Origin of the sequence: Diaphorobacter ruginosibacter (assembly GCF_040396215.1) — a bacterium.
GTDB lineage: Bacteria > Pseudomonadota > Gammaproteobacteria > Burkholderiales > Burkholderiaceae_C > Diaphorobacter_A > Diaphorobacter_A ruginosibacter_A.
Genome location: NZ_JBEBOW010000003.1, coordinates 1 through 57671, shown reverse-complemented (window position 1 = coordinate 57671; position 57671 = coordinate 1). Strand labels below are relative to the sequence as shown.

Genomic DNA, 57671 nt, shown 5'->3' with positions numbered 1-57671 from the left:
CGCGCAGCGAAATGGCGGGTGAGGGCGTGTTGCCATCACTGGCCAGGGAAATGCTTGCCAAGCCAATCTCTCCATTGTTTGTGTTCAGGTTGCATGCGCGGATGCGGATCCACCACCGACGGCATGCGAAGAATCGGGAATTGCTGGCTGACGAGCCGCAGCGCCTGCACCGCCGGGCTCGCCAGCAGCAGCTTGATGCCTGGGTAGCGCCAGGTAAGCGTGTCCACCATGTCGTTGGCTTCATAGGGGACGTCGCCGATCTGGTCGCCGTCGCGGTCCCAGCCGAGGTAGTTGCTCCAGTGATTGCCTTCCTTGACGCCCCAGCGCTCATCGCGGGTGCCTACATAACGCACCTGCTCCCGGTTGGAGATGAAATCATTGCGCTCGACTTCGTTGCGCGTCGATCCCGCCGAGAGGTGCACGCCAACCATGTTGTCGACCACCAGGTTGTCGGTGAGCTTGATGTACTCGACGTCGTAGATGAAGAAGCCGCGATTGTTGCCGGCCACGATGTTGTTCTCGATGACGGCGTCCTGCAGCGTGCGCAGCATGATGCCGTGATCGGAGTTGCCCCATGCGCGGTTGTTGCGCACGATCTGGTTGCGCACCTCCATGAGCGCGAGGCCGCCGCGGTTGTAGTACGTGTCGTTGTCCTCCCACAGGTTGTAGTAGGAGTTCATGTAGTGCGTCCCGTAGCGGCTGTGGTGCAGCTTGTTGCCGCGGAACACCGCATGGTGCGATACGTCCACGTACAGCGCATCGCGCACGAAGCTGATGTCGTTGTTCAGTATCTGCGCGCCCTTGGTGTTGTAGAGCTGAACGCCGTTGCCGCGCTGCGAGGATGCGAAATCGCGCTTGCCGGTGATGAGGTTGCGCTCGACGAGCACATCGTCGGCCTTCTCGATCCACAGACCGAACAGGTTGTAGGTGAGGTCGCAGTCGCGCACGATGGCGCGGTGCGCGCCCGGCCAGATGTAGATGCCCGCGTTCTGGTCCTTGAGGCTGCTGCCGGAGTCGCGCACGATCAGGCCCTCGATCACCACGCCGGGCGCGGTCACGCGGATCGTATCGCCTTCGCCGCCGCCGCTGAGCGTGGGGCGGTCGATGCCGCGCAGCGTGATCGGCTTGTCGATCAGCAGGTTGGCGCGATACTGGCCGCGCGCCACTTCCACCACGTCGCCCGCCTGCGCGGCGCGGACCGCCGCGCCGATGTCCTCGCCGGGCTTGACGCTCAGGGTGGCCGCGCTGCTGGCGCCGCTCGCGCAGATCAGCGCCAGTGCCAGATATCCTGAAAGACGCCTGAATGCACGGGGAACCCCGTCCGAGCTTCTCATGCGACCGTCCAGTTCACTGCACGGAACGCGATCAGCAGCGCGGCGCCGATCAGCAGGTTCTTGAACGCCACGTAGGCGAGCATGTCCATCGGATTGGCATAGCGGTAGCGGCTGTTCCACCAGACGCCGTCCTTCACGTAACGCCTGCCGTCAAGGCGCAGCAGCACCTCGATGAGGCTCCAGATGAACCAGCAGATGATCATGGCGCTGGTGGATATATGCCCCATGGCGAGCAGCACCCATGCCGCGATCGCGGCGATCATGCAGGGCACGGCGAGCATGCTGACCCAGCGGTTGTGCTTCCATCCGGCCGCGCTCCAGGGATTCAGGTGCTCGAGCACCTCCATGGCGAGGCGCTTGATGCCGGAGGCCTCGTTCAACTGCGGCACGTGCACGGAGTCGGTGGGCATGCGCGGATCGGGGCCGTTCGCGGCCTTGGCGCTGATCTGCGCCTGCCAGCTCGTATCCGGCGTGATCGGAATGAAATAGCCGTTCTTGCCGATGGGCGTGATGCCAAGGCCGTCCTTCTCGCGGCGCTTGCGTTCCTTGGCAAGTGGCGGGCAGCCTTTCACGTCGGTGTAGAGGATCATGCAGTCGAGGCAGTGCAGGCATTCGCGGTGATCGATGCGGCCGTCGGCATCGATGGCCTGTGCTCCGCAGCCTACTGCACAGGCCTTGCAGCTGTTGCAGTCCTGCTTGCGCTTGAGTCCGAACCAGCGGAAGGTGCTGGGGATGGCGAGCGATGCGCCCAGCGGGCACAGGTATTTGCAGAAGGGGCGCTCGATGAAGAGCGACAGGCCGAGCAGCGCGCAGACGAACAGTCCGTAGGGCCACGCGCGGTTGGTGATGCCTACGAGGAAGGTGGTCTTGAACGGTTCGACCTCGGCCAGCTTTTCGGCCAGGCTCATCGAGAACAGCGAGACGGCGAGCAGGCCGAAGAAGATCACGTACTTGAGCCATTTCAGGCGGTCATGCCAGACCTGCGGCAACTGGAACTGAAAGCGCTTGAGCCCCACGAGGCGCGCGATCTTGTAGAGAGCTTCCGAGAGCGAGCCGAACGGGCAGGCCCAGCCGCAGAACAGGCCGCGCCCGAACAGGAACACGGTGACGATGATGAAGATCCAGAACAGGAAGATGAACGGATCGGTGAGGAACAAGGTCCAGGTCCACTGGAACAGCACGGAGTGGAACCATGTCAGCACTTGCGTGATGGACGGCTGCGCCATGGCGCCGAATCCGACGAACACGATGCTGATGGCCCAGAAGCTGTACTTGAATGCGTTGACCGGCCACTTGTTCTTGTGCGTGGACAGGCGTGTGAGCCTTTCGCGGAAGGCATAGACGATGGTGAGAAGCACCAGCAGCGCGGCAAAGAGGCCGATCTTCACGGCTTGCGTCTTCCACACGCGCACCCATGGCGCGTCGGGCTCCTCCACCTTGGGGCGGCCGCCGTCGAGGAATTTCGCGGGCATCCAGTATTTGGACTCGAACACGGCGAAGCTGCGGTGGCCGGTGGCGCGGTCCACCCGGTTGCCGAGGAATGCGAGCTTCCACGGATAGGCGGCGGAGAACGCGGGCGAGCGAATCACGAAGATGGAGGACTCCGTATAGCGGGGAGCGCCTTCGGCTTCCAGCCCATAGAGATTGAACGCGTCGAGATCGCGGAAGGTGAAGGCGTCGGGGCCTTGCTTGACCTGCACGCGGTCGTAGATGCCGCCGCGCACGAAACCCGATCCCTTGAAGGATTCGTCGCCGGCGGTGCGCACGATGAAGAAGGCGCTTTCCCCCGGCTGGATGCGCGATTGCAGGCTGGCGAATCCGTTGTCGCCGAGCAGGCTGCGCCCGATGTCGGGCTGATTCAGGTCGCCGAACCACAGTTCGATGAACGGCGTGGCATCGCGCGGCAGGCCCACCTGTTCGGGCTTGACGGCAAGGCGCTTGACCGCGCCCATTTCAACCAGTTGTTGCCAGGTGAATTTCTGTCCGAGCGTGATGAACTTCGCGGGGTCGCGGACGATGGGCGCGATGATTCCGGTCTGGCGCGCAACGGCCGAGCCCGACATCATCACCACCTGGTTTTGCGCGATGACCGTGACGGTTGCGCCGGAGATGGCGTCAAGTCCGACCACGCCCTCGTCGGGGCGAGAAGGCCCGACTTCGATGCTTTCGGTCACGGACTTGCCGATGTATTGGTTGTTGAAATCGATGAGCGCCGATTCGGGAATCCCGAGCAGAAGGATGGGCTCCGAGTGCTTGAGCACTTTCACGCCGACGAAATGCCCCGTCACATCCATGCCGATCAGCGTGACGACGGGCTTGCCCGAGTACGCGGGCGTATCCGTGATGTCGGTGGACAGCATGACGTAGCCCAGCAGCTTCTTGTTGGCCGAGTCGTTGTCATACGCTTCTACGTAGGGCGGCTGGCCCTTGCGTTCGGAGAAGTAGGTGGCGCCGGGAAATACGTCGGCGCACGGCAGCAGGGCGCACATGTCCGGCGCGGTGTGCACATTGGCTGGGAGTTCTGCTTCGTAGGCCGAACTGGCGCGGGACGCGGGGGACGTCAGGGCGAGGCAGACAAAAAGGACAAGCGCGGCACAAGCGGCCAGGAAATTTCGCCCGGGGAACGACATGTTTCTATCCTGAATTGCAGGGGCCGCGCGCATGCGCGAGGCCCCTGCGGGGGGTGTGGGACTTAGCCCTCAACGATCATGCGCGAGCGCATTTCAAGGTGCAGCGCGTGGCAGAAGTGCGTGCAGTACGCCCAGAACACGCCTGGCTGATCGGCGATGAAGGTTACCGACTTGGTTTCCTGCGGATTGACGATGAAGTTGATGTTGTATTTGGGGATGGCGAAACCGTGTGTCAGGTCTTCGACCTTGTCCAGGTTCGTCAGGATCAACGTCACTTCGTCGCCCTTCTTCAGGGTGAATTCGCGCAGGCTGAATGCGGGCGCCTGCGACGTGAGCTTCACGGTCACCTTCTTGCCATTGCGGAATACGCCTGACTCCTTCGGGTCCTTGATGGCGATGGGCGAGTCGTCAAGCTCATACACCTGCTTTGGCTTGAGCAGATCGCGCTTGAAGATGACGAAGTCGTGAGGCTCGCTGCGCACCGGGTGGTCGGCCACCAGCACCATCTTGTCGCCGGAGATGTCGATGATCTGCTCGTTTTCCGGATGCAGCGGCCCGACGGGCAGGAAGCGGTCCTTGGAGAACTTGCAGCCCACTGCGATGTACTTGCCGTCGGCGAATCGCGTCTCCGACTGCGTGCCGTTGATGTGGCCCGGCTGATATTGCACGTCGATGCGGTCCACCACGTACTTGGCGTTCTTGTCGCCTGCGTGGAACTTGATGGCGGCGTCCACGTTCCACTTGACCACCTGGCTGTCCAGGAACAGTGTGGTGTAGGCGTTGCCGCGACCGTCGAAGGCTGTGTGCAGTGGGCCGAGGCCGAGTTCGACTTCGGCGACGATGGAGTCGTCGAGCTTTTCGAGCTTGCCGTCGAACCAGTCGAGCACCTTGGCGAGTTCGATCACGGTAGCCGTTGGCGAGAGCTTGCCCGCGCAGATGAAGTACTTGGCGTCGGGGCTGGCGTTCACGCCGTGGGGGTTCTTGGGAACGCTCACGTAGGCGACGAGCGCCGTGTTGGGGTCCTTGTTGCCCTCGTGCGTGCCGTCAACCACCGGAACCTTGGAGGAGCCATAGGTCTTGAACTTGCCGGCCTTCACGGCTTCTTCGATGCGTGCGATGTTGAAGAACAGGCAGGCGTCGCGCTCGGCGGACATCATGTCTTCGTAGTGCACGCCGTTTTCGGTGTTGTACTGGTTCGTCGCCGCCAGCTTGCCGTCGTACGAGGAGGCAACCAGGTCGCAGTTGCCGTCGATCAGCACCTGCCAGCGCACTTCCATGCTCTCCGCGTCCACGCATGTGAACAGGGAGTGGTATTTTTCCGGCTTGTTGGCATCGGCTCCGTTGTTGGGCAGCGGAATGGCGAATTCACCGCCGCAGAAGACGCGGGTCGTGTAATTGATGGCGGGATCGACCGGGTCGGCCTTGTCCGGGAATATGCCGTGGAAGCCCTGCACGTTGGGCAGGTCGGTGATCTTGTCGCAGATGAAATAATCCAGCCGCACGCGAGCGAGGCGGGCATTGATCTTGTCGTTGATCCATGCGTACCGGCCATCGTAGTTGCCGTCCTTGTATGAGGCATGGGTGTGGTGCGTATCCGCCACCATGTAGCGCAGGCTGCCGTCGGGCTTGGTGCCCATCACCTGCTTGGATTCGTTGGTGATGCCCCATCCCACGAGCGCGTCGGGAACGAAGCAGGGGATGCGCAGCAGTTCGCGGCCCGAAGGCATGCCGAGCACGCGCATGTCGCCCGTATGACCGCTGCTCCACAGGCCATAGTATGTGTCGAGCTCGCCGGGCTTCAGGTGAACGCTGGCGGTAGCGTGAGATCCAGCGGCGGCCGGTGCGGCAGCCGACGCAGCCGCTGCCGGAGAGGACTGTGCAGCAGGCTTGTCGTTGCAGCCAACGACCCCCACTGACAGGCCCGCCAAGGCGGCCGTGTTGATGAATCTGCGGCGGCCCATGCCGCTGTTTTCGTTGCGCAGATTTGTGATTTCCTTGCTCATATCGACCTCTCTGAGGACTGTTTAAAGAAAAGGGGAAAGGCTTGCGGCGGGGCCCGTGCCGGTGGTGGCGTGGCCATGATCGCCACGGCATGGACCGGGGCTGGTGAGCGCGTGACGATGAGGTGGACGATGGCCTGGGGCATGGCCGGATGTTCGGGAGGCGGCGCGCAGGAATTGACGACGCAAAGCGCGCAATCCATGGCGTGCGGGCTGGCTGGACGGCTCTTGCCCTTGCCGAAGTTGTCGTCTTCGTGGACGATGAGTTGCGCCTTGCCGTGCGTGCCGCAGACCACTTCATAGCGCACGGGGCGCAGCAGCGGTGAGGCGAAGGCCGCCAGCATGCCAAGCGCCAGCAAAATCACCACGGCAGCCCGCATGCGCTGCAGGTGTTTGGAGGTGAGGGTGTGCTTGACTCTGAACATTGCTCTGTGACTGGCCCGAGGCTGATCGGGTAACTAATGATCACACTGGGTTAATTTTTTTTCCTTGAACCAAGTCAAGTCTTAATTGACACAAACCGTTCAGACTGCTCACACGGTTGACGAGTGAGCCGCTTGAGTCAAATAGAGATTCATGAGCGGCCGGGCGATCGAGATGAAATCTGACATTTGAAGGAAAAAGAATGAAAAGGACAGTATTTGCAGTGGCGTCCGCAGCTCTGGTTTTGACGCTGGCGGCATGCGGAAAGAATGACGCGCCATCTGCTCCCGCGCCAGCTGCGGCGCCTGCCCCGGCAGCCGCTCCTGCCGAGCCGGCACCCGCGCCGGTCGCCGAAAATGCGCTCGGCAAGAGCATCTACAACAAGACCTGTGCGCTGTGCCATGGCGCTGGCGTCGCGGGTGCGCCCAAGATCGGCGACAAGGATGATTGGGGTCCGCGTATCGCGCAGGGTAACGACACCTTGTACAAGCACGCCCTTGAGGGCTTCACCGGGCAGAAGGGCGCGATGCCGGCGCGTGGCGGCGGCGCATCGCTGACGGATGACGAGGTGAAGGCGGCGGTGGATCACATGACTTCGCTGTCCAAGTAAGCAAGGATCGGATGCAGGACGGAGGTGCGCGATGAAAACGCTGACGGAGCCAGTTGGCGGCAAGGCTGTTGATCAACGCAGGCGGCTGGTGCTTGCAGTGCCGCTTCTGGGGCTCGCGGCGAGCCAGGCATGGGCTGGCGGCGGCCCGGGTGCGCCTTCGGGCGGGGGGGCTTCGGAACTCCTTCAGTCCAGCCGGTTGCTGATGGGCACGCGTGTGGATATGTCCGTCTCGCTGCACTCCGCCTCGATCGGCCGGGCCGACGCGGAGCTGGCCATGGATGCGGCGTTCGCGCGCATGCAGCGCCTGGAGGCGCTTTTGTCCCGCTTTCGCGGCGACAGCGACATTGCACGCATCGGTGAGGCCGCAGGGCGTTCGCCCGTGCGCGTTTCACAGCAGACGATGGTCTTGCTGGAGCACGCAAAAGCCATGCATCGGCATAGCGGCGGCGCTTTCGACATCACCATTGGCGCGCTGAGCCGCGGTTGGAGTTTCGAGCCGGGCCATCAGCAAGCGCCGGGAAAGGCGGAGATTTCCCAAGCGCTTTCGCTCGTCAATATGCGGCAGCTCGAGCTGGATCCCTTGGCCGGAACAGCCTGGCTGCGCCAGGGGGGGATGGCGCTGGACCTGGGGGGCATTGCCAAGCTGCCCATTCTTCAGGCCGGATTGAACAGCCTGCGCGATGCAGGTGTTTCCAATGCTCTGATCAATGGCGGCGGCGATGTGCTCATTTCAGGTGCGAACCGGGGCCAGCCATGGCGCATCGGCATTCGTGACCCGAACGCGCCGCAGCAGTTGCTCGGGGCGATCGAGTTGCAGGGGCGGGGCGTCGTGGCCTCGTCGGGCGATTACGAACGCGCATTCATGCGCGATGGGAAGCTGTTGCACCATGTCCTTGATCCGAAAAGCGGGTGGCCGACGCAGGGCGTGCATGGGGTTGCATTGGTGGCTGAGCAGGTCGAAGCCGTCAACGGCTGGGGGACGGCGCTCATGGTGGGTGGCCAAGGCTCGCTTTCCAGCTTCGCGCGCCGTCATCCGGACGTGGCGGTCATGGCAGGCATTTCCGATGGGTCGCATTGGTACGCAGGCGACATGAAGCAGCGCCTGAAGCCGTTGGCCGCGACAAGGCGCGCGGCATGAGCCATGCACCGCAGAAAGCATCGGGCGGCTTACCCGCCGGGCTTCTGGGATTGATCACACTTCACGTCGAACAACTCGCGTTCGGACAGCGTCGCTCCGATACGCATGGCGCTCAGGCAGCCGCCCCAGACGCAGCCCGTATCCAATCCAAGCAGATTAGTGCGATTCATGAGGCCCAGAGTGGACCAATGGCCGAACGCCACCACGACGTCGGCGGTTCTGCGCCCGGGAGCCTCGAACCAGGGTACGAGACCCCGCGGGGCGAGGGCCGCGCTTTCGGCGCTTTCAAAATCCATACGGCCGTCGGGCGTGCAGAAGCGGATCCTGGTGAGCGTGTTCACGATGACGCGAAGCCTGTCGATTCCCTGTAGCTGTTCATTCCATTGGTCAGGCTGATTGCCGTACATCTGGAAAAGAAAATCAGGCAGGTCCGGTCCATGAAGAATCCGCTCGATCTCTCTGGCATGATCCAGCGTGTCGTCCATGTCCCATTGCGGCACTACGCCGGCATGAACCATCAGCATGCGTTCATTGCCCAGCGCCAACTCCCGGGCCAAGGGTTGCTGGCGCATCCAGTCGATCATGGCTTCGCGATCGGGGGCATCCAGCACGTCGTTCAGCGTATCGCGCCGTGACGCGTGACGTGCTCCGTGGGCGGCCGCCAGCAGATGCAGGTCATGATTGCCAAGCAGGGCGCGCACGCTGTCGCCCCATTGCATGCAGTGACGAAGCACCTGCGCGGATTCCGGGCCGCGATTGACCAGATCGCCCAGCAGATAAAGCGTGTCGCGGCTTGGCGAGAAGCCGATACGCTGGAGGAGCTGCGTGAACGCTGAATAACAACCTTGAAGATCGCCGATGCAATAAATGGCCATGGAGTGTATGCAGGAAACTCGTGGGAAGCATGTTGAGGCGCAATTGTCCGTCAAGGCGACTGTTGGCAATGCTGCCCCGATTCAATGATGCATCATGATGATGCAATGGGTTTGGGGAACTTGGTGAAATCGGGAGTTAGTAACCGTTTGAATCAATAAAGTATGATTTAAAGAGACTCCATTCAACCAGGTACCGTGTACCAAGTGAGTTGACAATCGAGGATGGAACTTGCTATCCGTGCAAAGAATGAGTTTTTTTGCCCGGTTGACACTATATTTTTAGTCAAAGGAATTTTTTTTCCTATAATCGTGCCATCAACCGTTTAATTCACTGGACTGGCACAATCATGACCGAAAGCTACAAAGAACTTCTGAAACAGCGTGAAGATCTTGAAAAACGAATCAATGATGCACGGCGCCAAGAGTTGTCGGCCGCCATTGCACAGGTTCGTGGACTGGTTGCCGAATATGGGTTGACGGCTCAGGACGTGTTCCCCACGGGTCGCGGTTCGCGCTCGTCGGCTACTTCGGGTGTGAAGGTGGCTCCCAAGTACCGCAATCCCCAAACCGGCGAAACCTGGACGGGGCGCGGCAAGGCTCCGAAGTGGATTCAGAATCAGGATCGCGAGGCATTCGCCATTTGAGAGTCATCCCCTTTGACATTGAGAACATGATTCTTATCATTTTCTCGATGTAGCAATGCAAGATGGGATTCATCGGGATCAGTCCGCCATGTGCGGACTTTTCTTTTTTCAGGAAGGACTTGGCTCCATTGCATTGTTTGCGCTTGGATCGCCATGTGGCACCACATGGTCGTACGAAACTGTTAAACAAGGTGATGATCGTGCGGGGCCTGAATTCGCTTTCACTCCCTGACCAACAAGTCTCCTGCGGTGAGGTGTTTATGGGGTGAGTTGATTACCCGTGCGTTGTCGGCAGGGAGGTTTCTCCGAAACTCCCTGGAGCGGGTTTCTCCGGGCATCACTTGTTTGATGGGGATGGAAGATCCGACCTTGGTACCTGGTACCTTGAGTTTTCTTGTTCATGTAGCGAACAATCCTGTGCTGCCTGGCATTTGCAGTGAGGTTTAAGCCGGTTAATGGCAGGCGCTTGGATTCGACGCATGTGGATGGCGGAAGGTGAATGGTTCATGGCGGGCAACCATGCGGGGAAGAATATCCCGGGGCGGCACAACGAGGTCACGCCATATGATCAAGGCGTTGCATCCATGAGACCGGCTTGTATGCAGGGATGGGGCGGCGGCGCTTGTTGGCGGAAATACGCCCACGCATCTGCGCGGTCTTGTTCTACCGATGGCGAAACATCGCGGCGCCTGCCAGAATGGGAACCGTTGTGTTTCCATCGGAGTTGTTCAACATGGCCAAGACCCACGAATCGCGCCACGCTTTTGAAACCACCCTCCAGACTTTCAATGCCGGATCGGGCAAGTCTGCCAAGGGAAAGTACTATTCGCTGCCGGCGCTCGCCAAACAGTATCCCAGTGTGAATCGCCTTCCGGTATCGATCCGCATCGTGCTGGAATCGGTGTTGCGCAATTGCGATGGCAGGAAGGTCATGCGCGAGCATGTGGAGCAGCTTGCCAATTGGAAACCCAATGCTCCGCGGGTCGATGAGATTCCGTTCGTCGTCGCTCGCGTGGTGCTGCAGGATTTCACCGGCGTGCCGTTGCTTGCCGATCTGGCCGCCATGCGCAGCACCGCGGCGGCGCTGGGCAAGAAGCCCAAGACGATCGAGCCGCTGGTGCCCGTGGATCTGGTGGTGGATCACTCGATCATGGTCGATTACTACGGCAGCAAGCATGCGCTCGACCTGAACATGAAGCTGGAGTTCCAGCGCAACAAGGAACGCTACCAGTTCATGAAGTGGGGCATGCAGGCGTTCGACACGTTTGGCGTCGTGCCCCCGGGTTTCGGCATCGTGCACCAGGTCAACCTGGAATATCTGGCCCGCGGCGTTCACAAGACCGGGGATGATGTGTACTACCCCGACTCGCTGGTCGGCACCGACAGCCACACCACCATGATCAACGGGGTGGGCGTCGTGGCCTGGGGCGTGGGCGGCATCGAGGCCGAGGCCGCGATGCTGGGCCAGCCGGTGTATTTCCTCACGCCAGACGTGGTGGGGTTCGAGCTCACGGGCCAGTTGCGCGAGGGTGTGACGGCGACCGATCTGGTGCTGACCGTCACCGAGATCCTGCGCAGGGAAAAGGTGGTTGGCAAGTTCGTCGAATTCTTCGGCGAAGGCACGCGCAGCATCGCGGTGCCCGACCGCGCGACCATCGGCAACATGGCGCCCGAATATGGCGCGACGATGGGCTTTTTCCCCGTTGACGAAAAAACCATCGACTACTTCACCGGCACCGGCCGCACCAAGGCGGAGATCGAGGCTTTCGAGCAATACTTCAGGGCGCAGGGGCTGTTTGGCATACCCAAGGCGGGCGATATCGACTACTCGCAGGTGGTCAGGCTCGATCTGGGCACGGTGACTCCCAGCCTTGCCGGGCCCAAGCGCCCGCAGGACCGCATCGAGATCGGCCACGTGGCGGACAAGTTCACGGAACTGTTCACCGCGCCGGCCGCGCAGAACGGCTTCAACCTGCCGGCCGACAAGCTCGACAGGCCGGTGAGGGTACACATCAACGGCTCGGGCGAGACGAGCGAGCCCAGCGACGGCAAGCCGATTCCCGCAGGCGCTCCGCGCAACGCGGTGGAGATGGTCGCCAACAAGCCGGCGATGGATGGCGAGAGCGACAGCCTCCGCTCCGCGGGCGCGAGCATCGCGCGCCTGGAAGGCAGCGAGGTTGAACTGCGCAACGGCGACGTGCTGATCGCCGCCATCACGAGCTGCACCAATACCTCGAATCCGAGCGTGATGCTCGCAGCCGGCCTGCTGGCCAAGAAGGCCGTGGAGGCCGGGCTGAGCGTGCAGCCGCATGTGAAGACGTCGCTCGCGCCGGGCTCACGCCTGGTCACGTTGTACCTCACGGAATCGGGCTTGCTGCCCTATCTGGAAAAGCTCGGGTTTGCCGTCGCGGGCTATGGCTGCACCACCTGCATCGGCAATGCGGGTGATCTGCTGCCGGAGTTCAATACCGCGATCCAGCAGAACGATCTGGTGTGTGCCGCGGTGCTGTCGGGCAACCGCAATTTCGAGGCGCGCATTCACCCCAACATCCGCGCCAATTTCCTTGCCAGCCCGCCGCTCGTGGTGGCATATGCGATCGCGGGCAACGTGCGCAAGGATTTGATGAGCGAGCCGGTCGGCAAGGGAAAGAATGGCCGCGACGTCTATCTGGGGGATATCTGGCCGACGAGCGATGAGATCCACAAGCTCATGAAATACGCCATGAACGGCAAGGCGTTCCGCGCCAACTATGAGAAGGTGGCGAGCGAGCCCGGCAAACTGTGGGAGCACATTCAGGGGGTGACGGGCGCGACCTACACCTGGCCGGGCAGCACCTACATCGCCGAGCCGCCCTTCTTCGAAGGATTCTCGCTCGACGTGAAAGCGCCGACGGGGCAGGCGGAAAGCCCGTACGCGGTCCATGGAGCCAGCGTGATGGCGTTGTTCGGCGACTCCATCACCACTGACCACATCTCGCCCGCCGGCTCGATCAAGGAGTCGTCGCCGGCGGGGATCTGGCTCAAGGAGCACGGAGTCCAGAAGGCTGATTTCAATTCCTATGGATCGCGCCGCGGCAACCATGAGGTGATGATGCGCGGCACATTTGCGAACGTGCGCATCAAGAACCTGATGATCCCGGCGCTGCCCGACGGCTCGCGGGAGGAGGGCGGCATGACGCTGTACCGCGGCGTGGACGGCAGCGTGACCAAGATGTCCATCTATGACGCCGCGATGAAATACCAGGCGCAGGGCCGCCCGACCGTGGTGCTGGCGGGCGAGGAATACGGCACGGGCTCCAGCCGCGACTGGGCGGCCAAGGGCACGCAGCTTCTGGGCATCAAGGCGGTGGTCGCGCGCAGCTTCGAGCGCATCCATCGCTCCAATCTGGTGGGCATGGGCGTGTTGCCGCTCCAGTTCCAGGGCAATGACAGCTGGCAGTCGCTGGGGCTCAAGGGAGACGAGAAAATCGACGTGATTCCCGCCGCCGACCTGAAGCCGCAAAGCGATGCGCAACTGGTGATCACAGGAGCCGACGGGGCCCGCAAGACCGTGACGGTGAAGCTGCGCATCGACACGCCGGTCGAGGTGGACTACTACCGGCATGGCGGCATCCTGCCGTATGTGCTCAGGCAACTATTGGCGGATTGATTTTTCCCCGCTTGCCGCTCGGGAGCCGGAGGCCTCGCAGGCTCCGGCTTTTTTTGCGCCATGGCGGTGGCGTCCTGGATGGCGGGTTGACTTGAGTCAGGCGGCTATTTCCCATGGATTTGTCTTTCATCGTCCCGCAGCATCACAATCAGGTGATGCAAAAACAGATTTTGATTGCTGGGGGCGGCATCGGAGGCCTGGCCGGGGCGCTCGCGGCGGAGCGGGCCGGCTGGGAAGTCCGTCTTTTCGAGCGTGCGGTGGAATTTTCGGAGGTGGGCGCTGGCGTGCAACTGGGGCCGAACGTCGTGCGGCGGCTGCAGGCGTGGGGGCTGCACCGGGAGCTTCAGGAGGTGGCGGCGTTCCCCGGCATGCTGCAGGTGCGCAGCGCGCTGTCCGGTGAAGAACTGGCGAGGCTTTCCCTGGGCGCCTCTGCGATTGCCCGCTACGGCGCGGCATATGTGACCATTCATCGCGCCGACCTGCATGCGCTGCTGTTGAATGCGGCGCGTGATCTGCCGCTCGTGCATCTGAACCTGAATGCGCCGGTGGAGCACCACCAGGAAAGTGAAGGCGTGGTCACGATCCGCCTGAAAGGCGGCGCGCTGGTGGAGGGCGATGCGCTGCTGGGCGCGGATGGGCTGCGCAGCGGCACGCGCGCGCGCCTGCTGGGTGACGCCGCCACGCGCACCTCGGGGCATCTGGCGTACCGCGCGGTGCTCACGCAAAAGGACTTGCCCGAAAAACTGCGCACGCAGCACGTCACGGCCTGGCTCGGCCCGAAGCTGCATGTGGTGCAGTACCCGCTGCGCCGTGGCGAACTGATGAACGTGGTGGCGATCCGCCACGGCGAGCCGCCCGCCGACCTGGAGAGCTGGGATCACCGCGCCAATGCTGCGGACCTCGAAGCGGCGCTGGCGCATACCTGCTCCGCGCTTCAGGACCTGGTTCGTTCGGTGGCGCAGCGGGACGGCGGCTGGCGGCTGTGGCCGCTGTCGGATCGTCCGCCCGTCAGCGGGCCGGGCGAGATGGCGCGGGGGCTGGTGGCGCTGCTGGGCGATGCGGCGCATCCGATGCGGCCCTATCTCGCGCAGGGCGCGGGCATGGCGATCGAGGATGCCGCCGAGCTGCAGCGCGCGCTGTCCATGCACGACCTGGATGTCGACCTGCGCCTGCGCCGCTACGCGCTCAACCGCTGGCAGCGCAACGCCCGGGTGCAGGAGCGCTCACGCCGCAACGGCAGTATCTTTCATGCCACGGGCCTGGTGCGATGGGGGCGCGACCTGTCGCTGCGGCTGCTGGGCGAGCGGCTGCTGGACGTGCCGTGGCTGTATCGCGGCGATGGATCGAACGCCAGTCAGCTCTGAAGCGCGGCCGCCTTGGGCGGTGCCGGCAACCATACGAATGCGACGGCCGCGAGCGCGAGCAGGGCGGCGATGCTGTACATCACCGGACCAAAAGGCTCGACGGCATGCGACTGGGCCAGTGACGCGACCGCGCCCGTGAACCATTGCATGGCGGCGACTCCGAGAAACATCGCCATCGTGAAAGCCGCCATCGCACGACCGGTGAGCGCCGCGGGATAGGCGCTTCGCACATCGGCGTATTGCAGGATCAGATAACCCGACAGGAAGCCGATGGCGAGCGCGGCGGCCATGTTGGCCATGGCGTTGTGTGCCAGGCCGATGAATACGAACAGCGCGGCGAAGACCAGCGTGCAGGCGACCAGCCAGCGGCGCCGGTGCCGTGGCCCCGGGTCGATGCGCCCGAACACCATCGGGCCGCAAAGCGCCACCAGCGAGAGCAGCAGGGCTACGTTGCCGCTTTGCACCAGCGAGAAGTCATAGCGGCTGATGAGCAGCGGCCCCAGCCATAGCCCGCGCAGGCTGATGAACGCCGCATAGCTGATGAAGCCCAGCGCGACGATGCCCCAGGTATGCGGGAGCATGAAAAGCGAGCCAAAGCGCGCGATGGCCTCGCCCACGGTTTCCTTGCGTGCGCCAGCGCTGTCCTCCCACGCGGGCTCATGCACCACGCGCCAGATCCAGATCCACGCGAGGACCGACATGCAGGCGAGAACGCCGAAGCCGGCCCGCCAGGATGATGCCTGCACCAGCCACGCCAGCGGCGTGCCGGTGAACAGCATGCCGAGCGTGCCGATGGCCATGGCCATGCCCGATACGGCCGCGAAACGCGAGGCGGGAAAGTGGCGCGAAATGAAGACCGTGCATGCGAGGAACGCGGGCGCGCAGCCCACGCCGATCAGCGCCTGCCCGATCAGCAGAACGCCATAGCCGGGAGCCAGCGCGGAGGTGACGGCTCCGGCGATCGCCAGCGGCGAAGCCAGCAGCACCGTGCGCCGCACGCCCCAAAGATCGATGGCGATGCCCATGAACAACTGCATGGCTCCAAACATGAAGTGAAAGCTCGCGGCGAAGATTCCCAGTGCCTGCGGTGAAAGCCCCAGCTCGTGCGAGAGCGGCGCGGCGAGGATCGCGGCGACCGTGCGGTAGGCGTTGCTCAGGGCGAAACCCGCCGTCAGGGCGAGCAGCATGGCCCAGGCCGTGGGGGCATGCGATGGCGCGGCAGGCGCTGCCGGTGGTGAGGGGTTCTCGGAAGGCATGGGCAGTGTTCGATACGGTCCGCCGCGTGGCGGCCATCGCATGAGTGTGCGGCAAATATGCCGTGGCCGCATGAGGGCAATCCGCAGCTTCGGGGAACTTTCTGCTCTGTGGAGAGCACATAATCTGCGCTTTCGCCTGAAGTCTGGACATCAACGTGGATCTGCTTTTACTGCTCAAGGCCGCCATCATGGGCGTGGTCGAGGGGCTCACCGAATTTCTTCCCATCTCCTCGACGGGGCACCTGATCCTGGCCGGAGCCCTGCTCGGCTTCGATGACGAGAAGGCCAAGGTCTTCGACATTGCCATCCAGACCGGCGCGATCTTCGCTGTGATCCTTGTGTACTGGGAGCGCATCCGATCCACCATCATCGAGCTGCCCACGCAGCGCAGGGCGCAGAAGTTCGCGCTCAACGTGCTCATCGGATTCCTGCCGGCCGTGGTCCTCGCGCTGATTTTCGGTAAATTCATCAAGGCTCACCTGTTCACGCCCATCGTCGTGGCCACCACCTTCATTCTGGGCGGCTTCATCATTCTCTGGGCGGAAAAGCGGACGGCCGTGGCGACGCGCGTGCACTCTGTCGACGACATGACCGCGCTGGATGCGTTCAAGGTGGGGCTGGTGCAGTGCCTGGCCATGATCCCCGGCACCAGCCGCAGCGGCTCCACCATCATCGGCGGCATGCTGTTGGGTCTGTCGCGCAAGGCGGCGACCGATTTCTCGTTCTTCCTGGCCATTCCCACGCTGATCGGCGCGGGTGTCTACAGCCTCTACAAGGAGCGCGCTCTGCTGAGCGCCGCGGATATCCCTCTGTTTGCCGTGGGGCTGGTTTTCTCGTTCATCAGCGCCTGGCTGTGCGTACGCTGGCTGCTGCGCTATATCAGCCGCAACAGCTTCGTGCCGTTTGCGTACTATCGGATCGTGTTCGGCATTGTCGTGCTGCTCACCGCATGGAGCGGGCTGGTGAGCTGGTCGGAGGGCTGATAGCCGTCAGGCCCGCGCGCCGATCGCCGCCAGATTGCGCAGCGCCGCCTCGATCGCGGCCGCCGTGGTGTGCGGCTGCTCCATCGGAAAGAGATGGGTGCCGTCGATCATCGTGATCCGGCCCTGCGTCACGCGTTGCGTGAGCGACATGCCGACCTGCCGCATTTCCACCGACTCCAGCCCGCCGATGAAGGCTGCGGGGCATTGCAGCGGATGCCTTCTGAGCATGGGCGCGAGGTTGTGCGGCAGCGTGTTGTAGATGGCGGTTTCCACATCGCGGTCGAATGCCAGCACGCGCTTGCCATGGTGATCGGCGAGGCCGTGCTCCACGTAGTCGCGCAGCACGCGTGCGTCCCAGCGCGCAAACGCCTTCTTGCCGCGGAAATGCTCGAACGCCTCCTGCGTGCTGTTCCAGGTGTTTCGCCTGGCGCGGCTGATTCTTCCGGGCGAGAGCGAACCCACGACCTGCGTGCGCTTGACCACGTCCAGGGCGCTCGCGCGCCAGCCGCTGATGATGGGCGAGTCCAGCAGCAGCACGCCGCTGGCGATGTCCGGGTGGCGCGCCGCGGCCATCAGGCTCAGTATTCCGCCCAGCGAATGGCCTACGAGATAGACCTTCGCGCCATCCCGGGCCGCCTGCTCGCCGGCGAAGTCGGCCAGTTGCCGCACCAGCAGCGGCCAGTTGTTCGTGACGCGGTAGCGCTCGTCATGGCCGAAGCGCTCGACCGCGCTGACGCCGTAGCCGCGCCCGCGCAGGTCGTCGAGCAACACCTTGTAGGTGCTGCCTGGAAAACTGTTGCCGTGGGAGAAGACGATGGAAGGCATGCCGTATTGCCCCTTGGCCGCAAGCGGCGGGCGGCCTTGCTTGGCCGGTCCGGCTCGCCGTACGGCCCGGTTGGTGATCAGATGAGTTTTTCGCGTGGATCCGTGATTTTCTTGAGATGCCGGCTGCGCTGCGGCTCGACGCGGATCGGCGCATCGGTCGCGCCGCCGTTCCACGCGGGATCCTCGATGCTGTCGAACACTTCGCGCAGGCGCTCGCCCCAGGTCTCGTGAACCATGCGGAAATAGGGGTTGTTCTCGTCGATGCAGACGATTTTCTCCGAGGAGAACTGGCCTTCTTCGTAGATGACGAGGTCCAGCGGCAATCCGACCGACAGATTGGATTTCAGCGTGCTGTCCATCGACACCAGGGCGCACTTGGCGGCCTCATTGAGCGGCGTGGCCATGGTGATCACGCGGTCGAGCACCGGTTTGCCGTACTTGGATTCGCCGACCTGGAAATAGGGCGTCTCCGCGGTCGCTTCGATGAAGTTGCCCGCCGAATACACCTGGAACAGGCGCATGCCTTCGCCCCGGATCTGCCCGCCCAGGATGAGCGAGACGTTGAAGTCCACGCCCGAGCGCTGCAGCGCTTCGCCATCGCGCTCGTAGATCCGGCGCACGGCCGCGCCGAGGACGCGGGCCACGTCGAACATGCTGGTGGCGTTCCAGATGGTGATCGGCTCCTCATGGTCGGCGCAACTGAGTTTCGTGACCTGCAGGATTTCGCGCACGGACTGCGAAATGCTCAGGTTGCCCGCGGAGAGCAATACCATGAACCGGTCGCCCGTCTTTTCATAGACCATCATCTTGCGGAACGAGCTGATTTGATCCAGTCCGGCATTGGTCCGGGAGTCGGAGAGGAACACCAGCCCGGCATTGAGCTTGATGGCGACGCAGTACGTCATAGGGTTCGAAGAAATTTAAAAGTCGAAAGGGGGCAAGTGTAGTCGGCTTGAGCGGGCGGGGCTTGTGGTGATTCAGTGTATATATGCTGGAAGTCCGCGTATTGCCGCCACGCCGGGCCGGACAAGTTTATTGGCGCGGCGTTCACCAATCGTTTACAGGCCGTGGCTATCATCGCCCGGGAACCGACCTCATTCGAGACACCTATGCTCTTTCGCGCCCCATCTGCCAGCCGTCCAGTGTCCTTCGCCTTTGCACACCGGGGCCGCGCGCGAACCGGCCTGATCGCCGGCGTGGCCGCAGTGGCGCTGGTGGCGGGCGGCGCCTGGTGGTGGTATCAGAAAAAGCCCGTCTCTTCGCCTGCGCAGCAGCAACAGGCGGGCCGGGGCGGCCAGCGCGGCGGCCCCGGTGGCACGGGGGCTGGCGCTCAGGCGCAGCCCGTATCGGCCGGGGAAGTGCAGCGTGGCGACGTGAGGGTGCTGGTCAGCGCCATCGGCACGATGAACGCGCGCGCCACCGCCGTGGTGCGGGCCAAGGTCTCTGGCGAGCTGATCCGGCTGAATTTCAAGGAGGGCGACGAGGTGAAGGCCGGTCAACTGCTGGCCCAGATCGATCCGCGCAGCTTTCAGGCGGCCCTGAATCAGGCCAAGGGTACTTACCAGCGCGACCAGGCTCTTTTGAAGAATGCGCAACTGGACCTGCAGCGCTACAAGGAACTGCAGGCGCAGGACTCGATCGCCGGCCAGCAGGTGGACACGCAGGCGGCGCTGGTCCGCCAGTACGAGGGCACCGTGGCCTCCGACAAGGCTCAGGTGGAGGCCGCCGAGCTCCAGCTCAGCTACACGCGGGTGACGGCGCCGATCTCCGGGCGCCTCGGCCTGCGCCAGGCGGATCTGGGCAACGTGGTGAATCCGTCCGACACCAACGGCATCGTCACCATCTCGCAGATCAAGCCCATAGACGCGCTGTTCTCGCTGCCGGAAGTGCACGTGGGAGTGCTCTCCAGGCGCATGGCCGAAAGGCAGGAGCTGCCGGTCGAGCTGTGGGACCGGGACCAGAAGCAGCTTCTCGCCAGGGGGCGGCTGAACGCGCTTGACAACGCCATCGACACGACGACCGGCACCGTCAGGGCCAAGGCATCCTTCGACAATGCCGACAGCCGGCTGTTCGCCAATCAGTTCGTGAACGTGAAGCTGCAGACCGACCTGCTGCGCGACGTGCTCACGGTTCCCGTCACCGCCGTGCAGAACAATTTCGTATATCTCGTCAAGCCGGACAACACGGTCACGCAGCGCAAGCTGACGATCGGCGCGGCCGACGGCGATCGCGTGAGCGTGCAGGGTGATCTGCAGCCGGGCGACCGGGTGGTCACGGACGGCATCGATCGCCTGCGCGAAGGCGCCCAGGTTTCCATCATCGAGTCCGACAAGGTCACCAAGGTGGATCAGGCCGTGCAGAACGCCGCCGGGGCGCCGCGCATGCCGCGCAATCTGCCGCCCGAGATCCGCGCGCGGGTGGCCGGGATGTCGCCCGAAGAGCGTGCCGCGTTCTTCCAGAAAATGCGCGAGGAACGCGCCGCGCGGGGTGACGCGCCCGCTGGCGCGGCGTCGGGACCGCACGGGCATTCGCAGGCGCAGGCAGCGCGCGAGGGCGCGTCCGCTCCAGCTGCTTCTGCCGCATCCGCCGCTGCCGGGCCGGCGGCCAGCCGCTGAAGCAGGTGTTGCCCAGGGCAACCAGCGCAGCACCATAACCGGCAGCCAACATGAATCTTTCGCGTCTCTTCATCCTGCGGCCCATCGCCACCACGCTGCTCATGGTGGCGGTGCTCATCTCGGGCATCCTGGCCTACCGGCTGCTGCCGATTTCATCGCTGCCGCAGGTGGACTATCCCACCATCGAGGTCACCACGCTGTACCCCGGCGCGAGCCCGGATGTGATGACCTCCAACGTCACGGCGCCGCTGGAGCGGCAGTTCGGGCAGATGCCAGGGCTCGACCAGATGTCCTCGGTGAGCTCGGGCGGCGCCTCCGTCATCAGCCTGCGCTTCTCGCTCGATATGTCCATGGATGTCGCCGAGCAGCAGGTGCAGGCGGCGATCAACGCGGGCTCCAACCTGCTGCCCAGCGACCTGCCGATGCCGCCGCTGTACAGCAAGGTCAATCCAGCGGACGCGCCCATCCTCACGCTGGCCATCACGTCGCCGTCGCTGCCCGTGATCCGTGTGAACGATCTGGTCGAGAACCGGCTGGCGCCCAAGCTGTCACAGGTGAAGGGCGTAGGCCTGGTCAGCATCGCGGGCGGCAGGCGGCCCGCCGTGCGCATCCAGGCCAATCCCACCGCGCTCGCGAGCTACGGCATGACGCTCGACGATGTGCGCACGGCTATTTCGGCAGCCAATGTGAAGGGAGCCAAGGGCGGCTTCGACGGCCCATCGCGCGCCTCCACCATCGACGCGAACGACCAGCTGCAGTCGGCGGCGGAGTATCGCAATCTCATCATCGCCTTCAAGGACGGCAACCCGATCCGGCTCTCCGACGTCGCAACCACGGTGGACGATGCCGAGAACACGCGGCTCGCGGCCTGGGCGGGCAACCCCGAACAGGGGGCGCGGGCCGGTGTGATTCTCAACATCCGCCGCCAGCCGGGAGCGAACGTCATCCAGACCGTGGATGCGATCAAGGCGCTGCTGCCGCAACTGAAGGAAACGCTGCCCGCCTCGGTCGACGTGCAGATACTGACGGACCGCACGGTGACCATCCGCGCCTCGGTGGAGGACATGCAGCTCGAGCTGCTGCTGGCCATCGGCCTGGTCGTGGCCGTGATCTTCGTGTTCCTGCGCAGCGCGACGGCCACGCTGATTCCCAGCTTCGCGGTGCCGCTGTCGCTCATTGGAACCTTCGGACTCATGTATCTCGCGGGCTTCTCGATCAACAACCTGACGCTGATGGCGCTCACCATTTCCACAGGGTTCGTGGTGGACGACGCCATCGTCATGATCGAGAACATCGCGCGCTACGTGGAGCGCGGCGATCCGCCCATGCAGGCGGCGCTCAAGGGAGCCAAGCAGATCGGCTTCACCATCATCTCGTTGACCATCTCGCTGATCGCGGTGCTGATTCCGCTGCTGTTCATGGGCGACGTCGTGGGCCGTCTGTTCCATGAGTTCGCCATCACCATGGTCGTGGCCATTTCGATTTCGGCGCTCGTATCGCTCACGCTCACGCCCATGCTGTGCGCGCGCATGCTCAGGCATACGCCGCAGGAGAGCCACGGCCGACTGTATCGCGCGACAGGGCGGTTCTTCGACGCGACCATCGAGAAATACGGCCGCATTCTCGGCTGGGTCCTGGACCATCGCGGCCTCACCTGGATCGTTTTCCTGGCGACGCTGCTGGTCACCGCGCTGCTGTACTTCGCCGTGCCCAAGGGCTTCTTTCCCGAGCAGGACACCGGCACCATCCAGGCCACGACCGAGGCCGATCAGTCGATCTCGTTTGCCTCCATGTCGCAGCGCCAGCAGGCGCTGGTCGAACAGTTGCTCAAGGATCCGGCGGTGCAGTCGATCTCGTCCTTCATCGGCGTGGATGGAACGAACACCACGCTCAACGCGGGCCGCATGCTGATCGATCTGAAGCCCCATGCCCAGCGCGATGACGTGGCAACCGTGGTGCGCAGGCTCTCGGACGATGCGGGCAAGGTGCCCGGCATCCGCCTGTTCGCGCAGCCGGTGCAGGATCTCACCATCGAGGACCGGCAGGCCCGCACGCAGTACCAGCTCTTGCTGTCCTCGCCGGACATGGCGGTGCTGGAGTCCAGCGCCAATGCGCTGACGCAGCGCATGCAGGGATTGGCCGAACTGCTGGACGTGGGCAGCGATCTGCAAAGCCAGGGCAAGCAGGCGTTCGTGAAGATCGACCGCGCCCAGGCAAGCCGCCTGGGCGTGACGGTGTCGGCGGTCGATACCGCGCTCTACAACGCATTCGGCCAACGGCTGATCTCCACGATCTTCACACAGTCCAACCAGTACCGGGTGGTTCTGGAAGTCACGCCGCAGTTCAAGGTCGGGCCCGAGGCGCTGCAGTCGATTTTCGTGGCATCCACCAGCGGCCCGCCGGTTCCGCTCACCTCGATCGCAACGATCGAAGAGCGCAGCATGGCGCTGTCGGTGAACCACGTGGGCCAGTTGCCCGCGGCGACGATCTCGTTCAACACGGCGCCGGGCGTATCGCTCGGCCATGCGGTGCAGGCCGTGCAGGACGTGATGAAGACCATGCGCGAGGAGGGACGGCTGCCGCTGTCGGTGGATGCGAACTTCCAGGGCGCGGCGCTGGCATTCCAGGCCTCGCTGTCCAATACCCTGCTGCTGGTGCTGGCGGCGGTGGTCACCATGTACATCGTGCTGGGCGTGCTCTATGAAAGCACCATCCATCCGGTGACGATCCTCTCCACGCTTCCGTCCGCGGCGGTGGGCGCGCTGCTGGCGCTGCTGCTGTTCGGGCTGGATCTGGACATCATCGCCATCATCGGCATCGTGCTGCTGATCGGCATCGTGAAGAAAAACGCCATCATGATGATCGACTTCGCGCTGGAGGCGCAGCGCGAGGAAGGGCGCAACGCGCACGATGCCATCTTCCAGGCCTGCATGCTGCGCTTTCGCCCGATCCTGATGACAACGCTGGCCGCCCTGCTGGGGGCCGTTCCGCTGATGGTGGGAACGGGTGTCGGCAGCGAGCTGCGCCATCCGCTGGGCGTGACCCTGGTGGGCGGCCTGCTGGTCAGCCAGCTGCTGACATTGTTCACGACGCCGGTGATCTATCTGACGTTCGAGGGCTGGGTGGAGAAGTGGCGCGTCAAGCGCGGCCTGCCTCCGGTGAATCTTCCTCCATCGGAGCTGGATGAGCAGGAGCGCAGGCTGGGAGAAGCTCCGTGAAAAGCTGGTCCAGCCTGTCCGCTCCATTCATCTTCAGGCCGGTCGCCACGATGTTGCTGACGATCGGGCTGGCGCTGGCGGGCGGGATTTCCTACTTCCTGCTGCCGATAGCGCCGCTGCCGCAGGTGGATTTCCCGACGATCTCGGTGACGGCCAGCCTGCCCGGCGCCGCGCCCGACACCATGGCGGCGACCGTGGCCACGCCGCTGGAGAGGTCGCTGGGCGCCATTGCCGGCGTCAACGAGATGACATCGAGTTCGAGCCTGGGCAGCACGCGCATCACGCTGCAGTTCGATCTGAGCCGTACGGTGGACAGCGCGGCGCGCGACGTGCAGGCGGCGATCAACGCGGCGCGCACCATGCTGCCGTCGGGCATGCCCAGCAACCCGACGTATCGCAAGATCAATCCGGCCGATGCGCCCATCCTGATGCTGGCGCTCACGTCCGATTCGCTCACGCGCGGACAGATGTATGACGCGGCCTCGACGGTGCTGGCGCAGAAGCTCTCGCAGGTCGAGGGCGTGGGGCAGGCGTCGGTGCAAGGGGGAGCGCTTCCCGCCGTGCGCGTGGAGCTCGATCCGGTGCGGCTCGCATCCAATGGCGTGTCGTTGGAGCAGGTGCGCAACGCGATATCCGCGACGAATGCGAATCGGCCGCTCGGGGCTGTCGAGAGGGAAGATCACTACTGGCAGGTAGCGGCCAACGACCAGGCGCGCGTGGCCGCGGACTATGCGCCGCTCGTGCTGACCTGGTCCAACGGCAACGCCATCCGGCTCAAGGACGTGGCCGAGGTGTCGGATTCCGTGCAGGACGTTCGCAACTATGGCGTCATGAACGGCAAGCCCGCGATCCTGCTGCAGGTATTCAAGCAGCCCGAGTCCAATATCCTCGAGGCGGTGAACCGGGTTCGCGCGCTGCTCCCGCAGCTCGAGGCGTCGATCCCCGCAGCCATCGACATCACCATCGTCTCCGACCGGACCCCCACGCTGCGCGCATCGGTGGTGGAGGTCGAACGGGCGCTCGTCATCTCGATAGGGCTGGTGATCCTGGTGGTGTTCCTGTTCCTGCGCAATCTGCGCGCCACGCTGATCCCGGCGGTGGCCGTGCCGGTGTCGCTCATGGGCACTTTCGGGGTGATGTACCTGTGCGGCTACACGCTCGACAATCTCTCGCTCATGGCGTTGACCGTGGCCACGGGCTTCGTCGTGGACGACGCCATCGTGGTGCTGGAGAACGTGATGCGCCACATGGAGAAGGGCAAATCGGCTCTTCGCGCCGCGCTCGATGGCGCGCGCGAGATCGGCTTTACCGTGGTGTCGATGAGCCTGTCCCTGATCGCGGTCTTCGTGCCCATCATGTTCATGGGCGGCATCGTCGGGCGTTTCTTCCGCGAATTCGCCGTGGTGATGTCCTCGGCCATCCTGGTGTCCATGCTGGTGTCGCTGACCACCACTCCGATGATGTGCGCGGCGCTGCTGCGCACGCCGAAGGAGCTGGAGCGAAAGCGCAGGAAGGCGCGCGGCCGCCTGGGGCTGGCGTGGGACCGTTTTTCGGCAGCCATCGGCAGGGCGGAAGACCGCTCCATGGTCGTCTATCGCCAATCGCTCGCATGGTGCCTGCGCCATCAGCCGCTGGTGCTCTTGATCCTGTTGGGCGTGATTGCGCTGAACGTGCAGCTTTACCGTGTGATCGAAAAAGGCTTCATTCCCGACCAGGATACCGGCCGCGTGATGGGCTTCATCCGGGCGGACCAGGCCAGCTCGTTCCAGGCGATGGAGCGGCGAATCAGGCGCTTTCTGGCCATCGTCCAGCAAGACCCGGCGGTGGAATATGTGACAGGCTTCACCGGCGGTGGCCAGCGCAATTCGGCAAACATGTTCATGTCGCTCAAGCCGCTGGCCGAGCGCAAGGTCTCGTCGGATGAGGTCATCAACCGGCTGCGCGAGAAGCTCAAGGACGAGCCGGGCGCGCGCCTTTTCATGATGAAGCAGACAGACGTACGCATCGGCGGCAGGCAGAGCATGGCGTCCTATGAATACACGCTCCAGGCCGACGATATCCAGGACCTGCGCACCTGGGAGCCGCGCATCCGGCAGGTGCTCTCGGCCTTGCCGGAGCTGGAGGACGTGAACAGCGACGTGCAGGACTATGGACTGCAGACTTCGCTGGTCATCGACCGGGACGCCATCGCGCGCCTGGGGCTGACCATGGCGCAGGTCGATTCCACGCTCAATGACGCGTTCGGACAGAGGCAGGTCGGCGTGATCTACAACCCGCTGAACCAGTACCGTGTGGTCATGGAGGCCGCGCCGCGCTTTTTGCAGAGTCCGGAGACCTTGCGCGGGTTCTTCTTCGTCAACCAGTCCGGCGAACAGGTCCCGCTCACGGCGTTCGCCAGGATCACCACCACGAACACGCCGCTGGCGGTCAGCCATCAGGGCGGAACGCCGGCGAGCACGGTGAGCTACAGCCTCGCTCCGGGTGTTTCGCTGTCGCAGGCCAATGACGCCATCCGCAAGGCGGTGGCCGATCTGGGCGTGCCGGTGTCGGTGCGCGGCAGCTTCAGCGGTACGGCGGGCGCATTCCAGCAGGCGCTGGCAGGCCAGCCGCTGCTGATCCTGGCCGCCATCATCACGATCTATCTGGTGCTGGGCATTCTCTACGAGAACCTGGTGCATCCGATCACGATTCTCTCGACATTGCCCTCCGCGGGCGTTGGCGCGCTGCTGGCGCTCATGCTGTTCAGGACGGAGTTTTCGCTGATCGCCTTCATCGGCGTGATCCTGCTGATCGGGCTGGTGAAGAAGAACGCCATCATGATGATCGACTTTGCCCTTGCGCGCGAAAAGGGCGGCCACGTCACGCCGGTGCAGGCGATCTACCGCGCCTGCGATTTGCGCCTTCGCCCCATTCTCATGACCAGCCTGGCCGCGATTTTCGGAGCGCTGCCGCTGGCGCTCGGGCGCGGTGACGGGGCAGAGCTGCGCCAGCCGCTTGGTATCGCCATCGTGGGCGGACTGATCGTGAGCCAGCTTCTCACGCTCTACACCACGCCAGTGGTCTATGTGCTGCTCGAGCGCCTGCGCAACCGTGTGGTGGGCGGCTGGAGCCGGCGCCCGGGATGGCTGCGCCGCGCGGACCCTGCGGTCCCGCGGCCGCTGGCCCGGGCGGGGGAAGGAAGAACGTGAAAACCGGAAAGAATTTCATGAAAAGACCGTTTGTCCCGGGGCTGCTGGCGGCGGCGCTGCTGCTGGCGGGGTGCTCCACGCAGGAGCCTTTGCAGCGCCCCGCGCTGGAGGTTCCCGAGCACTTCAAGGAAGCGGCGAACCTGAGCGCCGATGCCGGCCTGTGGGTGCCGGCGCGCACGGGCCTCGCTGGTGCCGCCGCCCCGGTGCCGCGGCGCTGGTGGGAACTCTACGACGACGCCACCTTGAACCAGTTGCAGGCACAGGCGCAGTCGGGCAGCCCGACCCTCGCGCAGGCGGCGGCGCGCGTGCGATCGGCCCAGGCTGCCGTGGACAGCAGCCGCGCGTCGATGTTTCCCACGCTTGGCGCGACGGGAAGCGGCTCGCGCGCGCGTACGGGCGGCGGCACGTACTCCAACTCATCGGGCGAGAACGTGGCGCGCGGCGGCAGCATCAACAACACCTATTCGCTGGGCCTGAATGCGAGCTGGGAATTGGACCTGTGGGGGCGTGTCTCGGGCGCGGTCAGCGCCAGCGAAGCCAGTGCCGAGGCCAGCCGCTTCGATCTGGCGGCGGCGCGGCTGTCGCTGGAGGCCTCCGTGGCCCAGACCTATTTCTCGCTGCGCGCGGCCGAGGCCCAGCAGCGCCTGCTCAAAGAGACCCTGGCCGCCTATGAGCAAAGCTGGCAGCTCACCATCAACCGATACCGCTCCGGCGTGGTGTCTTCCGCCGACGTGGCCCAGGCGGAATCGCAATACAAGAGCACCCAGGCGCAATGGATAGAGTCGCAATCCACGCGCGCGCAACTGGAGCATGCGCTGGCCGCGCTGCTCGGCAAGGCGCCGGCGGACTTCAGCCTTGCAGATACCGGCGTGCTGCCCACGCCGCCGAGGGTGCCTGCCATGCTGCCGTCGCAGTTGCTGGAGCAGCGCCCCGACATCGCCTCCGCCCAGCGCAGCGCGGCTGCCGCGAATGCGCAGGTGGGCGTGGCGCGGGCGGCGTATTTCCCGTCGCTCACGCTGTCGGCCACGGCAGGCTATCGCAATTCCACGCTCTCGGACTTGCTGAGCCTGCCCAACCTGTTCTGGTCGCTGGGCCCGTCGCTCGCGCTGACGCTGTTCGACGGCGGAGCGCGCTCGGCGGCGGTTGAATCAGCGCGCGCGCAGCTCGATCTGGCCTCGGCCAACTACCGGCAAACGGTGATCACCGCGTTGCAGGAGGTGGAGGACAACCTGGTGGCTGCAGGCTCGCTGACCGAGGAGCTGAAGGCGCAGACCGAGGCGGCCGCGGCCGCGCGCAAGGCGCTTACCGTGACCAGCAACCAATACAAGGCGGGCATCGTTGCCTACTTGAACGTGCTGTCGGCGCAGACCACGGTCCTGAGCGCGGAGCGCAATCTGATCGATTTGCGCAACCAGCGGCTGGCCGCCGTGAATACGCTGCTCAAGAACGTGGCGGGCAACTGGGACGAGGCGGTATCGGCGGACTGAGCGCGAGGCGTCAATTAGCCGCCGTCCACCTCGAAGGATTCACGCAGGGCCTGTGCGAACGCCGGGCTGCCGCTCAGGGTCAGCGTGACCGTCGTGTTGCCGTGGGCGGCGGCGCTCAGCCGAAGCTGCCGCTGGTGTGGATCGAAGGATGCTGCCAGCGGTTGCCCCAGGTCGTCCTGGGCGCAGAGGTCGTAGTCCCAGTCCGCGCCATCCTCCAGCGCGCCGCGCCTGCCGGGGAACCTGCTCGCGGCCCATTGCAGCAGGGCCTCGATCTCCGACGTGAGCGCGGGCAGGCGCGCGGCGGCCACGCTTGCCATCGCATCCCAGGCGCCGTTGCCGTCTTCATCTTCGCTGTAATCAAAAATCAGATAGTCGAGAACTTGTGCCACGTCGGTCGCTTCGTGCTGGAAAATGACAGCCTGTCATTTTCACCCGAACAGCGGGGCCGGATTCTTTCGGCTTCGCTCCAGCCATGCGCACTACAGGCACAACTTCATTCGATCCGGCGGCGGTGGTCATCGCGCAAGAATTGCAATTGGGTTTTCCGGGCGGCCCGCTGCTGTCCTGTCCCGCCCATGCGTGGCCCGCCGGCCTGCACCTGGTCCAGGGCGGCGAGGGCGTGGGCAAGACGGCATTGCTGTGTACGCTGGCCGGCGACATCGAGCCACGCGGCGGCACATTGAAATATGGATGCGATGCGGCTGCCGATGTGTTCTGGCGGCATCCTCGGTCCGTACCGGACGAGCGCTCGCTGCAGGCCACGTGCCACGACTGGGTGCGGCAGCGTTCAAGGTCCTTCCCGAAGTGGTCCGCAAAGGATTTTGAACGTCATGCCGAAGGGCTGGATTTGCAGGTGCATCTGCACAAGCCGCTGCTGGCGCTTTCCACGGGTTCGCTGCGCAAGCTGTGGATGGCGGCAGCATGGGCCAGCGGCGCGGCGCTTACCCTGATCGACGAGCCATTGGCGGCACTCGACAAAGCCTCCATCCAGTACGTGCAGGACACGCTCAACGAGTTCAGGCTGGCAAATCAGCAGGCGCGGGACGGCGAGGCCTCCCGCTGCATGATCGTCGCGCATTGGGACGAAATGCAGCGCGTGGATTGGGACGGCGTGCTCACGTTGGCCTGAGCGCCATCGCCTCAGCCGAGCAGTTTCCTGAGCTGATAGAGCGCGTCCAGCGCCTCGCGCGGGCTCAGCGCGTCGGGGTTGATTCCGGCCAGCGCCAGTTCCACCTGGCTGACCTCTGCATGGGGCGGCTCGGGCGGCGGCGCGAACAGATCGACTTGCAGATCGTCCTCGCCCGCGCGGGCCTCCAGCGTTTCGAGCGCATGGCGCGCATGGTTGATGACCGCGGCGGGCACTCCGGCCAGCTTGGCCACCTGGATACCATAGCTGCGGCTGGCCGGGCCGGGCTGGATCTCGTGCAGGAAAACGATGTCGCTTCCCGACTCGGTTGCGCCGACATGCACGTTCATGGCGTGCTGGTGGCGCGCTGAGAGTTCGGTCAGCTCGAAATAGTGCGTGGCGAAGAGCGAGAACGCCTTGGTGCGGTCGTGCAGATGGGTGGCGATGCCGCTGGCCAGCGCCAGGCCGTCGAAGGTGCTGGTGCCGCGGCCGATCTCGTCCATGAGAACCAGTGAGTGCGGCGTGGCGCTGTGCAGTATCTGCGCGGCCTCGGTCATCTCCAGCATGAAGGTCGATTGCGCGTTGGCGAGATCGTCGGCCGCGCCGATGCGGGTGTGGATGGCGTCGATCGGCCCCAGCCTGCATGCGGCGGCGGGCACGTATGAGCCCATGCTGGCGAGCAGCACGATCAGCGCCACCTGCCGCATGTAGGTCGATTTACCGCCCATGTTGGGGCCGGTGATGATCTGCATGCGCGTGTTGGCGTTCAGCCGCGTGTTGTTGGGGATGAATGCGCCGGATGAAGTTTCCGCCAGCCGCGCCTCGACGACCGGATGGCGGCCGGCTTCGATGTCGATGCAGGGCTCCGGCACGAATTGCGGCGCGCACCAGTTCAGCGTGAGCGAGCGCTCGGCCAGCGCGCACAGCACGTCCAGCGTGGCAAGCGCCTGCGCCAATTGCGTGAGGGCGGGCACATGCGCCTGCAGCCGGTCGAGAATCTGCTCATAGAGAAACTTCTCGCGCGCTAGGCCGCGCTCCTGCGCGGAAAGCGCCTTGTCTTCGAACGCCTTGAGCTCCGGCGTGATGAAGCGCTCGGCGTTCTTGAGCGTCTGGCGGCGGCGGTAGTTGTCGGGCACCCGCTCGAGATAGCTGGAGGTGACTTCGATATAGAAGCCATGCACCTTGTTGAACTGCACGCGCAGGTTGGGAATGCCGGTGCGCTCCTTCTCCTGCGTTTCCAGCTCCAGCAGAAAGCTGTCGCAATTGTTCTGGATGCCGCGCAGCTCATCGAGCTCGGCGTCAAAGCCGGGCGCGATCACACCGCCATCGCGTACCAGCGCGGCGGGCTCTTCCATGATCGCGGCCCGGAGCAACTGCGTGCAGTCCGAGGGTGGAGCCAGATGCTCGAACACCCTGGCAAGAAGCGCATCGGGCGCCTTGGGAAACTGTGCAAGCAGCGCTGATTTTTCGAGCGTGCGGCCCAGCGCGACGAGCTCGCGCGGGCGTACCTGGCGCAATGCGATGCGCGCCGTGATGCGCTCCACGTCGGCCACGCCACGCAATTGATCGCGCAGCATCCGCCATGGGCCGTCGCCCGAGCCCGGTCCGCGCAGAACGCCGATGGCCGCGTGTCTCTCGCGCGCGTCGGCGCGGTCGCGCCCAGGCTCCAGCAGCCAGGTCTTGAGCGTGCGGCTGCCCATGCCGGTCATGCAGGCGTCCAGCAGCGAGAACAGGGTGGGCGAGTCTTCTCCGCGCAGCGTTTTCGTGAGCTCGAGATTGCGGCGCGTGGTGACGGGCAGGTTGATCAACTGATCGTTGCGCTGAACGCGCACACCATGCACGTGCGTGAGCGCGCGGCCCTGCGTGTGTTCGGCATAGGTGAGCAGGGCGGCGGCGGCGGCGTGCGCCTGCGTCAGGCCTTGCGCGTTCCAGGCCTGGAGGCTCGCGGCGCCCAGGTGTTCGAGCAGCTTGCGCTCGCCCAGCGCGCCGTCGAACTGCCAGTCGGGCCTGAGACTCAGGGGGCAACTGAAAAGTCCGGACTGTCGCAGTTGCATGAGCTGCTGCTCGAAGCGCTCTGTCACGCCCGCGCTGTAGATCACTTCGCTGGGTGCGATGCGCGCGATCCATTGGGCAACCTCGTCATGCGAGCACTCGGCCAGATGCACCAGCCCCTGCGTCACGCTGAACCAGGCCAGCCCCGCCTTTGCGCGCGGCCCCTGGTGCAGCGACAGCAGAAGCGATTCGCTCTTGTCGGAAAGCAGCTCGCTGTCCGTGAGCGTGCCGGGCGTGACCACGCGAACGACCTTGCGCTCGACCGGGCCCTTGCCCGCGCCCACTTCGCCCACCTGCTCGGCGATCGCCACCGATTCGCCCATCTTGATCAGGCGGCCGAGGTAGTTCTCCAGCGCATGAAACGGCACGCCGGCCATGGTGACCGGCTGCCCGCCGGACTGGCCGCGCTGGGTGAGCGTGATGTCCAGAAGCCGCGCGGCCTTTTCCGCGTCGCCGTAGAAAACTTCGTAGAAATCACCCATGCGGTAGAACAGCAGCGTATCGGGATGCCGGGCCTTGAGCGCGAGATACTGCTGCATCATGGGCGTGTGGGCGCTCCAATCAGTTTCCGCGAGCTCTGGTTTCTGTCCTGATTTTTCGTTCATTGCAATGTCGTTCACTGACCGGTACTTTTTTCTCAAAGACGGTATTGTCCGCGACCGCGCATGGGGCGGCCGTGCCCGTTGGCGGTCATCCAGGTTGAGGGCCGGCCCGGCGGTCCTCGACGGTGAAGCCGGCGAGGTCATATGCCGCGGATTGCGGGTCCAGCGGATCGGTGATCGCGCGCAGGGTGGCTCGCCAGCGCTGCGGCGTGATGTCGCACAGTCCGTAGCCGCGCTCTTCGCAGCGGGCCAGCAGCACGTGCGGGTTGATGCGCCGCACGGCATCCACCTTGGCCTGCGTGGTGCCCGAGCGCGATGTGATCGATGTCCCGCAGAATTCGCTGGCGATCACGCGGGATGATTTTCCATCCACGGCACGGGCGTTCACGGCCTCGATGTTGCAGACATAGTTCTGGTGTATGTCTCCGCCAAGGAACACGGTGTTGCGCGGAGGCGTCCTGTCGATGGCCCGAATGAGCCGGTCGCGCGCTGCGGGATAGCCGTCCCAGCTATCGGTGGAGCGGGTGCCGCTGGGGTAGTGGCGTGGCGAGAAGAGTGTCTGCTGGGCGACCACGCTCCAGCGGAACGCGCGGCTGGCGGCGTCGTCGGCGATGCCCTGGGTGAGCCAGCTTTCCTGCTCGTATCCCAGAAAGCTGCGCGCGGGGTCGAGCAGCTCGGGGCATTTGTCGGGATGTACGGCGGCCGCGCTGGAACTGCCGGGTTTGCGGCAGGCCTGGCGGTCGCGGTACTGGCGCGCATCGAGTACGTGAAAGCGGGCAAGCCGCCCCCACTGGATGCGCCTGAAAAGTTGCAGGCTGTGGAATCCGTCGTGGCGCAGGCTGGAGGCGCGCAGCGGCATGTGCTCGTAGAAGGCCTGCCACGCGGCGGTACGCATGAGCAGCAGATCGGCGGTCATGCCGTCGCGGCCGTAGTTGCCGGTGTAGTCGTTCTGGACTTCGTGGTCGTCCCAGGTCACCACCCAGGGCGCGACGGCGTGCGCGGCCTGCAGGGCGGGGTCGCTCTTGTGCAGTGCGTAGCGTGCGCGGTAGTCTTCCAGCGATCGGGGCAGAGGCAGGGTATGCACGCGGGCCAGGCCTTCGGGGTGTGCTGGCGATGCGTATTCATAGATGTAGTCGCCCAGGAACAGCACCAGATCGGGCTGGTCGGCGCAGGCATGCCGCCAGGCGCAATAGAAGCCGTGCTCCCAGCGCTGGCACGAGGCATATACGACACGCAGCCGCTGCGGCATCTCGCCGGGGGCGGGCGCGGTTCGTGTTCTGCCGATGGGGCTGACGGCATCCGCGTGCATGAAACGATAGAAGTACCAGCGGCCAGGCTGCAGGCCGCCGACCTCGACGTGCACGCTGTGTGCGAACGAGGGGTCGGCGCTGGCGGCGCCGCTTGCGCTGATGCGCCGGAACGACTCGTCTTCGGCGACTTCCCATCGCACGGTCTGCGCCCCCATCCACGGGATATCCGGCAGGCTGGCGGGATGGGCGGCCGAGCCGGGCACGGGCGTCAGCCGGGTCCAGATCACGAATCCGTCGGAAAGGGGATCGCCGCTGGCCACGCCAAGGCTGAAGGGGTTGTGTTGCAGTAGCGCCGTGTTCGACCATGCCCACCGTGGCAGCGAGCCCATGGCGGCGCATTGCGCCGCGCGGGCGAGCCATTGGCGGCGGTCGAGCGTTGCGGGCATGTTGAAAAGGCGGTTCGGCATGGCGGAGTCGGTCACAATGGAGCTGGATGAGGGCCGGATGATTTTGCAGCCGGGGCTGCCGTGTTCGTCACGGTAGCGGCTGCGCTGCTTAAGTCAAGCGGCGGCAAGCACTCCCGCGAGCCATTTCCCTTGCATTTCCCTTGCGCAGGCCACGGGCTTTGCAATCCGGCACAGCCGCATGTCCATGAAGGACAAACTGCACCGGAGGATGTTTTATCGTCTCGAATTCGAGCACATCGCCTCCGGGGCAACCTACAATTCCGCATTCAGTGCACCCGAGACCATGAAGATTCTCATCTCCAATGACGACGGCTACCAGGCGCCGGGTATCGTCGCGTTATATGAAGCGCTCAAGACCATTGCCGATGTCGAGGTCGTCGCGCCTGAACACAACAACAGCGCCAAATCGAATGCGCTGACCCTGCATTCCCCCCTGTATGTCCACAAGGCGGCCAACGGCTTCCGCTATGTGAACGGAACGCCCGCCGATTGCGTGCATATCGCGCTCACGGGACTGCTCGGCTACAAGCCGGATCTGGTCGTCGCCGGCATCAACAACGGCGCCAACATGGGGGACGACACCATTTATTCGGGCACCGTGGGGGCTGCGATGGAAGGGTATCTGTTCGGGATTCCGGCCATTGCGTTTTCGCAGGTCGACAAGGGTTGGGGTGAAATCGATGCGGCGGCGGCCAAGGCGCGCGAGTTCGTGCAGCAACTCGAGGCCGGAAAGCATCTGGGCGGCGTGCCGTGGCTGCTCAACGTGAACATTCCCAACATGCCGCTCGAGGCGCTCAAGCCTGTGCGCGTATGCCGGCTTGGCCGTCGGCATGCGGCCGAGCGTGTCATCGAGCAGCAAAGCCCGCGGGGGGACCTCATGTACTGGATCGGCAGCGCCGGTCCGGCGCTCGACGAGGCCGAAGGGACCGACTTCCATGCCACCGCGCATGGTCATCTTTCCATGACGCCGCTGAAGGTCGATCTGACGGATCACGAACGCATTGGCTACTGGGGGCAGATGCTCGCCCAAGGGGCGGGTGAGCGTTCGCGGGAGGGGAGCGCATGAGCCAGCGCCGACCGGGTTTCCCGGCCCGCCTGCCATCGGCCGTGCCGCAACCATCGATCGCCAGGCCGGCACTCAAGCTTGCGGGCATGCAGGGAAGCGGCGTGGCTGCCGCGCCGGTGGGCGTGGGGCTCGATTCCGTGGCAGTGCGCGCTCGCATGGTGCGGCGCCTTTCCGAGTCGGGGATCACGAATCCTCCGGTGCTCTCGGCGATGGGAATGATCGAGCGGCACAGATTTGTTGACAGTGCGCTCGTCAATCAGGCATATGAAGATACAAGTTTGCCGATAGGCTTGGGGCAGACCATTTCAAAACCTAGTATCGTGGCGCGTATGGCTGAATTGCTGCTGGGCGCGCCTGCCGTCAAGACGCAAGGGCTGGGCAGGGTTCTCGAGATCGGCACGGGATGCGGCTATCAGGCCGCGGTCCTGGGCCGGATCGCCAAGGAGGTGTACACCATCGAGCGGCTTCGCGCGTTGCACGAAAAGGCTCGGGAGAACCTGCGCCCTTTGAGAATCTCCAACGTCCACCTCATCCTGGGAGACGGCATGCTGGGATATCCCAAAGGCGCGCCGTACGCGGCCATCATTTCGGCCGCCGGTGGCGAGAACCTGCCCCAGCAATGGTGTGATCAATTAGCCGTGGGCGGCCGTCTTGTGGCGCCCATGGCAGGCCCGGGGGGCAAGCAGATACTGCTCGTGGTGGACAAGACCACGGCGGGACTCAAGCAGACCATCCTGGAGGCCGTCAATTTCGTCCCCCTAAAATCGGGGGTCGCGTGAAGGAACGTTGTTATGAATATGTCGCGTAGTCTTGTAGCTTGGGCTTGTGTTGCATCCGCCGCCGCGTTGCTGGCGGGTTGCGGCAGCACGTCGGTGAACAGGGCTCCCGTGGAAGATCGAGGCACCTCGGCAGGAGCCGCGCAAGGTTCGGCAGAGACGGGCACCCCGGCCATCGATCCGAAGACCCTGCCCGGATATGAAAACATGGGCAAGCCCGGTTACTACACGGTCAAGCCCGGCGATACGCTGATCCGCATCGGTCTTGAGCATGGCCAGAGCTGGAAGGATATTGCCCGCTGGAGCAATCTCGAGAATGCCAACGTGATTGAAGTGGGACAGGTACTGCGCGTCATTCCGCCCGGAGCCTCCGCTGAATCGGGTGCGGTTACACGCCCCGTGGCGTCGGCCGGCGTTCCAGCAAGCGCTCCCGCGCCCAGCGCCAGCACGCCCAAGGCGTCGGCCAGTGCGCCCGTGGCGTCGGCGCCCGTGCCTGCTCCGGTTCCCGCACCCGCTCCGGCACCTGCGGCCGGCAGCGATGAAATGAACTTCATGTGGCCTGCGAACGGTTCGCTGGTGGCTGGTTTCGACGAGGCGCGCAACAAGGGCTATGACATCAGCGGCAAGGCGGGAGATCCGGTCCTGGCCGCTGCGGACGGGCGGGTGGTGTATGCCGGGGCAGGCCTGCGGGGTTACGGCAACCTGATCATCCTTAAGCACAACAACACCTTCCTGACGGCGTATGCGCACAACCAGACGTTGCTGGTGAAGGAAGACCAGAACGTCCGCAAGGGGCAGAAGATTGCAGAGATGGGCAGCACCGATACCGATCGCGTGAAGCTGCACTTCGAAATCCGCCGCCAGGGCAAGCCGGTGGATCCATCGCGCTACCTGCCTTCCCGTTGATCCCCTGGATTGGCCGCATTGGCAAGCAGACGAAAAAACAGCTCGACCGCGCCGCGGCCCGGCAGCGGGCTGGATCCTGAGTCCGGCCCGCATGGCGCGGTTGGCGGTCTGTCCGCATCTTCAGCCGAGTGCGCCGTGGGCGCCCCCGATGCGGACGAAGACGGCGAGGGTGACTCCCCGGCCGAAATCGAGGTACGCGAATTCGTCGTTTCCTCCGGGCAGCACCAGATCCGCGTCGACAAGGTGATGGCGGACCTGGTTCCTGAATTCTCGCGCAGCTATCTGCAGCAATTGCAGGCGGCGGGGGCGGTGGAGATCAATGGCCGCCAGGCCGCAAAGCCTTCCGTCAAGGTGGCAGCGGGCGACCTCCTGCGGATCGAAATGCGGCCCACGCAGCAGAGCCAGGCCTTCAAGGCCGAGGATCTGCCGATCGACGTGGTGTATGAGGATGAGCATCTGCTGGTGGTGAACAAGCCCGCTGGCCTGGTGGTTCATCCGGCCGCGGGCAACTGGAGCGGCACGCTGCTCAACGCGCTGCTCGGCCGCGACGAGCAGGCCAGGGCGCTGCCGCGTGCGGGCATTGTCCACAGGCTCGACAAGGACACCAGCGGCCTCATGGTCGTGGCCCGCACCCGAAGCGCCATGGACGCGCTGGTGCGCATGATTGCCGCGCGCGAGGTGAGCCGCCAGTATCTGGCCATCGGCTGGCGTGCGTGGGCTGGCGCTGTGGTGCGGCATGTGAATGCGCCTGTCGGGCGGGATCCGCGCAACCGCTTGCGCATGGCGGTGGTTGATCTCGAGCGTCATCCAGGCAAGACCGCGCAAACCGATATCGAGTTGCTCGACAACTGCGCGGAGGGTTGCCTCGTGCGCTGCACGCTGCATACCGGCCGTACGCACCAGATTCGCGTGCACATGGCATCCATCAACCATCCCTTGCTGGCCGATTCGCTATACGGCGGCGCGGCCGTGGAGGCGATCGCCAGGCAGGCGCTGCATGCTTTCCGGCTGTCGTTCGTTCATCCCGCCACGGGCGAGCCGATGGTGTTTCACTCCGGACTGCCCGCCGATATGCGCGCGGCGCTTGATTTCTGGGGCCTGCGCTACAATGCGGGGCAGGGATTGTCTGAGTGAATTCTCGCTGGCCCTGTTGGCGAAAGCCGGCATGCGCCGAGGTATCGCCGGCTCGGGCGCCGAGAGAGTCGGTTGGCCATGCAGATCGGCTGCCGGAATCGCGTGGACTGTCCCTCCGACCCGGCAATACTGTTGATGCCCTGCCTGAGTTGGGTTCAGGCTTGGTGTCCGACGCGGCTTGCGGGCCATGCTGAATCAGCCCCCATGAGCCGCGGGTGCCTTTGCCAGGGCCTGGCCAGCATCGTCCCGGCGCTGCAGGTGTTCTCCTCATTCGAGTCGTCGCCCGAACGTGGCGGCCATCTTTTTCCGGAATTGCGGAACCATGAATACGTTGGATGCCAAACGGGTCCTTGAAACGGCATTGATCTGCGCGCAACAGCCGGTGACGGTGCGCGAGATGCGGACATTGTTCGAAGATGCGCTGGGCGCCGATACGATCAAGAATCTGCTCTCGCAGTTGCAGCTGGACTGGACGCAGCGCGGCGTGGAGCTTGTGCCGGTGGCGACCGGATGGCGCTTCCAGAGCCGCCCGGAGATGCGGGAGTATCTCGATCGCCTGCATCCGGAGAAGCCGCCGCGCTATACCCGGGCGACTCTGGAGACGTTGGCCATCATCGCCTACCGTCAGCCCGTCACACGGGGTGATATCGAAGATATTCGAGGCGTCACGGTCAACAGCCTGATCATCAAGCAGTTGGAAGATCGGGGCTGGGTCGAGGTGATCGGCCATCGAGAGACCGTCGGCCGCCCTTCGTTGTTCGCCACGACACGGCAGTTCCTGGATGACCTGGGGCTGCAGTCGCTCGACCAGTTGCCGGTGCTGGAAAATCCGGCTGCCCAGTCCGCGATGCTGGATGCGCTCGGCGGTGAAAGTCCGGAAGAATCCGCCCAGGGAGACCTGCTGGACGCACCGGCCCACGATGGGGCTGGAGCGGGCGGCGATGGCCCGGCGCAGTCCACGGCGTCGGCGGAGCCGGTTCAGGGTAATGACCTCTTCGCGGTGATGGAAGAGGAGACGGCACCGGCGTTCGAAGCGAATCTGGAGAGCGAGCCAGGTCAGGCGGAAGATCCGCAGGAGCCTGAAGAAATCATGCAGCCGCAGGGTGCGGCTGATGTGGAAATTGACGACACCTTGCCTGACGCGCACGTCCAGGCAGGTGTCATGGATACAGAAAGCGAAATGCCTCAGGGCGAAAGCGTTGCACAGGAATCGGTTGAAGACAGCGGCCCGCCGGATGCGCAATCCGGCGAACCTCCGGCCTTCGGCGAGGATGATGACGCGGGAAAAAACAAATGAAAGAATCCACCAAGAAAACTGCAGACCAGCAGAGCGCCGAATTACCGGCGGCAGCGGCGGACGCGGGAGCGCCCGAGGCGAAAAAGCCCCGCGCCCCGCGCACCCCTCGTGCTCCCCGCGCTGTCAAGCCCAAGGCCGCCAAGGAGGCCGGGGGCACGGAGTCCGAGCCTTCCGTCGCGGCGGAACCCGATGTGCGGGCGCCAACGCAGCCAGCGCATCCGCTGCCGCCGCAAGACACTCCATCCGAAGACCGGGCCGATGTCGCGCCGCCCTCTCCAGGGGCGGGGGAGGGCGAATCGAACGATCCCGTGGCCGGACAGGAAAGCGTGGGCGGCGGCAATGCGCCGCGCAGGCGCGAACACGGCAATCGGCGCGATGGCGGCAGAGGCAACGAACAAGGCGGGCGGCGTCGCCCCGACGGCCGCGCGCAGCGCAATACCGAAGACAACGAGGGCTATCGGTTCGCCGACGTGGTTTCCGGCCAGCTCGACCGCGATGAGGATGACGAGGCCATTGCGCCCGCCAAGCGCGTGCTGCCTCCGCAGGCTGAAACGCCCAAGCTGCACAAGGTGCTGGCGCAGGCTGGCGTCGGCTCGCGCCTCGAAATGGAGCAGTTGATTCTGGAAGGCCGTATTTCGGTCAACAACGAGCCGGCCCACATCGGCCAGCGCGTGCAGTTTGGCGATCAGGTCAAGATCAACGGCAAGCCGATCCGTTTTCGCATCGAGCCGCCGCCGGTGCGCGTGCTGGCGTATCACAAGCCGGTGGGCGAAGTCGTCACGCATGACGATCCGCAGAATCGTCCGACGGTGTTCCGCAGGCTGCCGCGCCTCATGCAAGGCAAGTGGCAGTCGGTTGGCCGCCTGGATTTGAATACCGAAGGCCTGCTGCTGTTTACCAGTTCCGGTGAACTGGCCAACAAGCTGATGCATCCGCGCTTCGGGCTGGAGCGTGAATACGCTGTCCGCGTCCTTGGCGCCTTGAGCGCCGAGGAGAAGGAGCGCCTGCTTGCCGGTGTGCAGCTGGAAGACGGCATGGCCAGCTTCGGCTCCATCGATGATGGCGGCGGCGAGGGTGCGAACCAGTGGTATCGCGTGACTATCTCCGAAGGCCGCAACCGCGAAGTGCGCCGTCTGTTCGAAGCCGTCGGCCACGCGGTGAGCCGCCTGATCCGCATTCGCTACGGTGCGATGATGCTGCCGCGCGGCCTCAAGCGCGGCGCGTTCATGGAGCTGGACGAGCGTGACATCCGGGCGCTGATGCAGGCCGCGGGTGCGGGCGGCATGATCGATGCGCGGGCGCGTAGCGACGGCGGCAGCCGCCCCGGCCAGCGCCGCGATAGCCGTCCGCGCAACAGCGGGCCGCGCGCGGCGATGGGCAACGGCGGCAGCGGCGGCAATAGCAGCGGACGCGGCAATCGCGGAAACCAGGGCGCTCAGGGCCGCAGCAGGAAGTCGGGTGGCGCGGGCTCGCAGCCTGACCCGATGAAGACATCGGTGGGATACATCGGCAGCGACAGCTTCTCGCGCCAGCGCCAGCAGCAGCGCAATTCGGGGCGCCGTCGCGACCGTTGACCGGATGGCGGGGCGCCGGGAGTGGGGCGTGTGCCAGGATGCTGTCATTGCAGCTTCATGACACGGCGCATTTCCCCTGCCGCCACGCCCCCAATCGAATATGGCTTCGCCAGGGGACTTGCGAAAAGCTAGAATATCCGGTTTTGCTCCCGGGGAATTTATCTGTACGGGCTGGATCGGCAGGTGCAGGGCTCCCGGGCAAAAAAGTCCCCATATCAACAGGAAATCCTCATGGCTATCGAACGTACCCTCTCCATCATCAAGCCCGACGCAGTTGCAAAGAACGTGATCGGCCAAATCTACGCCCGCTTCGAAGCTGCCGGCCTGAAGGTCGTGGCCGCTCGCATGGCCCACCTGTCGCGCCTGGAGGCCGAGCAGTTCTACGCTGTTCACAAGGAACGCCCCTTCTTCAAGGATCTGGTGGATTTCATGATCTCCGGCCCCGTGATGATCCAGGCCCTGGAAGGCGAGAACGCCATCCTCAAGAACCGTGAACTGATGGGCGCCACGGATCCCAAGAAGGCCGCTCCCGGCACCATCCGCGCCGACTTTGCCGACAGCATCGACGCCAATGCAGTGCACGGCTCGGACGCCGCTGAAACCGCCGCAGTGGAAGTGGCATTCTTCTTCCCTGGCATGAACGTTTATTCCCGTTGATCCATCGGGAACCGCACGGCCTTTGAGGTGTCTCAATGGTCCGTGCGATCTGGATTTTTTGAAACTTCTCTCCCGCGTGGACATGGACTGGTTTTGTTATGACCACGAATCTTCTCGACTTTGACTTGAATGGGCTCACCGCTTTTTGCGAGGGGCTGGGGGAGAAGCGCTTTCGCGCCACGCAGCTGTTTCGCTGGATTCACCAGCGCGGAGCAAGCGATTTCGACCAGATGAGCGATCTGGCCAAGTCGCTGCGCGAGAAGCTGCGCGGCTGCGCGCACGTCACGGCGTTGCCCGTGGTGACCGAGCACATTTCCGCCGACGGCACGATCAAGTGGCTGTTCGACGTGGGGGATGGCAATGCGGTCGAATCAGTTTTCATTCCCGAGGATGACCGCGGCACGCTGTGCGTCTCCTCGCAGGCCGGTTGCGCGGTGGGGTGCCGCTTTTGCTCGACGGGGCATCAGGGCTTCAGCCGCAATCTCACGACCGGCGAGATCATCGCCCAGCTCTGGTATGCGGAGCATTTCCTGCGCAAGCGCTTCGGCACCGATGAACGCGTCATCTCCAACGTGGTGATGATGGGCATGGGCGAGCCGCTGCAGAACTATTCCGCCCTGGTGCCCGCGTTGCGCACCATGCTGGATGACCACGGATACGGCCTCTCGCGGCGCAGGGTAACGGTATCCACCTCCGGCGTCGTGCCGTTCATGGACCGGCTGGCGCAGGATTGTCCGGTGGCTCTGGCGGTGTCGCTGCACGCGCCCAACGATGCGCTGCGCGACAATCTGGTGCCGCTCAACCGCAAATATCCGCTCAAGGAACTGTTGCAGGCCTGCAACCGCTATCTGGAGCATGCTCCACGTGATTTCATTACTTTCGAATATTGCATGCTCGAGGGTGTGAACGATCAAAAGGAACATGCGCAGCAATTGATTGATCTGGTGCGCGGCCAGGGTGCGGACGGCGTATCCTGCAAATTCAACCTGATCCCGTTCAACCCGTTTCCGGCGTCGGGGCTCAAGCGCTCCAGCGCAGCCCAGGTGACGGCTTTTTCAAAAATGTTGTCCGACGCGGGTATCGTTACGACGGTGCGCAAGACGCGCGGCGACGATATCGACGCGGCCTGCGGCCAACTGGCTGGCGATGTGCGCGACCGGACCCGGGTTGAACAGCGCATGGCCAAGCTCAGGACCATTGAAATCAAGCCAACTGCTTGAGGTGATATACATAAGGGAGTCAGTATGAATGGATGGGGCGTTGGATGGCGGCGTGCGGCTCTGACGGGGCTGGGTGCATCGACGGTGCTCGCCGCTGCCATGAGTCTTGGCGGCTGCTCCTCCATGAATACTTCCGCTGTCGAAGCCGAGAAGGATACGGTCTCCGCCGATGGCGAGACTGACGTGCGCCGCCGCGCGCGCATCCGCCTGGAGCTGGCCGCCAGCTATCTGCAGCGCGGGCAGACATCGGTCGCGCTGGAGGAAACGCGCCAGGCGCTCACGACGGATCCCAGGTTCACCGATGCCTACCACCTGCGCGGGCTCATCTACATGCAGATGGGCGACCTGAATCTGGCGGAGGAAAACCTGCAGAAGGCCCAGGGCATGCGCCCCAACGACCCCGACATCATGCACAACATGGGTTGGCTGCAGTGCCAGAAGCAGCAATATGCACAGGCCGATGAGCTGTTCGACAGGGCCCTGTCCATTCCCACCTACATGGACCGGAACAAGACGCTGATGTCCAAGGGCGTGTGCCTTGTGCGATCGGGCAAGCCCGACGAGGCCGAGCCCGTCCTGCAGAAGGCCTATGAGTTCGATGCGGCCAATCCGATCCTCGGCTATGAGTTGGCGCAGCTGAAGTTCCAGAAAGGGGATGCGAAGCATGCCCAGTTCTATATCCGCCGTGTGAACAACGGAAACTTCGCCACCGCCGATTCGCTGTGGCTGGGCATCAAGGTCGAGCGTGCCCTGGGGGATCAGCCGGCGGTGCGCCAGTTGGCCGGCCAGCTGCACAAGCGGTTCCCGGATTCCAGGCAGGCGCTGGCCTATGAGAGAGGTGCTTTCAATGAGTGAGCAGGTGGGTTTGGGGACGCAGGCGCCCGAGGACAACGCGGGCGAAGGCTTCGGCCCCACGGGCGTGACCGCCGGCGCCTTGATGCGCCAGGCGCGCGAGTCCTACGGCGTGCATCCGGAGGCCTTGGCGGTCGCGCTGAAAGTGTCTGTCAGCAAGATAGAAGCGCTGGAAGCGGACCGCTACGACGAGTTTCCGGACAATGTCTTCATGCGCGCGCTGGCCGCAAGCGTCTGCCGCACGCTCAAGATCGATGCGGCGCAGGTGCTGGCCTTGCTGCCTTCGGGCGCGCCGCAGCCCCTGCAGGTGACACGCGGGCTGAACGCATCCTTCAAGGATCCCACGATCCGCTTCAAGTCCGAGTCCGTGCTGGAGACGCCCAGCAAGTCGCGATGGGTGCTTGTTGCCGTTGCAGTGCTGTTGGTGGGAGCGTTGGCCGTGGCCTTCTTTCCGCGCAAGGAACCGGGCCAGGATTCAGCGGGTGCGGTGGCCGTGTCCGGGCATGTGGGCGGCAGCGCCGTGGATGGCGGCGAACCCGTGGCGGCGGTTGAGCCAGGCACGGAGGCCGCGCCAGCGGCTGAATCGCCCACCGGCACGGAACCTGCCGTCGTTGCCGCTGCAACCCGGAGCGTGACGGCCCCGGCGGCGGCGCTGGATGGGGCCAGTGCGCCAGTGCTGGCCGCCGCCGCACCGGCAGCCCCGGGAAGCGCTCCGCTGCCTGCGGGCGATCCCGACAAGGTGCTGGAAGTCCGCGCCCGGGAGCCATCCTGGATCAAGATCGTGAGCGCCGTCAATGGCGTCGTGCTCCAGCGTGAGCTGGCGGCGGGCGAAAGCGTCGTGGCGACGGGAGCTCCTCCATTCAACGTGACGGTCGGCCGCCCCGATGCGACCGATGTGATCATTCGCGGCCAACCCATGTCCATGGCCGGTTATGCGCACGGCAGGGTCGCGCGCTTTGAGGTGAAGTGAAGATGACCTTTATGGAACAGCCCGTGGCGATCTCGGCTCCCGCGGCTCGCAGATCGCGCCAGGCCAGGGTGGTGTGGGGCGAGCGCGTCGTCACCGTGGGGGGCGACGCTCCGGTGCGCGTGCAGTCCATGACCAATACCGACACGGTGGACGCCATCGGCACGGCCATCCAGGTGAAGGAACTGGCGCGCGCGGGCTCCGAGATGGTCCGCATTACCGTCAACACGCCGGAGGCGGCGGCGGCTGTGCCCTACATCCGCGAACAGCTCGACCGCATGGGCGAGAACGTGCCCCTGGTGGGTGATTTCCATTACAACGGCCATCGTTTGCTGACGGAGTACCCGGACTGCGCCAAGGCGCTTTCCAAGTACCGCATCAACCCGGGCAATGTGGGCAAGGGCGACAAGCGCGACCGGCAGTTCGGGCAGATGATCGAAGCTGCGATCCAGTACGACAAGGCGGTTCGCATCGGCGTGAACTGGGGCAGCCTGGATCAGGAATTGCTCGCCAGCCTGATGGATCAGAACAGCCGCCGTGCCCGGCCCTGGGACGCCAGGCAGGTCATGTACGAAGCGCTGATCACATCCGCCATCGACTCCGCCCGGCGCGCGGAGGAAATGGGGCTGGACGGCAACCAGATCATTCTTTCGTGCAAGGTCAGCGGCGTTCAGGACCTGATCTCCGTTTACCGTGAACTTTCGCGCCGCTGCGACTACGCGCTGCACCTGGGGTTGACCGAGGCCGGCATGGGCACCAAGGGTATCGTCGCCTCCACCGCGGCGCTGTCGGTGCTCCTGCAGGAAGGCATCGGAGACACCATCCGCGTGTCGCTCACGCCGCAGCCGGGCGAGGCCCGCACGCAGGAAGTGGTGGTCGCCTCCGAGATACTGCAGTCGCTGGGCCTGCGCATGTTCGTGCCCAGCGTTACCGCCTGCCCCGGCTGCGGCCGCACGACCAGCACGACGTTCCAGGAATTGGCCAAGCAGATCGACGACTTCCTGCGCATGCAGATGCCCATCTGGCGCGGCCAGTATCCGGGCGTGGAAAAGCTCAAGGTGGCGGTGATGGGCTGTATCGTCAACGGGCCGGGCGAGAGCAAGCATGCAGATATCGGCATCAGCCTGCCGGGTACTGGCGAGGCGCCCGCCGCGCCGGTGTTCATCGACGGCGAAAAGGCGATGACCTTGCGCGGCGAGGGCATCGCCAGGGAATTCCAGCAGATCGTCGAAGGCTATATCGCCAATCGTTTTGGCGCGGGGAAGGCGCAGGAAGCTGTGTGATTGAACAAACGATCACTTGATTGACGAGATCGTGCACCGGTTTTCGGAGTGCGCTTTCGCATTCAGGTGAAAATCCCATCTTTCGCATCATTGAAGGCGCGGCCGAAGCGCCACAGACAACTAAAAGGTATTTCAGTTGAGCAAGACTCAAAAATTGTTGGCCATCAAGGGGATGAACGACATCCTCCCGCCCGAGTCAGCCAGGTGGGAGTGGCTTGAAGAGAAGGTCCGCAACCTGATGGCGCGCTTTGCCTACCGCAACATGCGCACGCCCATCGTCGAGCCCACGGCGCTCTTCGTGCGCGGCCTGGGCGAGGTGACCGACATCGTCGAAAAAGAGATGTACTCGTTCGAGGACAAGCTCAACGGCGAGCAGCTCACGCTGCGCCCCGAGGCCACGGCGGGTGTGGTGCGCGCCGTGGTTGAACACACCATGCTGTATGAAGGCGGCAAGCGCCTTTACTACATGGGACCCATGTTCCGCCACGAGCGCCCGCAGCGCGGCCGCTACCGCCAGTTCCACCAGATCGGCGCGGAAGCTCTGGGCTTTCCCGGCGCCGAGGTCGATGCGGAACTGATCCTGCTGGCCCACAGCCTCTGGCAGGAGATCGGCCTGCAGAATGTGGAGCTGCAGCTCAACAGCCTGGGTCAGCCGCAGGAGCGCAAGGCGCACCGCGCCGCGCTGATTGCCTATCTGGAGAAGAACGTCGATGCGCTCGACGAAGACGCGCGCCGCAGGCTCTACAGCAATCCGCTGCGCATCCTGGACACGAAGAACCCGGCGATGCAGGAATTGGTGGACGGCGCGCCGCGCCTGTACGATTTCCTGGGCGAGGCGTCGCTCAGGCATTTCGACACCGTCAAGGCCATTCTCGATGCCAACGGCATCCCGTGGACGATGAACCAGCGCCTCGTGCGCGGGATGGATTACTACAACCTCACCGTATTCGAGTTCGTGACGACCCAGTTGGGCTCGCAGGGCACGATTTGCGGCGGGGGGCGCTACGACTACCTGATCGAGGAAGTCGGTGGAAAGCCCGCTCCCGCCGTGGGCTGGGCGCTGGGCGTCGAGCGCGTGCTGGAACTGCTCAAGGAACAGGGCAGCCAGGTACCCGCATTGGCGCCCGATGCATACGCCGTGGTGCCCGATGCCGCAAGCCTGCCCCAGGTCATGGCGACGCTGCAGAAGCTGCGCGCCCTGGGCGTCAGCGTGCAGATGCATACTCCCACGACCGCCGGTGAAGGCATGGGCAGCATGAAGTCGCAGTTCAAGAAGGCGGATGCCAGCGGCGCCCGCTTCGCATTGGTTTTCGGCTCGGACGAGATGGCGCGCGGCGCGGTCACCGTCAAGGCGCTGCGCGACGGCGACGGTCAGCAGGCCGAGCGGCAGCTCTCGGCCATTGACGGCTGGGCAGATGCTCTCAAGATTTCTGGTTAAGCAAACAAGCAGCGGAACACATCATCATGGCCAATCATTTTGACCTCGAAGAACAGGAACAGATCGACCAGATCAAGCACTTCTGGAAGACCTGGGGAACGCTGATCACAGCGGTGGTGGTCGTCGTCTGCGGCGGTTTCGCCGCATGGAACGGCTACCAGTTCTGGCAGAACCGCCAGGCCGTGCAGGCATCCCGCCTGCTCGACGAAGTGGATGCGGTTGCCATGGCAAACGACCCGCAGCGCATACTGCCCGCATTCGAGGAGATGAAGTCGCGCTATCCCTCGACGGCCCAGGCGGGGCAGGCGGCGCTGACCGCCGCCAAGGTGATGGTGGACGCCGGGAATCTCGACGGCGCCAAGCCGGTGCTGGAGTGGCTTGCGGCCCAGGGAAAGTATGACGGACAGAAAGCGGTCGCGCGCCTGCGCCTGGCCGCCGTGCTCATGGAGCAGAAGGCCTATCCCGAGGCGCTTCAGAAGCTGGAGGGCAACGTGCCGCCCGAATTCACGGCTGCGTTTGCCGACCGCAGGGGGGACGTGCTGGTGCTGCAGGGAGACACCAAGGCCGCCGCGCTGGAGTACCAGAAGGCATACGCCGCGCTCGATTCGCGCAATACCTATCGCCGCGTGATCGAGGCCAAGCTCAATGCGATCGGCTCGAAGGTGCAGGTCGCGTCGGCTCAAACAACCGGGAGTAGTCAGTGAAACTGAAAATGCTGTCGTCCAGTCCATCCCGCGCGGCCCTTGTGGGCAGTGCGCTGTTGTGCTCCGCGCTCGTGCTGAGCGGTTGCTCGTTCTTTGGCCGCTCGGCGCCGAAGCCGGCTGAACTCGGCCCCAACATCCCGGTCATTCCCGTGGCGCAGGCTTGGCACGCCAAGATGGGCAAGGCCGCGAACATCGTGCTGGATGTGCACGTGAACGGCAATACCGTGGCGCTGGCGTCGGATTCGGGCGAGGTGCTGGTGCTGGATGCGCGCACCGGCGCCGACATCTGGCGGATGAATGTCGGCGAGCCGCTGTCGGCGGGCGTGGGCACGGATGGCCGCTGGAGCGCGGTAGTCAGCCGCGGCAATCAACTGATCACCATTGAAGGGGGTCGGGAAATCTGGCGCAAGAGCCTGCCCGTGCAGGTCTTCACGGCGCCGCTGGTGGCGGGCAACCGCGTGTTCGTGCTGGCGGCGGACCGGTCGGTCTATGCCTTCGACGCGGCGTCCGGGCAGCGCCTGTGGACGCAGCAGCGCCCGGGCGAGTCGCTTATCCTGCGCCAGCAAGGCGTGCTCCTGCCGGTCGGCAACACGCTGGTGACGGGCCTGGCGGGCCGGCTGATCGGATTCAACCCCGACGATGGCTCGATTCGCTGGGAAGCTCCGCTCGCCAGCCCGCGCGGCACCAACGATGTGGAGCGCCTGGTGGAAATTGTGGGGCGCACGAGCCGCATCGGCGACAACCTGTGCGCGCGGGCCTTCCAGGCATCCGTGGGCTGCATCGACGCCAATCGCGGCGCCGTGATCTGGACGCAGACCGCCAAGGGCAGCGAAGGTATCGATGGGGACGACAAGAACCTCTACGGTGTCGAGAGCAACGGCAGCGTCATTGCGTGGAAGCGCAGCGATGGCTCCAGGGTATGGAGCAGCAACCGCCTGCTCTATAGGGAGCTGACCGCGCCCCTGGTGCTGGGACGTTCCGTGGTGATTGGCGATTCGACCGGCAATGTGCACATGTTGTCGCGCGAGGATGCCGCGCCGCTCAACCGTCTGACGACGGATAAATCAGGTATTGCGGCGGCTCCAGTGGCCGCTGCCGACACGCTCGTCGTGGTCACCCACGACGGCGGAATCTTTGGCTTCAGGCCGGAATAGACTCAAACAACATGAAGCCTGTTATTGCTTTGGTCGGACGCCCCAACGTGGGCAAGTCCACCTTGTTCAATCGACTGACGAAATCGCGTGACGCCATCGTCGCCGACTTCGCCGGATTGACGCGTGACCGGCATTACGGAAATGGCCGCCAGGGCAAGCACGAATACATCGTGATCGACACCGGCGGTTTCGAGCCGGACGCATCCACCGGCATCTTCCGCGAGATGGCCAAGCAAACGCAGCAGGCGGTTGCGGAGTCCGACGTGGTCATTTTTGTGGTGGACGTGCGCGCCGGCCTGTCGGCGCAGGATCACGAGATCGCCAAATACCTGCGCCGTCTGGGCAAGCCAACGCTTTTGGTGGGCAACAAGGCCGAAGGCATGAAGGACAGCATGCACATGTCCGAGTTCTATGAACTCGGCCTGGGCGAGGTGTACCCGATTTCCGCCGCTCACGGCCAGGGGGTTCGCGCGCTGGTCGAACATGCGCTCGCGCAGCTCGACCTGCCGGAGCCGGACGACGATGAAGACGATCATGGCGCCGGCGTTATTCGCCTGGCGGTGGCCGGGCGCCCGAACGTGGGCAAATCCACGCTGATCAACACCTGGCTGGGTGAAGAGCGCCTGGTCGCATTCGACCTGCCGGGCACGACGCGCGACGCCATTTCCGTGCCCTTCGAGCGGCTGGGCCAGCGTTTCGAGCTGATCGATACGGCCGGCCTGCGCCGCAAGGGCAAGGTGTTCGAGGCCATCGAGAAATTCTCGGTGGTCAAAACGCTGCAGGCGGTTGAAAACGCCCACGTCGTGCTCCTGCTTCTGGATGCCACGCAGGGCGTGACCGATCAGGACGCGCACATCGCGGGCTATATCCTTGAAAGCGGCCGCGCCGTGGTGCTGGCGGTGAACAAATGGGACGCCGTCGATGATTACCAGCGCCAGATGGTGGAGCGCTCGATCGAAACCCGCCTGTCGTTCCTGAAGTTCGCGCCGCTGCATTTCATCTCCGCGCGCAAGCGCCAGGGCATCGGCCCGCTGTGGACGTCGATCCTGCAGGCCTACAAGTCCGCAACCTGCAAGATGCCCACGCCGGTGCTCACGCGCCTGCTGCTGGAGGCGGTGCAGTTCCAGACCCCCAAGAAATCCGGTATGTACCGCCCCAAGCTGCGCTATGCGCACCAGGGAGGGATGAACCCGCCGGTCATCATCATTCATGGCAATTCGCTCGAACATGTGACGGACGCCTACAAGCGCTTCCTCGAGGCGCGCTTCCGCAAGGAATTTAATCTTGTAGGAACACCCTTGCGAATTGAAATGAAGACCTCACATAATCCTTACGCCGACAAATAATCCTATTGAGGCGCTAGCACTGAAACAACAGTCGTTCAAGCCCCCGCAGGGTGTGGGAGGTGGCGGCTGTGGTAAGGTGTCGGTTTACAACAACGCTCTGAGAACACGGAGAATATCGTGAGCAATAAAGGCCAACTTCTACAAGACCCATTCCTGAACGCACTGCGCCGTGAGCATGTGCCCGTTTCGATCTATCTGGTCAACGGCATCAAGCTTCAAGGACAAATCGAGTCCTTCGATCAGTACGTCGTGTTGCTGCGCAACACGGTGACACAGATGGTCTACAAGCACGCCATCTCCACCATCGTCCCGGGGCGCGCCGTGAATTTCTCCACGGCGGAAAACGCGGAAGCTGACAACAATCAGTAATATCGCCATTTGCATGGCGGTCACTCTTCGGCCGTCAAGGCCGAGAGTTCTTATTTGAAGGCTCTAGACTTTGAGCGTTGAAGATCCAGTCCCTGCGCAAGATAAAGCCCCGGTCATTCTTGTCGGGGTTGATTTTGGAACTCCCCATTTCGATGGGGAGCTCGAAGAACTCGGCCTGTTGGCCGAAACCGCGGGCCTCACGCCCGTTGCCCGGCTCACCTGCAAGCGCAAGGCGCCTGATGCGGCGCTGTTTGTCGGCTCGGGCAAGGCGGAGGAGATCCGTCTCCTGGCCCAGACCTATGGCGCCAGGGAGATCCTTTTCGATCAGGCACTGAGCCCGGCCCAGCAGCGCAATCTCGAACGCGCGCTGGCGCTTCCGGTCAATGACCGGACCTTGCTGATCCTTGAAATCTTCGCCCAGCGTGCACGCAGCCATGAAGGCAAGCTGCAGATCGAGCTGGCGCGCCTGCAATATCTGAGCACCCGGCTGGTTCGCCGCTGGTCGCACCTGGAGCGCCAGCGCGGCGGTATCGGCGCGCGCGGAGGTCCGGGCGAAACACAGATCGAGCTGGACCGGCGGATGATCAATGATGCGATCAAGCGCACCAAGGAACGTCTCGTCAAGGTCAAGAAGCAGCGCAACACGCAGCGCCGCCAGCGCGAGCGCCGCGAGGTGTTCAGCGTGTCACTGGTGGGTTACACCAACGCGGGCAAATCAACGCTGTTCAACGCGCTGGTAAAGGCTCGCGCCTATGCGGCCGACCAGCTTTTTGCCACGCTCGACACCACTACGCGCCAGATGTACCTGGGCGCGGAGATCGGCTCCATCTCCATCTCGGACACCGTCGGCTTCATCCGCGATCTGCCTCACGGCCTGGTGGATGCGTTCCAGGCAACGCTGCAGGAAGCGGTCGAAGCCGACCTGCTGCTGCATGTGGTGGATGCCTCCAATCCGAATTTCCCCGAGCAGATCGAGCAGGTTCAGCGTGTCCTTCAGGAAATCGGCGCCGACGAGATCCCGCAGGTCCTGGTGTTCAACAAGCTCGATGCCATCGCTGCGGGGCAACTGCCCGTGCAGATGCGAGATGAATACGAAATCGATGGCCGCAGGCTGCCGCGCGTGTTTGTGAGCGCGCGCGACGGCGAGGGCTTGCAACTGCTTCGCCAGGAGTTGTCCGAGAACGCAATGGCATTGGGAAAGCGCATGATGTCCCTTGAGCCCGCTGTTGAATTTCGGCCTGATGAACATTGATTGGCACAATACTTATTTATCAAGCGTCTAAGAGAATAAGAGACTTGGCATGAATTCTGACAACTTCGCATTTCGCCGGGCCAGCCTGCCCCGGCGCATACGCGGGATGTTCAACCTGAATGATCCTCGCTGGGGTCGTGGTGATGACTCATCCGAAGGCGGTTCGCAGCCTTCGGACAACCAGCAGCCGCGTCCTCCGCAAAATGGCCAGCAGCCCGATGGGCGCCAACGCGGCGGACAAGGAAATTCCGGCCAGCCGCCGGATCTGGATGAAATGTTCAGGGACCTCAACCGCAAGCTCGCGGGGCTGTTTGGCGGCGGTAACGGCAAAGGGCCGGGGAACGGCAACAACGGAGGCTTCCAGCCGGGCATGAAGAACGCGGGTGTCAGCCTGGGCGTCATCGCGGCCGTGGCCGTGGTGATCTGGCTGGGCACCGGTGTGTTCATCGTGCAGGAAGGCCAGCAGGCGGTCATCACCCAGTTCGGCAAATACAAGTCAACCGTGGGCGCGGGCCTGAACTGGCGCCTGCCATACCCCATTCAAAAGCATGAACTTGTCTACGTGACCCGCATCCGCTCGGCGGACGTGGGGCGTGACAGCATCATCAAGAGCACGGGGCTTCGTGAATCGGCGATGTTGACCGAGGACGAGAACATCGTCGAAATCAAATTTGCCGTGCAATATCGTCTCAACGATGCACGCGCATGGCTGTTCGAGAGCCGTGACCCGGAGAGCGCGATTGTGCAGGTCGCTGAAACAGCGGTGCGCGAAGTGGTTGGAAAAATGCGCATGGACTCGGCTCTGGCCGAGGAGCGCGACCAGATCGCCCCGCGTGTGCGCGAACTGATGCAGACCATTCTCGACCGCTACAAGATCGGCGCGGAGATCGTGGGCATCAATCTGCAGCAAGGCGGCGTGCGCCCGCCGGAGCAGGTGCAGGCGGCTTTCGACGATGTGCTGAAGGCCGGACAGGAGCGCGTGCGTCTTCAGAATCTTGCGCAGGCCTACGCCAATGATGTGGTGCCGCGCGCCGCAGGTTCGGCTTCTCGCCTCAAGGAAGAGGCCGAGGCGTACAACGCGAGGATCGTGGCCACGGCGCAGGGTGACGCGGGCCGCTTCAGTTCCGTTCTGACCGAATACCAGAAGGCCCCGCAGGTTACGCGGGATCGGATGTACACGGATTCGATGCAGCAGATCTACTCCAACGTCACCAAGGTGCTTGTCGATTCGAGCAAGGGCTCGAACCTGCTGTACCTGCCACTCGACAAGATCATGCAGTCGGTTTCGCAGGCCTCCAATGCGGCGGTTTCGACCACATCCGATGTGCCTTCCACCACAGCACCGGCGGCAGCGCCCGCCGCGTCCAGCAATGACGCACGCAACCGGGACCCGAACCGCTCGCGTGACCGTGAAACGCGATAGGAGACAGACGTGAACAAAATTGGTTTTTGGGTAACGTCGCTGCTTATTGCTCTCGCGTTGGCAAGCTCGATGCTGTTCGTCGTGGACCAGCGTCAGTTCGGCGTGGTCTATGCGCTCGGACAGATCAAGGAAGTCATCACCGAGCCCGGTCTGAACGTCAAGCTGCCGCCGCCGTTCCAGAACGTGCGCTATATCGACAAGCGTCTGCTGACGCTCGACAGCTCCGATACCGAGTCCATGCTCACTGCCGAAAAGCAGCGCGTGGTGATCGACTGGTATGTCCGCTGGCGTATTTCCGATCCGTCGGCATATATCCGCAACGTGGGTCCGGATGAAGCGGCTGGCGCAATGCAGCTCAATCGAGTGGTGCGCAACTCCTTCCAGGAAGAGGTCAATCGCCGCACGGTGCGCGAACTTCTCTCGGTCAAGCGCGATGCGCTGATGTCGGACGTGAAGCGCGAAGTGCTCGAAGCGGTCCGTGGCGGAGCCAAGCCTTGGGGTATCGACATTGTTGACGTGCGCATCACGCGCATCGACTATGTCGAAGCCATTACCGCATCGGTCTATGGACGCATGGAGGCGGAGCGCCAGCGCGTGGCCAATGAATTGCGCTCCACGGGCGCCGCCGAGGCTGAAAAGATCCGCGCGGATGCCGACAAGCAGCGTGATGTGATCGTCGCCAATGCCTATCGCGATGCGCAAAAGGTCAAGGGCGATGGTGACGCGCAGGCTGCCCGAATCTACGCCGATGCGTTTGGCCGCGATCCCGGCTTTGCGCAGTTCTACCGAAGCCTGGATGCCTACAAGGCGAGCTTCAGCAAGAAGAGCGACGTGATGGTGATCGATCCGTCGTCCACGGAATTCCTCAAGAATTTCGTGGCGCCCGGCGCGGCAGCCGCGCGCGGCAAACAGTGATGTGAAGCTGCGGCTGTCCGGGCAACGCATCGCTCAACGCCATGGACTGGTTGCAAGCTCTCTGGCCGGCACTCGCCTTGCTGCTGGTTCTGGAGGGCTTGCTTCCCTTTTTCTCGCCCGCCACATGGCGAAAGGCCATGATGCAGATTGCGCAGTTGCGGGACGGCCAGATCCGGTTTTTCGGTTTGCTGGCCATCGTCGCGGGTCTGGTGATTTTCCTGCTGTGCTGATGGAAGACCCGTCCGGCGCTGCTTGATTCACGGCAGTCCGGTAGAATCACGCTTTTAACAGCACTCCCATTTCCCATGTCTGCTTGGGTCCTGCCGGATCACATCGCCGATGTCTTGCCTTCCGAGGCGCGGCGCATCGAAGAACTTCGTCGTGGATTGCTCGACACGGCCCGTAGCTATGGTTACGAGTTGGTGATGCCCCCACTGCTGGAGCATTTGGACTCGCTGCTGACAGGCGCTGGCGAGGCGCTTGATCTACAGACATTCAAACTGGTCGATCAGCTCTCGGGCCGCTCGCTGGGTCTGCGTGCCGATACCACGCAGCAGGCCGCCCGCATCGACGCCCACTTGCTCAACAGGCTCGGTGTCACCCGTCTTTGCTATTGCGGCCCCGTGCTGCATGCGCTCCCCGATCGTCCACATGCCACTCGCGAGCCTTTGCAGTTCGGAGCGGAAATCTACGGCCATGAAGGCATAGAAGCGGATATCGAGTCGGTTCAATTGGCTCTCGAATCGTTGCGTGTTGCGGGCGTCGAGGACATGAGCGTGGACATGGCGGATGTCCGCATCGTGCGCAGCCTGCTCGCGGGCGTGCCGGTGGGCCTGCAGACGCTTGCCAAGGTGCATGCCGCGCTCGCGGCCAAGGATGTCAGCGAACTTTCGGCACTCACCAGGAATTTCCCCAGCCACTCGCGTGACGGATTGCTGGCGCTCACGCGCCTGTACGGCGACATCAGCGTTCTCGACAAGGCGCAGGCAGAGCTGGGGGCCATTGCCGGCGTCAAGCATATGCTCGATGAGTTGCGCTCCATTGCGTCCCGCATCACGGGCGCCAGGGTCACCTTTGATCTGGCCGATCTTCGTGGCTACGCTTATTACAGCGGCGCCCGCTTTGCGATCTACGTGCCCGGTGCGAGCGATGCGCTGGTGCGCGGCGGCCGCTACGACGAGGTGGGCGCCGTATTCGGGCGCAATCGTCCGGCGGCTGGATTCAGTCTCGACATCAAGCAATTGGTGAGTGTGGTGGCGCCCAAGCCGCTCAAGGCGGCGATCCGCGCGCCCTGGAGCTGGGATGGCGCCGGTGCGCAGGCAATCGCTGGCCTGCGCCGCGACGGTGAAACGGTGGTCTGCGTGCTGCCGGGACACGAAAGCGAAGTGGATGAATTCCACTGCGACCGCGAATTGGTACAGGTAGCAGGCCAATGGGTCGTGCGCGCTATCTGACGTTTGGTTTTTTAAGCATTTGATCGGATTCGAAATGAAGACAAGCAAGGGTCGTAACGTTGTTGTCGTCGGTACCCAATGGGGCGACGAAGGCAAGGGCAAGCTGGTGGACTGGCTGACCGAAAGCGCGCAAGGCGTCGTGCGTTTCCAGGGCGGCCACAATGCCGGGCATACGCTTGTGATCAATGGCGTGCGTACCGCATTGCACCTGATTCCCAGCGGCATCATGCGCGCCGGCTCCAAGTGCTACATCGGCAACGGCGTCGTGCTGTCGGTGTCCAAGCTGTTCGAGGAAATCGAAGGCCTTGAAAAGGCGGGAGTGGAAGTGCGCTCGCGTCTTCGCGTGAGCGAAGCCTGCCCGCTGATCCTGCCTTTCCACGCTGCGCTGGATGTGGCGCGCGAAGCGGCGCGCGAATCCGGCGGTGTGGAGAAGATCGGCACCACGGGCCGTGGCATCGGTCCCGCCTATGAGGACAAGATCGCCCGCCGCGCGCTGCGCGTTCAGGACCTGAAGTACCCCGATCGTTTTGCAGCCAAGCTGCATGAATTGCTGGCCTTGCACAACCACGTGCTCACCACGTTCCTGGGCTCCAGGAACTTCCAGTTCGGCGATGCGCTCAAGCCCTACATGAAGGACGGCGCCGTTCTGTTCGAGCCGGTCTACGAAGAGGCCATGCGCCAGGGTGAGTTGCTCAAGCCCATGATCGCCGACGTGTCCTGCGAACTGAATGAGGCGCACAAGGCCGGCGCCAACCTTCTTTTCGAAGGCGCCCAAGGCACGCTGCTCGACGTGGACCACGGCACTTATCCCTATGTGACCTCCAGCAACTGCGTGGCCGGCAACGCCGCAGCGGGCTCCGGCGTCGGCCCCGGCCTGTTGCACTATATCCTCGGCATCACCAAGGCATACTGCACACGCGTTGGCGGCGGCCCGTTCCCCACCGAACTGGATTGGGAAAAGGAGGGCACGCCCGGCTATCACATGAGCACCGTCGGTGCGGAGAAGGGGGTGACCACGGGCCGCAGCCGCCGATGCGGTTGGTTCGATGCCGCCCTGCTCAAGCGCAGCGCGCAGGTCAATGGCCTGTCGGGCCTGTGCATCACCAAGCTGGATGTGCTTGACGGCCTGAAGGAACTGCAGTTGTGCGTCGGCTACGAGCTCGATGGCCAGCGCATCGATCTACTGCCCTTGAGCGCGGAAGAGATCTCCCGATGCAAGCCGATCTATGAAACCATCCCGGGTTGGACAGAGTCCACCGTGGGCATGACCCAATATGAGTCTTTGCCGGCGAATGCGCGCAAATATCTGGAGCGTATCGAGCAAGTGACGGGCGTGCCCATCGCCATGATCTCCACCAGCCCGGACCGTGATCACACGATCCTGATGCACAACCCGTACGCTGCTGAATAAGAGCGAATTCCGCCGCGGCGCGGCAAGAGTTCCAAGCAATACCACGAGCGATATCTGCCATCCGATCAGGAGTAAAGAATGTTGACAGAAGACGGCAAGCACCTCTACGTCAGTTACGACGAGTACCACAACCTCATTGAAAAGCTGGCGCTCAAGGTGCATCAGTCGGGATGGGAGTTCGACACCATCCTGTGCCTCGCGCGTGGCGGCCTGCGCCCGGGCGACATGCTGAGCCGCATTTTCGACAAACCGCTGGCAATCATGTCCACCAGCTCCTACCGTGCCGAAGCGGGTACGGTCCAGGGGCACCTGGATATTGCCCGCTTCATCACGACACCCAAGGGAGAGATCGCCGGCCGTGTGCTGCTGGTCGATGACCTGGCGGATTCCGGCCATACGCTCAACGCCGTGATCTCCATGCTCAAGAGCAACTATGCGCCCATCACCGAACTGCGAAGCGCGGTGATCTGGACCAAGGCGCTTTCGACTTTCACGCCGGACTATTCCGTGGACTACCTGGCCACCAACCCCTGGATCCATCAGCCCTTCGAGACCTACGACAACCTGACGCCTGCAAAGCTGATGGAAAAGTGGCGCGTCTGAGCGCTCACACAGGCCAGAGCCATCATTCAAAGGGAAAGATGAAAAATCTTTCCCTTTTTTGTTTTTCGCCCTCCAGGAGGCCTACAATCGCGCCTTCGTCAACACGGCTGAAGGTTTTATCCGAAGGGATTTCG

46 protein-coding genes (1 of these 46 running past the window's edge) are annotated in these 57671 nt (G+C 64.0%); 34 read left to right on the top strand and 12 right to left on the bottom strand.

All coding sequences use genetic code 11. The features are described from left to right. The 5 genes from ABWP92_RS01140 to ABWP92_RS01120 all read right to left on the bottom strand — a co-directional run. On the bottom strand, window positions 1-61 hold the 5' portion of the coding sequence (locus tag ABWP92_RS01140; protein ID WP_353233501.1) for an ABC transporter ATP-binding protein. It extends 884 nt beyond the left edge of the window; only the first 61 of its 945 coding nucleotides appear in the window; its start codon is at window positions 59-61; the stop codon falls past the left edge of the window. Continuing rightward, window positions 36-1334, bottom strand: a complete 1299-nt coding sequence (locus tag ABWP92_RS01135; protein WP_353233500.1) for a nitrous oxide reductase family maturation protein NosD — start codon at window positions 1332-1334, stop codon at window positions 36-38. The genes ABWP92_RS01140 and ABWP92_RS01135 overlap by 26 nt, the downstream gene beginning before the upstream one ends. After that, the gene (locus ABWP92_RS01130) at window positions 1331-3964 is read right to left on the bottom strand and encodes a 4Fe-4S binding protein (protein WP_353233499.1); all 2634 of its coding nucleotides are present in this window, start codon (window positions 3962-3964) and stop codon (window positions 1331-1333) included. Before ABWP92_RS01130 ends, ABWP92_RS01135 begins: the two co-directional genes overlap by 4 nt. Window positions 3965-4026: 62 nt before the next feature. Next, a complete protein-coding gene (gene nosZ, locus ABWP92_RS01125) occupies window positions 4027-5967 on the bottom strand; it encodes a TAT-dependent nitrous-oxide reductase (protein ID WP_353233498.1) in 1941 nt (646 codons plus the stop codon). After that, the gene (locus ABWP92_RS01120) at window positions 5964-6389 is read right to left on the bottom strand and encodes a hypothetical protein (RefSeq protein ID WP_353233497.1); all 426 of its coding nucleotides are present in this window, start codon (window positions 6387-6389) and stop codon (window positions 5964-5966) included. The genes nosZ and ABWP92_RS01120 overlap by 4 nt, the downstream gene beginning before the upstream one ends. A gap of 200 nt (window positions 6390-6589) precedes the next feature. On the opposite strand from ABWP92_RS01120, the gene ABWP92_RS01115 reads away from it, so the two are divergent. Continuing rightward, window positions 6590-6997, top strand: a complete 408-nt coding sequence (locus tag ABWP92_RS01115; protein WP_353233496.1) for a c-type cytochrome — start codon at window positions 6590-6592, stop codon at window positions 6995-6997. A 31-nt stretch (window positions 6998-7028) separates the two neighbouring features. Beyond that, complete coding sequence (locus tag ABWP92_RS01110) at window positions 7029-8135, top strand: FAD:protein FMN transferase (protein ID WP_353233495.1); 1107 nt, start codon at window positions 7029-7031, stop codon at window positions 8133-8135. Between the two features lie 29 nt (window positions 8136-8164). Here the strand turns inward: ABWP92_RS01110 and ABWP92_RS01105 are convergent, their stop codons facing one another. Continuing rightward, window positions 8165-9010 (bottom strand): symmetrical bis(5'-nucleosyl)-tetraphosphatase, encoded by an 846-nt coding sequence (locus ABWP92_RS01105; protein ID WP_353233494.1) that lies wholly within the window; start codon window positions 9008-9010, stop codon window positions 8165-8167. A 347-nt stretch (window positions 9011-9357) separates the two neighbouring features. Here ABWP92_RS01105 and ABWP92_RS01100 point away from each other — a divergent pair, with 347 nt between their 5' ends. The 3 genes from ABWP92_RS01100 to ABWP92_RS01090 all read left to right on the top strand — a co-directional run bounded on the left by ABWP92_RS01100 (window position 9358) and on the right by ABWP92_RS01090 (window position 14667). Continuing rightward, a complete protein-coding gene (locus ABWP92_RS01100) occupies window positions 9358-9654 on the top strand; it encodes an H-NS histone family protein (protein WP_353233493.1) in 297 nt (98 codons plus the stop codon). 733 nt (window positions 9655-10387) lie between these two features. Next, window positions 10388-13303 (top strand): aconitate hydratase, encoded by a 2916-nt coding sequence (locus ABWP92_RS01095; protein ID WP_353233492.1) that lies wholly within the window; start codon window positions 10388-10390, stop codon window positions 13301-13303. Between the two features lie 155 nt (window positions 13304-13458). Further along, window positions 13459-14667, top strand: coding sequence for an FAD-dependent monooxygenase (locus tag ABWP92_RS01090; protein ID WP_353233491.1), 1209 nt, complete (start codon window positions 13459-13461; stop codon window positions 14665-14667). On the opposite strand, the gene ABWP92_RS01085 is transcribed toward ABWP92_RS01090, so the two are convergent. After that, window positions 14658-15923, bottom strand: a complete 1266-nt coding sequence (locus ABWP92_RS01085) for an MFS transporter (protein WP_353233490.1) — start codon at window positions 15921-15923, stop codon at window positions 14658-14660. The two genes, ABWP92_RS01090 and ABWP92_RS01085, sit on opposite strands and share 10 nt — an antisense overlap. Before the next feature lie 155 nt (window positions 15924-16078). Here ABWP92_RS01085 and ABWP92_RS01080 point away from each other — a divergent pair, with 155 nt between their 5' ends. Continuing rightward, window positions 16079-16906, top strand: coding sequence for an undecaprenyl-diphosphate phosphatase (locus tag ABWP92_RS01080; protein ID WP_353233489.1), 828 nt, complete (start codon window positions 16079-16081; stop codon window positions 16904-16906). Between the two features lie 6 nt (window positions 16907-16912). Here ABWP92_RS01080 and ABWP92_RS01075 read toward each other — a convergent pair whose 3' ends face one another. Together ABWP92_RS01075 and ABWP92_RS01070 are read right to left on the bottom strand one after the other, a co-directional pair. Then, complete coding sequence (locus ABWP92_RS01075) at window positions 16913-17731, bottom strand: alpha/beta fold hydrolase (RefSeq protein ID WP_353233488.1); 819 nt, start codon at window positions 17729-17731, stop codon at window positions 16913-16915. Window positions 17732-17808: 77 nt separating this feature from the next. Continuing rightward, a complete protein-coding gene (locus tag ABWP92_RS01070; RefSeq protein WP_353233487.1) occupies window positions 17809-18636 on the bottom strand; it encodes a proteasome-type protease in 828 nt (275 codons plus the stop codon). Window positions 18637-18840: 204 nt separating this feature from the next. Here ABWP92_RS01070 and ABWP92_RS01065 point away from each other — a divergent pair, with 204 nt between their 5' ends. From ABWP92_RS01065 to ABWP92_RS01050, 4 genes are read left to right on the top strand one after another with little or no spacing between them, the layout of a single operon-like run. Further along, on the top strand, window positions 18841-20346 hold the full coding sequence (locus ABWP92_RS01065; RefSeq protein ID WP_353233486.1) for an MdtA/MuxA family multidrug efflux RND transporter periplasmic adaptor subunit: 1506 nt from the start codon (window positions 18841-18843) through the stop codon (window positions 20344-20346). Between the two features lie 50 nt (window positions 20347-20396). Next, the gene (locus tag ABWP92_RS01060) at window positions 20397-23564 is read left to right on the top strand and encodes a multidrug efflux RND transporter permease subunit (RefSeq protein WP_353233485.1); all 3168 of its coding nucleotides are present in this window, start codon (window positions 20397-20399) and stop codon (window positions 23562-23564) included. A 50-nt stretch (window positions 23565-23614) separates the two neighbouring features. Next, a complete protein-coding gene (locus ABWP92_RS01055; RefSeq protein WP_353233521.1) occupies window positions 23615-26752 on the top strand; it encodes an efflux RND transporter permease subunit in 3138 nt (1045 codons plus the stop codon). 17 nt (window positions 26753-26769) lie between these two features. Continuing rightward, complete coding sequence (locus ABWP92_RS01050; RefSeq protein WP_353233484.1) at window positions 26770-28239, top strand: efflux transporter outer membrane subunit; 1470 nt, start codon at window positions 26770-26772, stop codon at window positions 28237-28239. A gap of 14 nt (window positions 28240-28253) precedes the next feature. On the opposite strand, the gene ABWP92_RS01045 is transcribed toward ABWP92_RS01050, so the two are convergent. After that, complete coding sequence (locus tag ABWP92_RS01045; protein ID WP_353233483.1) at window positions 28254-28628, bottom strand: hypothetical protein; 375 nt, start codon at window positions 28626-28628, stop codon at window positions 28254-28256. A gap of 83 nt (window positions 28629-28711) precedes the next feature. Between ABWP92_RS01045 and ABWP92_RS01040 the strand changes: the two genes are divergently transcribed. After that, window positions 28712-29368, top strand: coding sequence for an ATP-binding cassette domain-containing protein (locus ABWP92_RS01040; protein ID WP_353233482.1), 657 nt, complete (start codon window positions 28712-28714; stop codon window positions 29366-29368). Window positions 29369-29379: 11 nt separating this feature from the next. Here the strand turns inward: ABWP92_RS01040 and mutS are convergent, their stop codons facing one another. After that, window positions 29380-32022 (bottom strand): DNA mismatch repair protein MutS, encoded by a 2643-nt coding sequence (mutS, locus tag ABWP92_RS01035; protein WP_353233481.1) that lies wholly within the window; start codon window positions 32020-32022, stop codon window positions 29380-29382. A gap of 85 nt (window positions 32023-32107) precedes the next feature. Beyond that, window positions 32108-33736: an alkaline phosphatase D family protein gene (locus ABWP92_RS01030; RefSeq protein WP_502907428.1), complete on the bottom strand. Its 1629-nt coding sequence runs from the start codon at window positions 33734-33736 to the stop codon at window positions 32108-32110. 283 nt (window positions 33737-34019) lie between these two features. On the opposite strand from ABWP92_RS01030, the gene surE reads away from it, so the two are divergent. From surE to ABWP92_RS00915, 23 genes are all read left to right on the top strand, one after another. Beyond that, entirely contained in the window at window positions 34020-34802 is a 783-nt protein-coding gene (surE, locus tag ABWP92_RS01025) for a 5'/3'-nucleotidase SurE (protein ID WP_353233480.1), read from the top strand. Further along, window positions 34799-35581, top strand: a complete 783-nt coding sequence (locus ABWP92_RS01020) for a protein-L-isoaspartate(D-aspartate) O-methyltransferase (protein ID WP_353233479.1) — start codon at window positions 34799-34801, stop codon at window positions 35579-35581. Before surE ends, ABWP92_RS01020 begins: the two co-directional genes overlap by 4 nt. Before the next feature lie 12 nt (window positions 35582-35593). After that, window positions 35594-36484, top strand: a complete 891-nt coding sequence (locus tag ABWP92_RS01015; protein WP_353233478.1) for a peptidoglycan DD-metalloendopeptidase family protein — start codon at window positions 35594-35596, stop codon at window positions 36482-36484. Window positions 36485-36619: 135 nt separating this feature from the next. Then, window positions 36620-37618, top strand: coding sequence for an RluA family pseudouridine synthase (locus tag ABWP92_RS01010; RefSeq protein ID WP_353233477.1), 999 nt, complete (start codon window positions 36620-36622; stop codon window positions 37616-37618). A 322-nt stretch (window positions 37619-37940) separates the two neighbouring features. Further along, window positions 37941-38915 carry an SMC-Scp complex subunit ScpB gene (gene scpB / locus ABWP92_RS01005; RefSeq protein WP_353233476.1) on the top strand — a complete coding sequence of 325 codons (975 nt, stop codon included), beginning with the start codon at window positions 37941-37943 and terminating at the stop codon, window positions 38913-38915. Then, on the top strand, window positions 38912-40489 hold the full coding sequence (locus tag ABWP92_RS01000) for a pseudouridine synthase (protein WP_353233475.1): 1578 nt from the start codon (window positions 38912-38914) through the stop codon (window positions 40487-40489). Before scpB ends, ABWP92_RS01000 begins: the two co-directional genes overlap by 4 nt. Before the next feature lie 231 nt (window positions 40490-40720). Then, on the top strand, window positions 40721-41146 hold the full coding sequence (gene ndk, locus ABWP92_RS00995) for a nucleoside-diphosphate kinase (RefSeq protein WP_187596465.1): 426 nt from the start codon (window positions 40721-40723) through the stop codon (window positions 41144-41146). 98 nt (window positions 41147-41244) lie between these two features. Next, on the top strand, window positions 41245-42366 hold the full coding sequence (gene rlmN / locus ABWP92_RS00990) for a dual-specificity RNA methyltransferase RlmN (protein WP_353233474.1): 1122 nt from the start codon (window positions 41245-41247) through the stop codon (window positions 42364-42366). A 24-nt stretch (window positions 42367-42390) separates the two neighbouring features. After that, window positions 42391-43221: a type IV pilus biogenesis/stability protein PilW gene (pilW, locus tag ABWP92_RS00985; RefSeq protein ID WP_502907427.1), complete on the top strand. Its 831-nt coding sequence runs from the start codon at window positions 42391-42393 to the stop codon at window positions 43219-43221. Further along, entirely contained in the window at window positions 43214-44188 is a 975-nt protein-coding gene (locus ABWP92_RS00980) for a helix-turn-helix domain-containing protein (RefSeq protein ID WP_353233472.1), read from the top strand. The genes pilW and ABWP92_RS00980 overlap by 8 nt, the downstream gene beginning before the upstream one ends. A 2-nt stretch (window positions 44189-44190) precedes the next feature. Further along, complete coding sequence (gene ispG, locus ABWP92_RS00975) at window positions 44191-45468, top strand: flavodoxin-dependent (E)-4-hydroxy-3-methylbut-2-enyl-diphosphate synthase (RefSeq protein WP_353233471.1); 1278 nt, start codon at window positions 44191-44193, stop codon at window positions 45466-45468. Window positions 45469-45640: 172 nt separating this feature from the next. Continuing rightward, a complete protein-coding gene (gene hisS, locus ABWP92_RS00970) occupies window positions 45641-46906 on the top strand; it encodes a histidine--tRNA ligase (RefSeq protein WP_353233519.1) in 1266 nt (421 codons plus the stop codon). A 26-nt stretch (window positions 46907-46932) separates the two neighbouring features. Then, the gene (locus ABWP92_RS00965; RefSeq protein WP_353233470.1) at window positions 46933-47610 is read left to right on the top strand and encodes a YfgM family protein; all 678 of its coding nucleotides are present in this window, start codon (window positions 46933-46935) and stop codon (window positions 47608-47610) included. Between the two features lie 8 nt (window positions 47611-47618). After that, window positions 47619-48764: an outer membrane protein assembly factor BamB gene (bamB, locus tag ABWP92_RS00960; RefSeq protein ID WP_353233518.1), complete on the top strand. Its 1146-nt coding sequence runs from the start codon at window positions 47619-47621 to the stop codon at window positions 48762-48764. A gap of 11 nt (window positions 48765-48775) precedes the next feature. Next, entirely contained in the window at window positions 48776-50110 is a 1335-nt protein-coding gene (der, locus tag ABWP92_RS00955) for a ribosome biogenesis GTPase Der (RefSeq protein WP_353233469.1), read from the top strand. Window positions 50111-50227: 117 nt separating this feature from the next. Beyond that, the gene (gene hfq, locus ABWP92_RS00950) at window positions 50228-50479 is read left to right on the top strand and encodes an RNA chaperone Hfq (protein ID WP_353233468.1); all 252 of its coding nucleotides are present in this window, start codon (window positions 50228-50230) and stop codon (window positions 50477-50479) included. 70 nt (window positions 50480-50549) lie between these two features. After that, window positions 50550-51731 (top strand): GTPase HflX, encoded by a 1182-nt coding sequence (gene hflX / locus ABWP92_RS00945; protein WP_353233467.1) that lies wholly within the window; start codon window positions 50550-50552, stop codon window positions 51729-51731. A 49-nt stretch (window positions 51732-51780) separates the two neighbouring features. Next, a complete protein-coding gene (hflK, locus tag ABWP92_RS00940) occupies window positions 51781-53154 on the top strand; it encodes an FtsH protease activity modulator HflK (RefSeq protein WP_353233466.1) in 1374 nt (457 codons plus the stop codon). A gap of 9 nt (window positions 53155-53163) precedes the next feature. Further along, window positions 53164-54069 carry a protease modulator HflC gene (gene hflC / locus ABWP92_RS00935; RefSeq protein WP_353233465.1) on the top strand — a complete coding sequence of 302 codons (906 nt, stop codon included), beginning with the start codon at window positions 53164-53166 and terminating at the stop codon, window positions 54067-54069. Between the two features lie 41 nt (window positions 54070-54110). Next, window positions 54111-54299, top strand: a complete 189-nt coding sequence (locus ABWP92_RS00930) for a DUF2065 domain-containing protein (RefSeq protein ID WP_353233464.1) — start codon at window positions 54111-54113, stop codon at window positions 54297-54299. Window positions 54300-54374: 75 nt separating this feature from the next. Then, window positions 54375-55523 carry an ATP phosphoribosyltransferase regulatory subunit gene (locus ABWP92_RS00925; RefSeq protein ID WP_353233463.1) on the top strand — a complete coding sequence of 383 codons (1149 nt, stop codon included), beginning with the start codon at window positions 54375-54377 and terminating at the stop codon, window positions 55521-55523. Window positions 55524-55557: 34 nt separating this feature from the next. Further along, entirely contained in the window at window positions 55558-56934 is a 1377-nt protein-coding gene (locus ABWP92_RS00920) for an adenylosuccinate synthase (protein ID WP_353233462.1), read from the top strand. Window positions 56935-57012: 78 nt separating this feature from the next. Next, window positions 57013-57537, top strand: a complete 525-nt coding sequence (locus ABWP92_RS00915) for a phosphoribosyltransferase (RefSeq protein WP_353233461.1) — start codon at window positions 57013-57015, stop codon at window positions 57535-57537. The last annotated feature ends 134 nt before the right edge of the window (window positions 57538-57671 follow it).

Coding starts and splice junctions, on each gene's coding strand:
- ABWP92_RS01135 (WP_353233500.1), bottom strand. CDS start 1,334: ATGAGAAGCTCGGACGGGGTTCCCCGTGCATTCAGGCGTCTTTCAGGA.
- ABWP92_RS01130 (WP_353233499.1), bottom strand. CDS start 3,964: ATGTCGTTCCCCGGGCGAAATTTCCTGGCCGCTTGTGCCGCGCTTGTC.
- nosZ (WP_353233498.1), bottom strand. CDS start 5,967: ATGAGCAAGGAAATCACAAATCTGCGCAACGAAAACAGCGGCATGGGC.
- ABWP92_RS01120 (WP_353233497.1), bottom strand. CDS start 6,389: ATGTTCAGAGTCAAGCACACCCTCACCTCCAAACACCTGCAGCGCATG.
- ABWP92_RS01115 (WP_353233496.1), top strand. CDS start 6,590: ATGAAAAGGACAGTATTTGCAGTGGCGTCCGCAGCTCTGGTTTTGACG.
- ABWP92_RS01110 (WP_353233495.1), top strand. CDS start 7,029: ATGAAAACGCTGACGGAGCCAGTTGGCGGCAAGGCTGTTGATCAACGC.
- ABWP92_RS01105 (WP_353233494.1), bottom strand. CDS start 9,010: ATGGCCATTTATTGCATCGGCGATCTTCAAGGTTGTTATTCAGCGTTC.
- ABWP92_RS01100 (WP_353233493.1), top strand. CDS start 9,358: ATGACCGAAAGCTACAAAGAACTTCTGAAACAGCGTGAAGATCTTGAA.
- ABWP92_RS01095 (WP_353233492.1), top strand. CDS start 10,388: ATGGCCAAGACCCACGAATCGCGCCACGCTTTTGAAACCACCCTCCAG.
- ABWP92_RS01090 (WP_353233491.1), top strand. CDS start 13,459: ATGCAAAAACAGATTTTGATTGCTGGGGGCGGCATCGGAGGCCTGGCC.
- ABWP92_RS01085 (WP_353233490.1), bottom strand. CDS start 15,923: ATGCCTTCCGAGAACCCCTCACCACCGGCAGCGCCTGCCGCGCCATCG.
- ABWP92_RS01075 (WP_353233488.1), bottom strand. CDS start 17,731: ATGCCTTCCATCGTCTTCTCCCACGGCAACAGTTTTCCAGGCAGCACC.
- ABWP92_RS01070 (WP_353233487.1), bottom strand. CDS start 18,636: ATGACGTACTGCGTCGCCATCAAGCTCAATGCCGGGCTGGTGTTCCTC.
- ABWP92_RS01065 (WP_353233486.1), top strand. CDS start 18,841: ATGCTCTTTCGCGCCCCATCTGCCAGCCGTCCAGTGTCCTTCGCCTTT.
- ABWP92_RS01060 (WP_353233485.1), top strand. CDS start 20,397: ATGAATCTTTCGCGTCTCTTCATCCTGCGGCCCATCGCCACCACGCTG.
- ABWP92_RS01055 (WP_353233521.1), top strand. CDS start 23,615: ATGTTGCTGACGATCGGGCTGGCGCTGGCGGGCGGGATTTCCTACTTC.
- ABWP92_RS01050 (WP_353233484.1), top strand. CDS start 26,770: ATGAAAAGACCGTTTGTCCCGGGGCTGCTGGCGGCGGCGCTGCTGCTG.
- ABWP92_RS01040 (WP_353233482.1), top strand. CDS start 28,712: ATGCGCACTACAGGCACAACTTCATTCGATCCGGCGGCGGTGGTCATC.
- mutS (WP_353233481.1), bottom strand. CDS start 32,022: ATGAACGAAAAATCAGGACAGAAACCAGAGCTCGCGGAAACTGATTGG.
- ABWP92_RS01030 (WP_502907428.1), bottom strand. CDS start 33,736: ATGCCGAACCGCCTTTTCAACATGCCCGCAACGCTCGACCGCCGCCAA.
- surE (WP_353233480.1), top strand. CDS start 34,020: ATGAAGATTCTCATCTCCAATGACGACGGCTACCAGGCGCCGGGTATC.
- ABWP92_RS01020 (WP_353233479.1), top strand. CDS start 34,799: ATGAGCCAGCGCCGACCGGGTTTCCCGGCCCGCCTGCCATCGGCCGTG.
- ABWP92_RS01015 (WP_353233478.1), top strand. CDS start 35,594: ATGAATATGTCGCGTAGTCTTGTAGCTTGGGCTTGTGTTGCATCCGCC.
- scpB (WP_353233476.1), top strand. CDS start 37,941: ATGAATACGTTGGATGCCAAACGGGTCCTTGAAACGGCATTGATCTGC.
- ABWP92_RS01000 (WP_353233475.1), top strand. CDS start 38,912: ATGAAAGAATCCACCAAGAAAACTGCAGACCAGCAGAGCGCCGAATTA.
- ndk (WP_187596465.1), top strand. CDS start 40,721: ATGGCTATCGAACGTACCCTCTCCATCATCAAGCCCGACGCAGTTGCA.
- rlmN (WP_353233474.1), top strand. CDS start 41,245: ATGACCACGAATCTTCTCGACTTTGACTTGAATGGGCTCACCGCTTTT.
- pilW (WP_502907427.1), top strand. CDS start 42,391: ATGAATGGATGGGGCGTTGGATGGCGGCGTGCGGCTCTGACGGGGCTG.
- ABWP92_RS00980 (WP_353233472.1), top strand. CDS start 43,214: ATGAGTGAGCAGGTGGGTTTGGGGACGCAGGCGCCCGAGGACAACGCG.
- ispG (WP_353233471.1), top strand. CDS start 44,191: ATGACCTTTATGGAACAGCCCGTGGCGATCTCGGCTCCCGCGGCTCGC.
- hisS (WP_353233519.1), top strand. CDS start 45,641: ATGAACGACATCCTCCCGCCCGAGTCAGCCAGGTGGGAGTGGCTTGAA.
- ABWP92_RS00965 (WP_353233470.1), top strand. CDS start 46,933: ATGGCCAATCATTTTGACCTCGAAGAACAGGAACAGATCGACCAGATC.
- bamB (WP_353233518.1), top strand. CDS start 47,619: ATGCTGTCGTCCAGTCCATCCCGCGCGGCCCTTGTGGGCAGTGCGCTG.
- der (WP_353233469.1), top strand. CDS start 48,776: ATGAAGCCTGTTATTGCTTTGGTCGGACGCCCCAACGTGGGCAAGTCC.
- hflK (WP_353233466.1), top strand. CDS start 51,781: ATGAATTCTGACAACTTCGCATTTCGCCGGGCCAGCCTGCCCCGGCGC.
- ABWP92_RS00930 (WP_353233464.1), top strand. CDS start 54,111: ATGGACTGGTTGCAAGCTCTCTGGCCGGCACTCGCCTTGCTGCTGGTT.
- ABWP92_RS00925 (WP_353233463.1), top strand. CDS start 54,375: ATGTCTGCTTGGGTCCTGCCGGATCACATCGCCGATGTCTTGCCTTCC.
- ABWP92_RS00920 (WP_353233462.1), top strand. CDS start 55,558: ATGAAGACAAGCAAGGGTCGTAACGTTGTTGTCGTCGGTACCCAATGG.
- ABWP92_RS00915 (WP_353233461.1), top strand. CDS start 57,013: ATGTTGACAGAAGACGGCAAGCACCTCTACGTCAGTTACGACGAGTAC.